The following is a 55,779-nucleotide window of genomic DNA, read 5'->3' on the forward strand; positions in this document are numbered from 1 at the left end:
CGAGCTCGCCCGGGCGGACCACCGTGATCTTCACTTGGCCCTGGCCCCCTGTTCGGTCTGCATGTTCTTCCCCCGGTACAACACGCGAAGCACGTACATGAACCCTCCGAGCACGGCGATCGTCGCCACCCCCGCCCGGGGAGACCAGGCGTCGAACTGCAGCATGGCCTGGGCGAGAAGCACGTTCACCACGAGACTGGCCGCGGCGCCCACCGACAGCGCGGCGAGCGGGTCACGATCTCGCAACAGCCCGACGACGGCGGCTCCGGGGACCACGAGCAGGAACAGAGAGATCAGCAGGGGGCGAAGCGGCGTCTCGATGTCGAACAACGCGATCACGGCTCCCGCGACGCACGCGAGTCCGAGCAGCCACGCGAGCGCTCGGCGGTGCTTGATCATTTACCGTTCTCCTGGTCCTGGCTGGGCAAAGGCGCGATTGATCGCTTTTCATGGGACCAATCCGTCCATGGACACGTCAATGCCGACGCTTGGTGACGCGCTCCGGTTTACCGGAGGAGCGATTTTTTCCCGTGACTTAGGGCACACGGACAGTGCGCTGCCCGGCGCCGGTGCGGTCCCCAAGCACACCAGGATGCCCTATAGATGACCCGATCTTCGAGCCAGGGCCCGATTTATCCTAGTTCGTCTTTACTGTGGATCTACCATCCTTTGATGTATCGCGCGTCACTCCTGTCCCGTCAGGGACTCGGCCAGGGTGGTGGCCGGGGGCGAGACGCCCTGCGGGTCGTCCGGCGACGGCGTGTCGTCCGGCAGCCGCGTCGGCTCGCCGGTGGGCGGCTCGGAGACCTCGGCCCGGCCCTCCCACGACAGCCGGCAGCTCGCGCGCCCGCCGTTCGAGGCGAACGACACCGTGCCGCCGCCCGCGGTGTCCGGATCGGAGACCGTCACCCAGACCGCCACCGAGCCGCCCGCCCTGATCGACCCGCTCGACGGGAAGACGTCCAGGCCCGACGTCACGCTGGCGCTCCAGGCGACGGAGGCGTTGCGGGCGCGCAGCCCCACCTTGGCAGACCCGTCGAGGGCGCCGGGGCACACGGCGCTGAGCCGGGCGCCCGCCACGGGGCGCCGGCTCGTGGCCGGGCGGGTGGTGGCGGCCGTGACGACGGCGCGCGGGGTCGGCCGGGGTGACGCCGTGGGCGTCGGTGTCCGCTCGGGCGTGGCGTCGGGGGCGGTCTCCGGGCCGTCCGCGAGGTCCTCGGCCGGGTCCTCGACGGCCTCCGGGGTCGGCTCCTCGGCCGGCCGCGTGGGCGTGGGGACGGCGCTCGCGGACGGCGCCGCCCGGTGGGCCGTGCCGTCGGTGGCGGCGTTCGCCACGATGACCGCGCCCGTCAGCGCGAGCACGCAGGCGCCGGCGATCACCACGGGCGCGAGCCGGCGCGGCCGCCGCCGCGGCCGGTGGCCGGGCGCGACCGGGAAGCCGTCGCGGTCGAAGCTGTCGCCCCGCTCCAGGATCAGCGTGCGGGCCTCGCCGCGTTCGGGGGCGAGGCAGGTGGCGATCGTCCGGCGGCGCAGCGACAGCGGCGGGAACGCCACCGGCACCTTGTCGAGCAGCCGCTCCGCCGCCACCTTGCGGTGCCGGCCCTCCGTGCACACCTCGCAGCCGCCGATGTGCCCGGACAGTCTGCGCCGCAGCAGGGGGGTGAGCGGCCCCTCCCACGAGTCGAGCATCGCCGACAGGTCGGGACAGTGGGCGCGCCCCACGCGGGCCAGGACGACGGCCGCCGCGGCGTTCTCCAGGTGGTCGCGGGAGCGGCGCAGGCGGGTGGCCGCCCGGCGGGAGGTCAGGCCGAGCACCGAGCCCGCCTCCTGCGCGGTCAGCCCGTGCCGCAGCGACAGCTCCAGCACCTCGCGGTCGAGGCGGCCCAGCTCGCCCAGCGCGTCGTGGACCAGCGCGGCCAGCTCGGGGTCGTCCGGTTCGTCCACGGACGGCGCCGCCACGCCCTGCACCTGGACGCCGCCGCGGTGCGCCAGCCGCGCCATGACCTGGACCCTGGTCAGCGCGTACAGCCAGGCGCGCAGCCGCGTCTCGTCCCTGAGCCGGTCGGCGCGGCCGTGGGCGGTGACCAGCGCGTCGTGCACGGCGCCGGCCGCGCTGTGGCCGTCGCCGGTCAGGGAGCAGGCGTAGTCGTGCAGGCGCACGCCGTACGCGTCGTACAGGTCGGCGGGGGCGCCGTGGTCGCCGCGCCGCAGCGCGTCCGCCAACCGATGATCCCCGGTCCGGTCGACAGTCGGCCATCCAGGCACGAGTACCCTCCCCGCGGCTCGCGTGTGTCCCCCACGCGCCTAGGACGCCGCCCCGCCGGACCGGGTTGACCCATCCATGCCGAATGGGCATGGACGGGGACGGAAGGTACTGGTGTGGCTGGTGTGGAGCCTCAGCCGTCGCACTTCGGGGCGCAGAGGCGGCGCTCCATGCCCTGGAGGAAGAAGTCACGTACCTGGAGGATGTTCTCCGCGATGTACGCCTCTCCGCCGGTCGCCTTGGCCAGGGCGTCCATCTGCTTCTTGCCCTTGGGGGCGTCCGGGCCGAACGCGATCAGCAGGATGCTGACCGGCCGCTTCGGGTTGTAGGTCTTCTTGAGGAACGACAGGATCTCCGCGTTGCCGACGCCGCCGTCGGGGTCGTCGTTGCCGGCGCCGTCCGTGAGGACGAGGATCGTGTTGATCTTGTCGCCCTGGTACGACTTCGTCATCTCGGTGTAGGCGGCCTTGAGCGTGTCGTTCAGGCCGGTGTCGCCCGTGGCCTTGGCCTGCACGGTGGCCAGCTGCGTCGCCAGCGCCTCCTTGCGCAGCCGGCCGTCGGTGGTCTCGCTCAGCGGGCCCACCGAGACCATCTCGCGCCAGTCCTTGCCCTGGCCGTCGAGGTGCGTGGAGAACGCCCACACCCCGATCTCGGAGTCGGCCGGGAACAGGCTCAGCCCCTCGGTGGCGATCCGGGAGATCGCCTGCATGCGGGTCAGCTGGGTGCCCGGCACGGGCAGCGCCATCGTGCCGGAGACGTCGAGCAGGGTCAGCATGCGGCTGCCCAGGTTGAGCCGCGACCAGGTCTGGGCCATGCTCGCCACGGTCTTGGGGTCGGGCGCGGCCAGCGGCCGGGACAGGGTCGAGACGAAGCCCTTGCCCTTCGCCAGCACGTCGCCGCCCTTGCCGTCGGGCGTGCGGAAGCCCTGGTCGCGCAGCGTCCGCTGGGCCGAGCTGGTGGTCAGCTCCTTCTGGAAGGAGGCGGCGGCCTTGCGCACCCCGGGGTCCTTGGCGAGGACCGTCATCGGGTAGTCCAGGTTGTAGGTCCCCTCGGCGGGATAGAGCGGCACCACCTGCGCGTCGGGGCGCTTGGCGTTGTGGGTGTAGACGCTCTGCTCCGAGGCGACGCCGACCGGCACCTTGCTGCCGGACCTCACGGTGAGGCTGGCCAGCAGCGCGCTGGGATCGGAGACGATCTGCCCGGACAGCTCCTTCAGCGCCCCCACGAGCGCCTTGTCCTGCTTCGCCTTCTTGGCCGAGCCCGCGGCGGCCAGCAGCGCGGCCATGCCCGCGGAGTTCTTCTGCGGGTCGAGGGCGAGCACGCGGACCTTCTTGCCGGGGCCGTCGGGGTTGGCCACGTTCGCCGCGGCGATCATCCCGGCCCAGCTCGGCTGGAGGCTGGCGGTCAGCTTGTCGGCCATGCTCTGGGCGGCCACCAGCACGACGGGCGACAGGGCGGCCGAGCCGGACGGCTCGGGCAGCGCGGCGCCCGCCGGGTCGCTGCGCAGCCTGCCGACGATCAGGCTGGAGTCGGCCACCCACAGGTCGGCCGCCGCCTTGCCGGCGGCCAGCGCGTTGGCCGTGCGGGCGGCGCTCTCCTTGGTGACGGTCACCTCGACGCAGCGGCTGTCGATGGAGTGCAGGGCCTTGTTGTAGGTGCCGGCGATCTTGCTGAGGGCCGGCTGGATGTCGGGGGTCGCCACCACGCGCAGCGCCAGCTTGCCCGCCGAGCAGTCGTGGTCGCGGTTGAAGATGACGAACGCGGCGACGCCCAGCAGCACGGCCATCGCGACCGCCCCGGCGAGGGGGACGAGCACCCTGCCCCGGCCCCGGGTGGCGCGCCGGCGCGGAGGGGGTTCCTGGGCCTGGTAGCCGCCATCGAACTCGTCTGTGCGGTGTCGCCCCACGATGTCCTCTTTTGGTGTGTTGAGACCTTCCGGAGACCCTGACCGGAGATGCTCCGCAATACCTCCGGAACGATACTCGGTGCGCTCAGTGCGGCAAAACAGCGCTTTTGGTGCGGCTATGACGGAGAGTGAACCTCAATGGCAGCATCCGTCACCATGCCACGCCCTGCGGCCCTCCCGCACCGCCACGAGCGCGAGCGTCACCGCCATGACCGGATCCGCCCACCACCAGCCGGCCGCGTTGAGCCACAGCCCGGCCAGCACGCCGCCCGCCATCGCCGCGCAGATGAGGTTCTGCGTGCCCTCCCCGGCGGTCGCCGGGGACGCCAGCCGCCGGCCCAGCCGGCGCTTGGCGAGCCCCAGCGCGGGCATGCTCACCAGGCTCACCGCCGTGACCGCGATCCCCAGCGCCGTCGGCACCGCGCGGTGGCCCGCGTCCAGGTCGTACGCGACATGGAGGACGAGGTACGGCGCCAGCACCCAGAAGCTCACGGCCACCGCGCGCCGCGCCCGGTGCTCGGCGCCCGGCGACAGGGTCCGCGACCCGGTGAAGCGCCACACCACGATGAGGCTCGCCGCCGCCTCCGCCAGCGCCGAGAACCCCCACCCGATCAGCGCCACCGAGTGCGCCCCGAACCCGGCCCACAGGCCGAGCGAGCTCTCCAGGCCGAGCCAGGCCAGGGTCGCCACCGACAGCGCCCGCGCCGACCGCGCCGCGCGCAGCCACTCTGCCGACGCGGCCGGATGCGTGTGAACCCGCTGGTCAGGCACCTTGACCCTCCGAATCCCCGACGTCGTCCGGCCGCCGGCAGCGGTACGTACCCTATCTGTAACCCTCCGTGATCCCGGTGGCGCGGGGCAAAGGTCGGCCGGGTAATCTTCAATGATCGCTTACCGGACGGCGATTCCGGGGATCACTCCCCGCGTCGCCGGGTCGCCGGGTCGCCCTGGCCGGACCGATCCGGGCCACGGGAATCGCGGGGACTCACGGGAGGACTGACAGGCCGTGCCGTTCACACCGAGCCACATCGCGGCGGTGCTTCCACTGGCGTCGTCGTCGCGCGTCCGCAAGGTGCTCGACCCCTGGGCGCTGGCCATCGGCGCCATGGTGCCCGACCTGCCGATCTTCCTGCCGTTCCTGCCCGACTACAGCGACTGGCACTCGCTGCGCGGCGTGCTGACCATCGACACCGTGGCCGTGCTCGTGCTGCTCCTCCTGTTCCACGTCGTGATGCGGGACCCGCTGATCTCCCTGCTGCCGCCGGCGCTCGCCGGCCGCGCCGCCACCCTCCTGCCGTCGTGGCGCGGCTTCCGGCTGCTGCCCGTCGTCCTCGGGGCGATGACCGGCGCGGCCAGCCACGTCCTGTGGGACTCCTTCACCCACGCCCGCGGCCCGGAGCGCTGGGGTCCCTGGCTGGAGGTGTCGGTCTTCGGCGTGATCAGGCTGTTCCGGCTGCTCCAGTACGGCTCGTCGGTCGTCGGGCTGGCCGTGGTCGTGTGGTGGGCCTGGCGGCGCCTGTCGCGGATCACCGCCGTCGCCCCGCCGGAGCGGCTGGTCATCCCGTCCGGCGTGCGCTTCTACGTCCTCGGCGCGGCCTCGGTCGGCACGATCGCCGGGGCGCTGCTGTGGCCGGTCGTCGATCCGCCGTCGCCCCAGCTGGGCCTGCCCAGCGTCATCACCAAGGTCGGCGCCGGCACCCTGGTCGGCCTCGGCCTGGTGCTCCTGTGTTACGCGGTGGTCTGGCAGGTCACGCGGCGCATGGCAGTATCAGAAGGTGCTTGAGTACGTGACCGACGCGGCGGACCCGCGCCTGGCCGACTACACCCGGCTGCGCGACGTGGAGCTGCGCAAGAGCCTCGAAGCCTCCCGTGGGCTGTTCCTGGCCGAGGGGGAGAAGGTCATCCGGCGCGCGATCGGCGCCGGCTACCCGATCCGCTCCGTCCTGACCACGCGCCGCTGGCTGGAGTCGCTGGCGGACGTGCTCGGGGACGCGCTCGTGTACGTGGTCAGCGACGAGCTCATGTCGGGGATCGCCGGCTTCCAGGTGCACCGGGGGGCTCTGGCCTCGATGGCCCGCCTTCCGCTGCCGTCGATGGAGAGCGTCCTGGAGGGGGGCTCGTCCGGGCGCGTGCTCGTCCTGGAGGACCTCGTCGACCACTCGAACGTCGGCGCCATCTTCAGGTGCGCCGCGGCGCTGGGGGTGGACGGGATCATCCTGTCTCCTCGGTGCGCCGATCCGCTGTACCGCCGTGCCGTGAAGGTGTCGATGGGGGCGGTGTTCTCGATCCCGTACGCGCGGATGGACGACTGGTTCACCGGGCTGGAGGAGATCCGGAAGGCGGGCTACCAGACGCTCGCCCTGACCCCTGACCAGTCGGTCACCCCGCTCGACGAGGTGAAGATGACCGACCGGGTGGCGCTGCTGCTCGGGTCGGAAGGAGACGGGCTGTCGTCGCGGTGGCTGGAGGAGGCCGACGAGGCGGTGTGCATCCCGATGAGCCCGACCGCGATGGCCGCCGGGGTGGACTCGCTCAACGTGGTGGCTGCGGCTGCCATCGCCTGCCACGGTTTGATGAGAAACAGCGCCAGGCCCTAGCTGGGCACATGCCGGGGTCCTCGCCACTTCAGCCAGTGAACCAAGGTCACCGGGGGCGTGGAGCAAGATATCCGACCTGTGGTGTCAGGGCGAGGGCAACTCTACGCGGCGTCCCAAGCCGAACTCTTCAGCTTCGTCGTCGGCGACGACAGCAAACACACCGTTGGGCACCCATCGAGTGCCGCCACGCGAGAGGCGACAGCCAGAAGAGCATCTTCGGCAGCACCAGCGATGAAGAAGACGTAAACCTCTGCAAACTCCTCGCCGTCGTCGAACACCTTGGCGTGCCCCTGTTGCTCCATCTCGAACAAGAACTCTTCGATCTCGTCGATCCAGGGAAACGGAGGCGCGTAATCGGGACCTCCTGGGGATTCCTGCAACGGAACGTGGATCTCAACAACCGTGTCCGGCATGTGCCTATGGTGCACCATCGAGCGCGTGGGCGAGGTAGGCAGCGACCTCCGCATTGGGGAGGGAGACACCTGCGTTCCTTCGCAGGATGAGCGGGTGCCTGATGCGCCCTCTTCGCGCTAGGCCCTGGGCAGAGGTTTGCTTCCGCGGCACGATGGGACGGTGACGGGTTCTTCCCCGGAGAAGACTCCTGAGGGTGCGCTGGTGAAGCGCGGCCGGGCGCAGACGTTAGCTCGGGCTGGGGCGGCGGTGTCCTTGGTATCGGTGGGGACGGGGCTGGTCGGGTTCTTCTTCGCTGACCCTCTGCACCTTCCGCCTGAAGTGCTGGACGTCCTCGACAAACGGGCCAGTGTGGTGAGCATGGCGGTCGGAGCATTGTTGGGCGGCGCGGCATTGTGGATGCAGCTACGCGCTCTCGGGCCTTCAGCGGATGCTTCACCGCCCACATCTTCAGTGGCGGGTTCGTCGGTGATCGATGATCACGTGTCAGGCGGCATGGTCATGGCTCCGGCGATGACCGGTGACGGAGCAGTCGCGATTACCGGCGGCTTCGTGGGCACGGTTGGCGGTGTGCATCTGCCAGCGCGCCCGCCGGTGGATACCCGCCCGGTGCAGCTGGCTCCGCGCCCACCGCAGTTAGCCGGACGTGATGAGGTCCTAGCTGATCTCCATGAGCGATTGTCGGCTGCCGAGGCTCTACCGTGCCTGGTCGCCGTACACGGATTGGGCGGGGTCTGCAAGACCAGCGTTGTCGCCGAGTACGGTCACCGCTACCAACATGCCTATGAGCTGGTATGGCAGGTGGCGGCTGAGGATGAGGCCGTGTTGTCGGCTGCGTTCGCCGATCTGGCCGCTCTACTCGGGCTACGCCCGCCAGGCGAGACGGCCGATCCGGTGCGCCAGGTCCACGCCGCGCTGGCCGCTCGTCCCTGTCGATGGCTGCTGATCTTGGACAACGCCCCCGACGCCGAAGCCCTCCGAGGCTTCCTGCCGCCCGCCGGCAACGGACACGTCCTGATCACTAGCCGTTCCGGCCACTGGCCCCCGAAGCACGGAATGGAACTGCCGATACTTGAGGCCGCGTCTGCCACAGCCTTCCTGCTCGATCGCAGTGGTGACCATGACGAGGATGCCGCCGCCGCTCTGGTGGACGAGTTGGGCGCGCTACCGCTGGCGCTGGAGCAGGCCGGCGCGTACATCTCCGACTCGGGCATCACCCTGGCCGAGTATCTCGGTCTGCTGCGCGACAGGCGCGCCGACCTGCTCGACCAGGGGCAAGCGTGGGGTTACGAGCAGCGGGTCGCCTCTACCTGGCGTCTGGCCTTTGACCGCCTGACCCAGACCAGCCCGCAAGCGATCGCGCTGCTGCGGTTGCTGGCCTGCTACGCACCGGAGGCCGTCCCCTACCGGCTGCTGCTCGCCCCGACCGACCGGTTCAATCCCCAGGGCCTGCTCGACAGCGGCAGCGATGGCATCACCGAGCCGCTCGCATTGCCTCACGGCGACCTGGCAGTCAACGCAGCGGTAACGGCGCTGCGCCGGTACTGCCTCATCAACCGGCCCGTTGGCGGAACGGTATCGGTGCACCGCCTGGTCCAAGCCGTCACTCTCGACCAGCTCACCCCGGACCAGCGCGACATCTGGCGGTGCGCCGCCGGGGCTCTCCTGACAGCCGTCATACCCGAACGGCCGGACGAGCCGGGCACATGGCCACGGTTCGCCCAACTTCTACCGCACGCTCGCGCCGTCCTACCCCTCAGCTCGCCAGCCCTGTTCGCTATGACGCAATTCCTCGGTTTCAGCGGGGACTACCGCACTGCCAGGACTTTGTGCCAGCAGATACATGACAGCGAGCTCACGCGCCTTGGGCCGGAGCACCCACAGACTCTGTCCGTCCGATGCCGTCTGGGTCGTTGGACGGGACAGGCCGGGAACGCGGCTGCCGCCCGCAACCAACTCACTGCCCTGATTCCTGTAGTCGAACGCGTCCTCGGCGGCGAGCACTCGGAAACCTTGACCGCTCGGCATGACTTCGCTCATTGGACGGGTGAGGCTGGGGATCCGGCGGGCGCTCGCGACCAGCTCGCCGCCCTTCTCCCTGTGCGGGAGCGGGTTCTGGGAGCTGAGCATCCCGACACGCTGGCCACGCGAAGCCAACTCGCCCACTGGACTGGACAGGCCGGGAATTCGATCACCGCTCGCGACCAGTTCACCGTTCTTCTCCCCGTACGCGAGCGCCTGTTAGGAGCCGAGCACCCCGAAACGTTGATCACGCGAAGCCAACTCGCCCGTTGGACGGGACAGGCGGGAGACGCGACCGCGGCGCGTGACCAGTTCGCGGCCTTGCTGCCTGTACGCGAGCGCGTCCTCGGTGCCGAGCACCCATCCACATTGGCGACCCGGCACAACCTTGCCCGTTGGACGGGGCAGGCGGGAGACGCAACGGCGGCGCGCGACCAGCTCGCCGCCGTGCTGCCTGTACGTGAGCGTGTCCTGGGCGCCGAGCACCCGTCCACGCTCGTCACTCGGCACAACCTCGCTTACTGGACAGGGAAAGCGGGGGATGCGGCCAGTGCCCGGGACCAGTTCGCCACCCTGCTTCCCTTATATGAGCGCGTCATGGGTGCCAAGCACCGCCATACCCTGGCGACCCGGCACCAACTCGCGGGCTGGACGGGGGAGGCAGGGGATGCGGCGACTGCTCGCGACCAGTTCGCTACCTTGCTACTCGTACGGGAGCGCCTTCTAGGAGTCGAGCATCCGTCTTGCGTGGCCAACCGACACGACCTCATCTACTGGTCGGAACGCGCTCGGACATGGCCAGGAGTACACGGCTCTTAAAGCGCCTAACAGAATGATCTTTGTTGTGCTTTGATCTCTCGCTGTAGCCGAGCGAGAGGGGCGTGGGTGGCCAAGCTGAAGCCGTGGGAGGTCAGCGACGAGCTCTGGGCGTTGATCGAGCCGTTGTTGCCGCAGCGTCAGCGGCGCTTTCGGCATCCGGGACGCAAGCGGCTGGATGACCGGCTGGCCTTGCAGGGCATCTTGTTCGTGCTGCACACCGGGATCGCCTGGGAGCACCTGCCCCAAGAGCTCGGCTACGGCTCGGGCATGACGTGCTGGCGGCGGCTGGCCGAGTGGAACAAGGCCGGCGTCTGGCAGCGGCTGCACGAGGTGCTGCTCGATCGGCTACGGGCCGCCGACGCACTCGACTTCTCCCGCGCTGCGGTGGACTCCTCGCAGATCAGAGCGTTAAAAGGGGGGCGCAGACCGGCCCGTCCCCGGTCGATCGAGGACGGCCCGGCAGCAAGCACCACCTGATCACCGAGGCCACCGGCATCCCGCTCGCCATCATCTTGACCGGCGCCAACCGCAACGACGTCACCCAGCTGCGCCCGCTGCTGGATGCGATCCCGAAGGTGCGCGGCAAGCGCGGCCGGCCCCGCCAGCGCCCCGACGTGGTGCTCGCCGATCGCGGCTACGACCACGACAAGTACCGCCGGCTGGTGCGTGAGCTACAGATCCGGCCGCTGATCGCCCGCCGCGGCACCGAGCACGGCTCCGGCCTGGGCAAACAGCGATGGGTCGTGGAGCAGACCTTCGCCCTGCTGCACGCCTTCCGCCGCTTGCGCATCCGCTGGGAAGTCCGAGCCGACATTCACGAGGCCTTCCTCAAGCTGGCGTGCGCGCTGATCTGCTGGCGGCGTCTCACCTCATTGCGTTAGCTGCTCTTAGAGCCCGTGTACAAACTGATCGTCAGGTTGATTTGGGAGCTGCGGATCGTGCGAGTCGTCGTCCCATGAGGATGATCAGCGTCGCGGTCTTGGATGCTGGCGGCGGTGACGATGACGACCAGCAGCAGGCTCAGGGTGTCCACGATGACGTGTCGCTTGGTGCCCTGCACCTTTTTGGCCGCGTCGTATCCGCGCGAGGTGGCGGCGACGGTCTCGGCGGCCCGCAGTGACTGCGAATCGATGATCCCCGCGCTGGGTTCCGGCTCGCGCCCGTCGGCAATCCGGACCTGTTCGCGCAGGTCATTGTGGAGGGCGTAGAGATCCCCGTCCTGCCACCAGCGGGTGAAGGTCGCGTGGACGGTGCGCCAGGGCACCAGGAAGTCGGCGGGCAGATCGCGCCACTTGCAGCCGTTGTCGACCACGTACCGGATGGCACCATGATCAGGCGACGGCAGTACTTCTCGGATCGTCCGCCGTTGCCGGTCAGCCAGGCCGGTCGAGGCATCAGTGGCTCGATGACCTGCCATTCCTCGTCACAGCGATGGGGCCGGTGGCGTACAACGGCGGCAGACCTTCCGGTTGGTGGCGTGGTTGGGCTAATCACCGTTGCTACCGGAATGTCTCTCTATGTCGCAGACCATTCGCGCTGCGTCACGATTTCACCCGATATTGGCCCCACGCAGCAAGCGCAGGGATCAGTTTGTACACGGGGCACTGAAGGACGCCGGCGACGGCGAACATGCCGCGGGCGGGCGCTCGAACGATGGGACGTTCACGGGAAGAAAGATCATCCTAACCACGACATGATCCCTGTTGCCTTGGCGGTGAACACGTGTTTATTCTAGTAAACGTGTGTTCAGCTCTTTCGTCGGATCTGACTGCTCAGGCCAAGATCCGTAATGCCGCCATCGCGCACTTCGCCCACGATGGCTTCCAGAAGACAAACCTGCGTGCCATCGCGGCCACCGCAGGAGTGAGCGCCGCCCTGATCATTCGCCACTTCGGCAGCAAGGACAATCTGCGCAGCGTCTGCGACGATCATGTCCTGCAGATACTGGTACGGCGGGCCCGGACCTCCGCCGGCCCGGTCGGTGTGCAGGATCTGTCCCGCGAATATCTGGCGGACCCGGAGGAATACGGCCTCCACGTGCGATACATGGTACGCGCGATCGAGGAGGACTCCTCGGCGGCCACCACGTTCGTCAACACGCTGGTGGAGGAGACCGAGGGGCTCTTCCGCACCGGGATCGCCGATGGCTCTATGCGCCCCTCCTCGGACGTGCGGGCGCTGGCCGTACTCAACGTGCTGATCAGCCTCGCCACGCTGACCATGGCGCCGGCCCTGACGCGGGCGCTCGGCTACGAGCAGATGGGCCTCGACGTGCTGCAGCGCGTCGGGCTACCCATGCTCGAGCTCTACACCCACGGCATGTACGTGGACGACACGATGCTCAAGGCCGCCCGGACCGCCTGGGAGGCCCAGCAGGGAGATCATTTCCAACGCAAGGACATCCATCATGGCTGAGACCGATGCCATCACCATGGCCGGATTGGTCAAGTCGTTCGGCCCGACCCGGGCGCTGAACGGCCTCGACCTCGTCGTACAGGTCGGCGAGGTGCACGGATTCCTCGGGCCCAACGGCGCGGGCAAGAGCACCACCATCAGGATCCTGCTGGGGCTGATGCGCCCCGATGCGGGCACCGCCCGGCTGCTCGGCGGTGACCCCTGGACGCAGGCCGGCGAACTGCACCGCCGCCTGGCGTACGTGCCCGGCGACGTCACCCTGTGGCCCAACCTGTCCGGCGGCGAGGCCATCGACCTGCTCGGTCGGCTGCGCGGCGGCCTCGACCGGCGGCGCCGGGACGAACTGATCGAACGCTTCGACCTCGACCCGCGCAAGAAGGGCCGCACCTACTCCAAAGGCAACCGGCAGAAGGTGGCCCTGGTCGCCGCGCTGTGCTCCGATGCCGAACTCCTCGTCTTTGACGAACCCACCTCCGGCCTGGACCCGCTGATGGAGGAGGTCTTCCGGCAGACGATCCAGGAAGTGCAGCGCGCGGGTGACCGTACGGTGCTGCTGTCCAGCCACATCCTCTCCGAGGTCGAGGCGCTCTGCGACCGCGTCACGATCATCCGCGACGGCCGTACCGTGGAGTCCGGCACCATGGCCGAGCTGCGCCACCTCACCCGCACCGCCATCGAGGCCGAGCTGGTCGGCTCACCGGACGGGCTGGCCGGCCTGCCGGGGGTGCACGGTCTGCGTGCCGACGGCGGCCGGGTGCGCTTCAGCGTCGACGCCGCCGCGCTGGACGCGGCGTTGCGTCAGCTCACCGCAGCGGGCGTGCGCAGCCTGGTCAGCCGGCCGCCGACGCTGGAGGAGCTGTTCCTGCGGCATTACGACCGCGCGGGCGCGAGCGCCGGTGGCAGGCACGCGGAGGCGGCACGATGAACCCCTTGACCGGCACCGGGAAGCTCATCCGCCTGGTGTTGCGGCGTGACCGGTGGCTGCTGCCTCTGTGGGTGGTCTCCATCTGCCTGGTCCCCGTGGTGTTCGTCGGCGCGTTCACCGGGGCCTACCCTACGGCCGAGGCTCGTCAGGCCTACTACGAGACCAGCGTCCACACCAGGGCCTTCACCGTCGCCTACGGCGTGCTGAACGGCTCCAGCCTCGGCGAGCTCGTCGCCTGGCGGTCGGGATTCGTCACGTTCATGGTCGGGCTGCTCGCCCTGCTGACGGTCATCCGGCACACGCGTACGGAAGAGGAAGCCGGGCGGCGCGAGCTGGTCGGGGCGACCGCGGTGGCACGGCACGCGAACCTGGCCGCCGCCCTGATCGTCACCTGCGTGGCCAGCCTCGTCCTGGGCGTGGCGTCAGCGCTGGCGTTGATCGGCCAGGACCTGCCGGTGGCGGGTTCACTGGCGCTCGGGCTCGGGTTCGCGACGGCCGGCTTCGTGTTCGCCGCGATCGGCGCCGTGACCGCGCAGCTCACGACGGGCGCGGGCGGCGCACGCGCCATCGGGATCACCGTGCTCGGCGCCGCGCTCATCCTGCGCGGCATCGGGGACATCGCTGCACAGACCGGTGACGGGCCAGCCTGGGTGTCGTGGCTGACGCCGCTCGGCTGGGCGGAGGCGCTGCGGCCCTACAGCGGCGAACGTTGGTGGGTCCTCGCGCCCGCAGCCGCGGCCGTCATCGCGCTCAGTGCGCTGGCCGTAGTGCTGTCGGCGCGGCGCGACCTCGGCAGTGGCATGTTCCAGGCCCGGCTGGGGCCGGCCGCCGCGGGACCGCGCCTTCGCAGCCCGCTGGCGCTGGCCTGGCGGCTGCACCGCGGCCCGTTGATCAGCAGGGTTGTGGGGCTCACGCTGGTCGGGTTGGTGATCGGCGCGATGTCGGCGAGCCTCGGCGCGCTGATGGACAACAGCGGTGTCGCGGCGCGAGAGGTGCTCGCCCGGCTCGGCGGTCCGGGCACGCTCGTGGACCAGTTCCTCGGGCCCATGATGACCATGCTCGGCCTGGTCAGCGCCTGCTTCGCTATCCAGTCCGCGCTGTTGCTCAGGAACGAAGAGCGCGACGGTCGGGCCGAGCCCCTGCTGGCCACGCCGGTCAACCGGCTGCGCTGGGCGGGCAGCCACTTCGCCTTCGCGCTGCTCGGTCCTGCGCTCGGGGTGGTGGCCTTCGGGGCGGCCGCCGGCCTGGCGCACGGACTCAACACCGGCGACGTCGCTCGTGAGCTGCCCCGTCTCCTGACCGCCGCACTTGTGCAGCTCCCGGTGGTGTGGGTGTTCACCGGGATCGCGTTCGCGCTGTTCGGACTGCTGCCCCGGCTGGTCGCTGGCACGTTCGCCGTGGCCATGGTGAGCATGCTGTTCGGCTGGATCGGCGGGGAGTTGCAGCTCGACCAATGGGTCATCGACCTGTCGGTCTTCGAGCACGTACCGAAACTTCCCGGCGGGGACAGGGCGGCCGCGCCTCTGATCATCATGACCGTCGTCGCTGCGGCTCTCGTCGCGGTCGGCCTGGCTGGCTTCAGACGACGCGACATGCCCACCCCCTGAACCAGGAGGCCATCATGGGAGTCACCCTTCCCACCTTGAGCCCGCTGCAGGAAACCCTGTGGGTGACGCTGTGCGGCCGGGCACTCGACAGCCGCCTGCCACGCCCCATACTCGGCGACCGCATGGCCTACGAGATCATCTACAAGACCGGCTACGACCACCGCAAACTCCGCTGGAGCGCGGCTTCGGTCATCGACATCGCCCAGCGCGCCAAGAAACTGGACGAGATCGCGCAGCGGTTCATCGCCCGCCATCCCAACGCGATCGGCATCGACCTGGGAGCTGGCCTGGACACCCGGGCCTTCCGCATCGACCCTCCACCCACAGCGGACTGGTACGACGTCGACTTCCCCGAAGTCGTGGATGCCCGGCACCGGGCCATCCCCGAGCGGCCGCACATGCACGCCATCGGCGCGGACCTGACCGAGCCCGGTTGGCTAGAGGCCCTACCTGCCGACCGCCCCGCCGTGGTCGTCGCCGACGGCGTGCTGCCCTTCCTCTCCGAGCAGGAGATGATCATCCTGCTGGACCGTCTCACCAGCCATTTCCCCAGCGGGGAGTTAGCGTTCAACGTCTACACCAGATTCACCGTCTGGGCCGCGAAACACTACTCCGGCAGCCGGTTCCTGGTCCCCCTCTTCAAGTCCCCCGGCTTCGACCGCCTCGACCCCGTACGGTGGAACCGGCGACTGACCCTGATCCGGCACATCCTGCTCACCCAGGAGCCCGAGGTCGCCCTGTTCCCGCCGGCCCTGCGCCTGTGGACCCGACTGTCGGCGCTCAGCACGACCTTTTCCAGGCTGGGCACCACAATCGCGCACTACCGCTTCTAATTAACTCGCAGCGAGACACATCGCAGTCGCGTGTCGCGACCGCGTCCCCGTTCGCCACCATGCGACCAAGGCCACAACAGACTCGCAGTCGCATACGGCTCAAGAAAGGGAGACGAGTGCTGGAGAAAGGGACGGCTCGCCTGCGGGTGACGGCCTGGAGCAACTGGATCACCGATGATGACTCGTGTCGTGAGATTGCCACCACCGGCGGGAGCGAGCTCTCTTTCGGCGGGCGCGTGGTGGATCTCGGTGTGGCCGTTCTGGGAGTGAAGACGTACACCACGAGGCCATGGTCTTGTGGGCGATGATCATCCTCATGGGACGACGACTCGCACGATCCGCAGCTCCCAAATCAACCTGACGATCAGTTTGTACACGGGCACTTAGAGAACGGCGGCGGATGCCTCGGGCGGTCGGGCGCCGGAAGAAGGACCGGCCCCGGCCCTCAGACACCTGCCACCACCGCGGCGCCCAGCCCCAGCAGGACGACGCCGGTGGTCACGCTGAGTCCCCGCAGGACGGTCGGCCGCGACACCAGGGCGCGCCCTCGGCCGACGGCCCAGGTGAGCACCATGTACCAGGAGGCGCTGACGAGCGCCCACAGGGCTCCCAGGGCGACGGTCGACAGGAAGACCGGGCCTTCCGCGGTCACGAACTGGGGCAGCACCGAGACGGCGAACACGCCCGCCTTGGGGTTGCCGAGGTTGGTGATCAGGCCGGTGAGGTATCCGCCCGCGAAGCCGGTGCGCCGCCTGCCCTCGGGGGACGGGCCGGTGGAGACGGTGGTGAACGCGGTCCGTAGCGTCCTCACCCCGAGGATCAGCAGCACGACGCCGCCCGCGATCCGGAGCACCGCGTACGCGGCGGGGCTGGCCAGCAGGACGGCGGACAGCCCGGCCGCGGCGGCCGTGGACCACAGCAGGAAGCCGCTGGCGTTGCCCGCGAGCGTGCCTCGGACCGTGCGTCGGCCGCCTTCCAGGACCTGCCGGATCATCAGGGCTTGACTCGCGCCTGGCAGCATCGCCAGCAGCAAGGTGGTGGCGATGAAAACGGGCACATGCGTGGGCATGGGAGAAGAACCCCTTCCGGGGATCGCGGCCGATGGATGTACCACCAGGCTTCCCGCCTCGCGCCCTTAAGAGAAGTTGAAAGAGCAGCGTGCAGCGTTAAGATTCATGAATGCCGGTGGATCCAGGACAGCTGCGGCTTCTCGCGGTGATCGAGCGGCACGGCTCCCTGACGGCGGCGGCTCACGCGCTCAAACTCACGCCCGCAGCGGTCACCCAGCAGGTGGCCAAGGCCGAGCGCGACTGGCAGGTGCCCCTGGTCCTCCGTGGTCCTCGCGGAGCAACGCTCACCGCGGCCGGTGCGCTGCTCGCCTCCCACGGCCGAACCGTGGAGGAGGCGTCGGACAGGGCCGAGGCGGAACTGGCCGCACTGCTCGGCCATCTCTCCCTCCGCCTGCGGATCGGGACGTTCCAGGCGGCCGCCCTGCACCTGCTGCCACCCGCCCTGACGGCCCTGCGGCACCGCCATCCGGACGCCGACGTCTCCGTCATGGACGTGGTGTCCGGGCGCGGAGCGGACGAGATCAGCGCGGGGCGCCTGGACCTCGCCGTCGTCGCGTCCTGGGGCGCGCCGCTCACCCCGCCCCCACACGTACGGGCCCACTCGCTCCTGTCGGACCCGATGGTCGTGGTTCTCCCCGACGACCATCCGCTGGCCACCGGGCAGCCCGCGGACACCGAACTTCACCTGGAGCAACTGCGCGACGAATCGTGGGTTTCCATCCTGGCCGGCCATGCCGCCCGCGAGCAGTTCCACGACGCTGCCCGCGAGGCCGGCTTCACTCCCACCGTGCGGTTCGAGACCGAGTCCTACGACGTCGCCCAGGCCCTCGTCGGCACAGGCATCGCGGTGGCCCTGGTCTCGCGCCTGGCCCTGACCCATGCGCCCGGCACCACCCATCGCGAACTGGCCCACCCCAGGCCGTACCGCCGGCTCTACGCCGTCACCAGAGCCGACGCCAGCCTCACACCTCTCGCGGACATGCTCGTCGACCTCCTACGTGATGTGGCCCGCGACATCACCGCCACCTGGGAGGCTCCCCTGCGAGAAGAACGACGCTCATCGAACTCATCGCACGGAGTCTGAAAAGCCCCGGTTCCGCATCGACACCGCCAGCCGTCGCTGTCCACGAGCAAGCCGGTGCGCATGCTGATGCCGTGACGGCCGCCGGGATGGGATCCGCTCAACGTGGTCGCCGGGTATGTGTGCGCGGTGGTCGTGGTCGCGCGGGGGTTCCCATGGTGATGCCGGGTCAGTCCGTCTTCGGATGGGTGCGGCGGGCGTAGGCGCGGGCGGCGCGGGCGCGGTCGCCGCAGCGGACGGAGCACCAATGGCGGCGGCCGTGGCGCAGCAGGTAACGGTTGCAGGGGGTCGAACCGCACGGCGTCAGGCGGTCGGCGTCCGGGCCGGTGAGGAGGTCGGCCGCGTTGGCCGCGAGTGTCGCGAGCGCGCGGTCGAGGATCTCGTTCGTGGGGCACGGCGCCGTGCGGTAGGGGCCGCGTTCGTCGTCCCAGTACAGCAGGGCGGCGGACGGGGCCCTGCTCAGCGCGTCGTTGACGGCGGACAGCGCCGCGGGCAGGGCGGGCAGGCCGCCGGTCCGGGCGGCGAACAGGACCCTGAGGTGTTCGCGCAGCGAGCGCAACTGCGCCGCGCACATCTCCTGGACCCCGGCGTCCTCGGGGGCGAGGCCGCGCTCCGTGAGCCACCGGTTGGTCGCCGCGGGCGTGCCGAGGAGGTCGACGAAGTGCCCTCCGGGCAGCGCGATCGCGCTGTTGACGAAGTCGAGGGCGAGGTAGTCGTCCGCGCCGGGCGCGGGCGGCAGCGCGGGTTCGGCGGCGGTCAGGGGCTCGCTCATGGCTCTCATGTTACGGCTTGCGTTCATCCGTGAGACACCACTACCGTCATTCACGGATAAGCCCCTTCTCATCCGTGAGGTCACTCCTATGCCCGGAACCACCGCCGACCACATCCCCGTCCGCGTTCTCGGCGGCCCGACCGCCCTGTTCGAGTACGGCGGCCTGCGCTTCCTGACCGACCCGACCTTCGACGCCCCCCGCGACTACCAGGTGCCCGGCGGCGGGCTGACGAAGACGGCGCCACCCGCCGCCGTACCGGCCGACCTCGGCCGCGTCGACGTGGTCCTGCTCTCCCACGACGAACACCCCGACAACCTCGACCACTCCGGCCGGGCCCTGCTCGCCGACGTCCCCCTCACGCTCACCACGCCCGGCGGCGGGCGACGCCTGGGGAACGGGGCCAGGGGCCTGGCCGACTGGGAGGCGGTCACCCTGGACCGCCCCGGAGGGGGCACGGTCACCGTCACCGGCGTACCTGCCGTCCACGGCCCCGGCGCCCGGGAGGAGGTCGAGCGGATCACCGGCCAGGTCGTCGGATTCGTCCTGACCGGTGAGGGGCTGCCCACGATCTACGTCAGCGGTGACAACGCCTCGCTCGACGCCGTCCGGCAGATCGCCGGACGCTTCGGCCCGGTCGACACCGCGATCCTCTTCGCCGGGGCTCCCCGCTTCTCCGTCCTGTTCGACGGAGCGCTGATCGTCCTCGACAGCGCGCAGGCCGCCGAAGCCTGCACGATCCTCGGCGCCCGCCGCGTGGTCCCCGTCCACTACGACGGCTGGGCGCACTTCACCGAGGGCCGGGACGAGCTGGTGGCCGCCTTCACCGCCGCCGGCCTGGCCGACCGCTTGGACCTGGGCGACCGCTCGGGCCTGGCCGGCCACCCCGGCCTCGCCGACCACCTGGACCTGGCCGGCCATCCCGACCTGGGCGGGCACGTGGGTCTCGGCGACCGCGCGTGAGGAACATCCTGCCCGCCAGGACCGCCGACCCCCCGCGCCTCCACCCGCAGCGCCGCGTCCTGATCGTCCTGGTCGCCGCCCAGGTCCTCAGCGGGGCCGGGCTGGCGGCGGGCGTGACCGTCGGCGCGCTGCTCGCCCAGGACATGCTCGGCTCCACCAGCCTCGCCGGCGTGCTCGGCGCGCTGTCCACGGTCGGCTCCGCGCTGGCGGCCGTCGCCGTGGGGCGCCTGTCCGACGCGCGCGGCCGGCGTCCCGGCCTCGCCGCCGGCTACCTGGCAGGCGCGGTCGGCAGCGCGGGCGTCATCGCCGCGGCCGTCGCGGGCGAGCCCGTCCTGCTGTTCGCCGCGATGTTCGTCTACGGCGCGGGCACCGCCACCAACCTGCAGGCCCGCTACGCCGGAGCGGACCTGGCGGCCCCCGCGCACCGTGCCCGCGCCGTGTCCACCGTGCTGGTCGCCACCACCGTGGGCGGGGTGGCCGGCCCCAATCTCGCCTCCGCCACCGGCGACCTCGCCGCCGACCTCGGCATCCCCTACCTGGCTGGGCCGTTCCTGCTCGCCGGCGCCGCCTACGCGGCGGCGGCCCTGATCCTGGTCGTCTGGCTGCGCCCCGACCCGCTGCTGCTGTCCCGCGCCGCCACGCCCCGGCCCGAACCGGACCGGCCGCACCCGGACGACGTACGCGGTTCGGGCGTGTCGGCCGGCACGATGGTCATGGTCGTCACCCAGCTCGTCATGGTCGCGATCATGACGATGACGCCGGTGCACATGCACGGCAACGGCCACGGCGCCGCCGCCTCCGGCCTCGTCATCGCCGTCCACATCGGCGCGATGTACCTGCCCTCGCCCGTGACGGGCTGGCTCGTCGACCGCTACGGCCGTCTGGTCACGGCCACCGCCGCGGCGCTGGCCCTGCTCGCCGCCGGAGTCGTCGCCGCCACCGCCCCGGAAGAGTCCGTCGCCCTGTACGCGGTCGCCCTGGCGCTGCTGGGCCTGGGCTGGAACCTCGGCCTCGTCACCGGCACCGCGATCATCACCGAGACCGTACCGCCGGCCACCCGCGCCAGGACCCAGGGCCTGGTCGACGTCTCCATCGCCATCGCGGGCGCGGCCGGCGGCATGGCCTCGGGGCTCGTCACGGCCACCGCCGGCTACCCCCTCCTGGCCGTGGGCGGCGGCGTCCTGGCGCTGGCCATCGTCCCGGCGGTGCTCACGGCGGCCCGCGGCCGATGACGAAGGACGCGGCGCACGAGTGCCGCGTGCGGCTCTCCTCCTGGCACGTGTGTCATTCCGGAGGCGTGGAGGGGCGCGGAGGTGTCGAATGCGCCGGTGACCGTTCGTGTGGGGGGTGAGAGGGCCGCCGTGGGGCGGCCCGCGGCAGGAAGGGAGCAGGCCGATGCGTTCGATCAAGGCCACGATGTTCGTCACCCTCGACGGAGTCGTCCAGGGCCTCGGCCGTCCGGACGAGGACACCCGCGGCGGCTTCCCCCACGGCGGCTGGGGCCCGCGCTACAACGACGAGGTGATGGGCCAGGAGCTGGCCAAGGGCATGGCCGAGCCGGGGGACATGCTGTTCGGGCGCTCCACCTGGCAGGACTTCAGCACCGTGTGGGGGCGCGCGACCGACGGCAATCCGTTCACCACGCACCTGAACGCGGCCACGAAATACGTCGTGTCCAGGACGCTGGAGGACGCGGGCGCCTGGCGGAACTCGGTCCTGCTGCGCGGCGAGGCCGCCGGCACGGTGGCGGCGCTGAAGGCCCGGCCGGGCGGCGACCTGTCGATCATCGGCAGCGCGTCGCTGGTGCGGAGCCTGCACGCCGCCGGCCTGATCGACGACTACACGCTGCTGATCCACCCGCTGACCCTGGGCTGCGGCGCGCGGCTGTTCGACGGGCCCGCCCCGCTGACCGAGTTCGAGCTCACCGGCAGCGTCACGACCCCCAAGGGCGTGATCATCGCCCGCTACGCCCGCCGGTGAGGGAGGAACTCCGTCCGGGGGCCTACCGGTCCAGCCCGTCCGCCCTGTCGCGCAGGTAGCGCTGTTCGGGAAGGCTCGTGGTGCGCCGGGCCGCCAGCCGGTAGTTCTCCCGCGCGGCCGCGTGCTCGCCGGCCAGCTCCTGCAGGTGGGCGCGGACGGCGGGCAGGCGGTGGTGGCGGGCGATCCGGGGATCGCCGTCCAGGGTCTCCAGGAGTTCGAGCCCGGCGCGGGGCCCGCGGGTCATCGCGACCGCGACGGCGTGGTTGAGGGTGACCATCGGGTTCGGCGCGATCCGGGTGAGGATCGTGTACAGGATGCGGATCTGCTCCCAGTCGGTGTCCTCGGCTCGCGGGGCCTGGACGTGCAGCGCGGCGATCGCCGCCTGAAGCTGGTACGGGCCGAGCGGTGAGGCGGACATGGCGCCGGTGACCAGCGCCGCGCCCTCGTCGATCAGGGCGGTGTCCCACCGGTCGCGGTCCTGCTCGGCCAGCGGGACAAGGGCGCCGTCGGGGGTGGTGCGGGCCGCGCGGCGGGCGTCGGTCAGCAGCATCAGCGCGAGCAGCCCGGCGACCTCACCGTCGTCGGGCAGGGAGCGGTGCACCATCCGGGTCAGCCTGATCGCCTCCGCGGTGAGCTCCCCGCGGTGCAGGTCGGGGCCGGAGCTCGCGATGTAGCCCTCGTTGAAGATCAGGTACAGCACGTGCAGGACGGTGTCCAGGCGCGCGGCGCGCTCGTGGGCGGCCGGCGGCTCGAACGACGCGCCCGCTGCCCGGATCCGCTGCTTGGCGCGGCTGATGCGCGGCGCCATCGTGGCCTCGGGCAGCAGGAACGCCCGTGCCACCTCGGCGGTGGTGAGTCCGCCGACGGCGCGCAGCGTGAGCGCCACCTGGGAGGCGGGCGTCAGCGCCGGATGGCAGCACAGGAACAGCAGCGTGAGGGTGTCGTCGTGGCCGCCAGGGTGCTCGTCGCCGGGGGCCGGGGCGAGGCCGGCGCCGGGCGCCTCCCGGACCGCCGCGGTGACCTCGCGGCGGCGGCGCGCCTGCTCGCTGCGCACCTGGTCGATCAGGCGGCGGGAGGCGACGGTGACCAGCCAGGACCGCGGGTTCTCCGGGACACCCGCGCACGGCCACTGCGTGGCCGCGGCCAGCAGCGCTTCCTGTGTCGCGTCCTCGCACTCCTCGAACCCGCCGTGGCGGCGCAGGAGCATGCCGAGGACCTGCGGCGCGAGCTCGCGCAGCAGGCCCTCGACGTGTTCGGACGCGCTCACGGCCCCGTCCCGGCCCAGCCCGGCGCTTTCACATCTCCATCCCGGACGAGTCCATGAGCGGCCGCACCTCCACGCCGCCGGACCGGCCGTCCGCCATCAGGCCGGCCAGTTCCACGGCGCGTTCCCGGTTCTCGCAGTCGAGCACGTACTGGCCCGCGACATGATCCGAGGTCCGCGGGTACGGGCCCTCGGTCACGGTCACCACGCCCTCGCGGACCCGTACGACGGCGCTGATGGACGGATGGGCGAAGGCGTGAGCGCTGACGAGTTCACCCGCCTGACCGGCCGCGGCGAGGAAGTCCGCGTCGAAGCCCTCCCCGGGCGGGTCCGCCGCGTCCAGATAGAGGTTCAGCAGGAACTTCACCGCCGTGCTCAGTCGTCCGCCGGGCCCGCGTAGACCACCGGGCGGACCTCGATGCCGACGCCCTCGACGCCGGCGTCCGGGATGAGCGCGGCCAGCTCCAGGGCGCGCTCCCTGCTGTCGCACTCCACCAGGTAGTAGCCGCCGAGGTACTCCTTGGCCTCGAGGTAGGGCCCGTCCGTCACGGCCGGGACGCCGCCCCGGACCCTGACCACGGCGCTCTGCGACGGGTCGGCCAGCGCGACGGTGCCCACCATCTCCCCGGACGTCCTGACGGTCTCCATGAACGCGCCGTGGCCGCTCATCACCTCCTCGCGCTCCTGGTCGGTCAGCGCGTCCCAGACCTGCGGGTTGTTGTGCATGATCAACATGAACTTCACGTCGTCTCCTTCGGCAGTCCGTACGGCCCCCTGAGGCGCCGCTCACCATGGAGTCGGCGCCGATGCCGCGTTCTTGCGGTGCCGGACCGCAAGAAATCCTCCAGCAGCTCCGACCACCCCTCGAAGGAGCGCCCGGCCTGGGCGTTCCCCACGCAACCTCTGGGAGGACGCATGTCGCAGCTGTTGAGGGTGCACTGTTTCACCGTCTCGCGGGACGGGTTCGGCGCTGGCGAAGGGCAGAGCCTGGAGCGGCCCTTCGGCCACGCGGACCCCGTCCCGCTCTGGTCGTGGGCGGGCGCCACCGCGAGCTGGGTGAACCGTACGGAACCCGGCGGCACTCGCGGCCTGGACGACTGCATGACCCGCGACCACATCCGCAACATCGGAGCGGAGATCATGGGGCGCAACAAGTTCGGCCCGCAGCGCGGCCCCTGGAAGGACCACGAGTGGCGGGGATGGTGGGGGGGCACACCGCCGTTCCGCACGCCCGTGTTCGTGCTCACCCACCACCTACGCCCGTCCTTCACCCTGGCCGACACCACCTTCCACTTCCTCGACGCGACGCCGGCCGAGGCGCTGGAACGCGCCAAGCGGGCCGCCGGCGGCCGGGACGTGCGCCTCGGCGGCGGAGTCGCCACGATCCGGGAGTTCATCGAGGCCGATTTGGTCGACACGATGCACATCGCCGTCGCTCCTGTGGACATCGGCCGAGGCGAACGACTGTGGGACAGCCCCGCCGACCTGCTCGACCGCTTCCACCTGGACACGGTACCGAGCCCGAGCGGAGTCACCCACCTGCTGTTCTGGAGGCGATGACGGCTCCCGTCATCGGGCCGTTCCGCCGCGGGCGCATGTTTAGCGCCGTGACACGGGGCACGGGCAGACACCGTCGTGAGGAGTTGAGATGCAACCTGTGGAGAAAGCCGCGTCGCTGGGGATGGGCATGCTCAGCGGCGCCTTGGCGGCCGCGCTGTTCAAGCGGGTGTGGAAGCTGGCCTCCGGCCAGGACGACGCGCCCGACGCCGGTGACCTGGGCCGGACCTGGACCGAGGTCCTCGTCGCCGCGGCGGTTCAGGGGGCCATCTTCGGGCTGGTCAAGGCGGCCGTGCACCGCGCGGGCGCGCGGACCTTCCGGCACAGGACGGTCACCGGCGCCGTGAAGCACTGACCCCGCCGCCCCGCGAAAGCCGGTCCGCGACAGGGCGGAACCGGCCCGGGAAAGAGCGGAGCCGGCCGCGCCCCCGGGCGTGGGGCGCGGCCGGCTCCGTCCTGCTGAACCCGGGCTTCCCGGTTACTTCTCGGAGAGCACCCGGCCGTGGAACATCGGCTTGTCGGTCTCCCAGTAACGCCAGCCCTCCACCGCGGACGGGATGTCGGCGATGCCTCTGGCGGTACGGAGCACCTTGCAGGTGTCGAGCCGGGCCCGGACCGTCCAGTGCACGCGGTAGCCGAAGGCGCGGTACCACAGGTTGCCGTACTTGCCCTTGGTGATGTCGTGCGTGTAGTCGTGGCCGGTGAAGATCATGTGCCGCTTCTCGAGGTGCGGGATGGACGTCCTGATGAGCGTGCGGATGATCGTGTCCGGCGTGAGCTCCCGGCTGATGGAGCGCAGCTTCTCGAAGTCCGCCTCGACGAACGCCAGGACCTCGTGCTCGCGGTGGACGCTGGCCGTCACCGAGCCGCCGGGACCGTCGACGAAGTGGGTGCGCGGGATGTAGAAGTGCCGCGGCTCCAGAGAGTGGATCTTGAAGAACGTTCCCCGGTTGCAGTCGTCGCCCGCGCCGGCGAGGTGCAGGTGGCGCCGGTGGTGGCGGTGGTGCCCGTTGGTCGTGACGGTCGTCGTGTCGTCCGCGTCGTCGTCGTCCACGTCGTCGGAGTCCGAGTCGTGGTCGTGGATCTGCGAGACGACGGAGTCCCTGACCGCCTTCCTGAGCTTCTTGTCCTTCTTGGGATCCGCCGCGAACGCCGGAGCGGCCACGCTGGCGGCGAGCACCACGGACAGGGTTCCGGCCGTGGCGAGCGTCAGCAGCGCCTTGACCGGCCGGCTGTCGGTCTTGGTACTGGTACGGGAACTGGTGAACATGAGGTTCCGTTCCTCTCGGAACGCGGCAGACGGCCGCGGTCAATCTATTGGCCGGAAAAGGCCCCCGTTTGCACCCTGCGCAAGCACAGCGTGACGGTAAAGATGCTTACAGTTGCCGCGAGCCATCACAGGACGCCACGCCGAATCGGAATTCCCCGTACAGGGAAAGCAAGGGTGAAAAAGCGTCAAGGACCGGCGCATCATGCCATTGCCGGTATTCCGCGTCGAGAGGCCGCCCGATTAGCGGCATTCACGGCGGAGAAGACTGCCGGAAAACGGAATAAAGGGTGAAGGGCGAAATTTCCCGTCAGGTGCCGAGAAAACGTCGCACTCCGGCGGCGATCCAGATCGTCGACAGCGCCGCGTACGCCGTCAGCAGCGCCATCGGCGGCGCCGACAGCGGCACCGCCGCGACGGCGGCCACGGCCAGCAGCGCCGACCAGCCGAACAGGACCCCGCGGGCGCGCCGGGAGCCGGTGTGCCCGGCCTCCTGGACGGGCGTGACCATCGCCATGAGCGCGCCGCCCGCCGTCGCCAGGGCCTCCAGGCCCGCCGCCGCCCCGGTCGCCAGCACCGCCGCCCCGGCGACCGGCAGGGCGCAGCACAGCGCGGCCGTCCGGGCGTCGCCGCCGCCGAACATCAGCCTCGTCGCCTTGCCCCGCGCCAGGCGCAGCGTGGTGAACGCCTCGGCCACCCACGCCCCCCAGTGCAGCAGCGCGATGAGGACGAACACGACGACGAGCGCCGGCATGGCCGGCAGCAGCAGCACCAGCCACCCCCGGCCGAAGAACCTCTCCCGCAGCCGGGTCAGCGTCCGGTAGACCGGGTTGCGCTGCTTGAGCGCGGTCAGCAGCAGCCCGCGGGCGGTGTCGAAGCCGGGGTCCAGCAGCAGCACCTCGCGGAACGCCGAGGCGGCCTCGACGGGGTCGCCGGCCGCCAGCGCCGCGTGCCCGTACGCGAGGTGGGCGAGCGTGTTCTCGGGGCTCAGCGCGATGGCCCGCGAGGCGGCGGCCCGCGCCTGGGCGCCGTCACCCAGCCGGGCGAGCGCCAGCGCCAGCAGGCTCGCGAGGTCGGCCTCCTCGGGATCCACGGCCAGCCCGCGCCGGGCCGCCTCGGCCGTCTCCGGCCACTGGCCCGCCTGCAGGTGCGCGCGCGCCAGCACCTCCCAGGTCAGCGCCTCCTCCGGGGACAGGGCCAGGGACGCCCGCGCGGCCGCGATCGCCTCCGCCAGGAGGCCTGCCCCCTTGTGGACCTGGGCGGCGACGTAGTGCGTGAACCAGTTGTCCGGCGCCAGCCGCACGGCCTCGCGCGCCTCGGCGATCGCCTCCCCGTGCCTGCGCTGGGCGTCGAGGGCGACCGCGAGAAAGGCGTGCGCGGTCGCGTGCTCGGGAACCTCGGCGAGGACGCCGCGCAGCTCCCGCTCGGCGTCGGCGGGGCGGCGCAGCTCCAGCAGCGCCCGGGCCCGCTGGATCGCGCCGGCCTCGGGCGGGGACGGCAGCGTCATCGCACCTGCTTGATCCAGGGCATCAGCTCGTCCCAGGCCCCCGAGTCGTTGGCGTGCATCACGTAGTTGCGGGCGGTGCCCAGCCACTCGCGTACGGCGGCCGGCTTGACGGCCTGCGCGGCGGCCAGCAGGTCGGGCGTCGACAGCGGGATGGGCCGCCCGGCGCTGATCGACTGGTGCAGCTTGGCCTCGACCGCCCGGTCCACCACGCCCTTCAGGTCGGCCCCGGCGAACAGCTCCGTCACCCGGGCCACCGCGTCGAAGTCCATCTCCGCCAGCGGCTTGTCGCGGCAGAGGATGCGCAGGATCGCGGCGCGGGCCGCGTGGTCCGGCGGCGGCACGAACACGAGCTGGTCGAACCGGCCGGGACGGCGGAAGGCCACGTCGATGTACCAGGGGGCGTTCGTGGCGGCCAGCACCAGGACGCCCTCGTTGGCGTGCTGGTCCACCCCGTCGAGCTCGGCCAGGAACTGGTTGACGAGCTGGCGGGCGTGCGCCTGCCGCATGTCGGAGCGGCGCGCCGCCAGGGCGTCCACCTCGTCGAAGAACAGCACGCAGGGCCGGTTGCGCCGGGCCAGGTCGAACACGGCCCGCAGGTTGCGCTCGCTGGAGCCGATGTACATGTCGAGGATGTCGGACAGTCCGACGCTGACGAACGCGGCGCCGAGCTCGCCGGCCGCGGCCCGGGCGAGGTGGGTCTTGCCCGCGCCGGGCGGGCCGTACAGCAGCACGCCGCCGCCGGCCCGCTTGCCGAACGCCTTGAACAGCTCGGGCTGCTGGATCGGCAGGAGCAGCTTGACGCGCAGCGCCTCCTTGACGGCCTCCATGCCCGCCACGTCCGCGAACGAGACCGAGGACCGCTCGACCTGCGCGCCGCCGGGCGCCTCCGCCGGCTGCTGCACCGGCCCGGCCTGACCGCCCCACGGGGAGCCCGGCCCGCCCTGACCGCCCCACGAGGAGCCCGGCCCGGCCTGGCCGTCCCACGCCGCCCCGCCCGCCCCGCCGACGCCCGCCGGGACGCCGGGAGCGCCCCACGAGGAGCCCGGCGTAGCGGGAGCGCCCCAGGACGGGGCCGGCGGGACGCTCGGCTGGGGCGTCAGCCGGGCCGCGAGGTCCGGGTCCGCCAGCGACGGGTCCCGCGAGACCGCCTCGTGGTAACGGCGGGCCGCGCCGTGCGCGTCCCCCTCCCCGAGCAGCGCGCGGGCGGCGATCACGCCCAGCCGCGGCGGGTAGCCGGGAGCGGCCAGGAACGGCTCCAGTGCGGCCAGCGCCTGGCCGTGCGCGCTCTGCCGGGCGAACGCCTCGGCCAGCCCGGCGGCGATCTCCGGGTCCTTGGGCGCCAGCACCAGCGCCGCGCGGTACTCGGCCTCGGCCTCCGCGAGGTACCCCTTGGCCAGGAGCTGGTCGGCGAGGTGCCGTCGCAGAGGGAGATTGTCCGGCGAGAGGCGCGCCGCCTCGCGCAGCGCCTGGAGTCCGGCGTCGTCGAGCACGCGCACGGTCCCTTCTGTCGATCAGGTTTACGGTCGCCAAGCCTAGAGCTCGTTAGGCTACCGAAATCCCCCGATCACCGGACCGCGTGGGACAAACCGGGGCGACCGATCAGCCCCCGGCGATCTGCTCGCCCGCGTAGTCGAGCAGCCGCTCCGCCGTGCTGAAGCGGCGGGCGTTCTGGTCGCCGAGCAGCACGCCGACCACCTCCCGGCCGCTGCGCTCCCCGGCGAACAGCAGGCAGAACCCCGCGTCGTTGGTGAAGCCGGTCTTGACGCCGAGCACCCCGTCGGCCTGCTGGAGCAGCTTGTTGGTGTTGCGCCAGGTGTGCGCCCGGTGCACCGCCGTCTTGGCCACCTTGTGCGTCTCGGCGCCCACGACCGACCTGAACGTCGGGTCGTCCAGCGCGATGTCGGCGAGCTTGACCTGGTCCACGGCCGTGGAGTAACCGCCCTTGGCCGGGGTCGGCAGGCCGTCGGCGTTGGCGTAGCGGGTGTCGGCGAGGCCGAGGCGCTTGGCCTCGGCGTTCATCTTGGCCACGAACGCGGTCATGCCCGGGCCGTACTTGCGCGCCAGCGCGTTGGCGGCGTCCGCCCCCGACGGCAGCATCAGCCCGTACAGCAGGTCGCGGACCGTCAGCCGCTCGCCCTTCTTCAGCGCGGCCGTGGTGGCGCCGTTGCTCGTGGCGTGGCGCACGTCCGCCGCGGTGATCTCGACGGTGTCGGTGAGCCGGGCCTCGCGCAGCACCACGTGCGCGGTCATGACCTTGACCAGGCTGGCCACCGGGACCCGGCGGGTCTCCCGCTTGCTGAAGTGGACCGTTCCGGCCGAGTCGACGACGTAGGCCTCCTTCGCGCCGACCGCCGGCACCGTGGCCGTGGCCGTGGCCGTGGCGGTGGCGGTGGCCGTGGCGGTGGCCGTGGCGGACGCCGGCGCCGCGACGGCCGGCATGGCGCCCGCGGGCGCGGGCGAGGCGACCCCCAGGGCGAGAACGAGTGCGGCAGAACCGCTGAAACCCCCAATACGCATGGCGACATGCTCCCAGGTGATCAACGCTCCGTTTGCCGAACCAGGTCTCAAAGACGCGACAACAAGGACCAGTGCCGGGTAAACCGCCGTTACGGACGACAGCGAACACCGCACGCAGCTCCCCGTAAGACGGGAAAGGCGTCCCTAGGCGGCGAGGGCCTTCTCGGCGCGCTTCCTGCGGCGCCAGACGGTGAAGGCGACGGCGCCCGCCACGGCCAGCACGGCCACGACCACCGCCGTCACCGGCGACGTGGCGGCCAGGCGCAGCCAGCCCCACACCAGCGCGGTCAGCCCGAACCACCACAGCGGCGCCCAGGTCAGGCAGCCCAGCGCGCTCGCCACCACGTACCACGGATAGGACACCCGCAGCGCCCCGGCCACCCAGGGCAGTGTGTGCCGCAGCATCGGCACCCAGAAGCAGCCGTAGACGGCCAGCGCGCCCCACCGCTCGACGACGTCCTCGATCTTCGCGATGCGCTCGCGGCCCAGCCGCACGCCGACGCGCGAGTCGTACAGCCGCTCGCCGAGCTTGCGCCCGACCCAGTAGTAGACCTGGAACGCCCCGAACAGCGCCGCGATCAGGACGACGCCCACCAGCCAGTACGGCAGGCCGAGCCAGAACGGCTCACCGGGGGAGGGGACGGCCAGTGCCGGGCGCCACATAGCGGAACATCACCACCCCAGATCGCACAAAGGTCAGCCTAACCTTAGTTCACGCCCGAGCGTGCCTGCCACAGCGGTCCGGCTGCCGGTGCTCCCCATCCTGTCGCACCGGCGGCCTGCACGGACGCCGCAAAAGGTGCAAGTCACCGACAACCGCCCCGCAATCGTCCTCGCCTACACCTGTACATGAGCGAAGAGGAGTGACGATCATGGGGACGAGAAGCACCGCGGTCCTGGTCAGCGGTACGGCGAACACGGCCAAGCTGTTCGTCGCGGCGTTCGCCTTCACCGCCGCCTACGTGGGGTTCTCGGCCTACGACACCGCGAGCTCCGCACCCCGGGACGGGCACACCGTGACCCTGTCGGCCCGCGAGACGCCGATGACCACGCCGATGACCACGCCGATGACCCTGCCGATGACGACGCCGATCGCGTCGAGCGTGGCACCGGCCGCCCCCGGCACCGTGACGGTCGTCGAGACGCGCAGCGACACCGGGTGCGCCAAGACGTTCACGGCCAGGGGCGTGGTCGTCAACCCCGACCCGCACGGCACCGCCCTGTACGCCTGGCGGCTGGCCCGCCTGAGCCCGGACGGCCGCGTCTGGCGCGACTACCTGGTGGACCACGACGGGTTCGCCGGCCTCCGGGAGAGCGTCGACTGGTCGCCGCGCATCACCGGCAACCCGGGGTGGTACCGGGTCGAGCTGTCCGTGCGCGGCGCCGGCACGGTCAAGAGCAGGCGCTTCCAGGTCACCTGCTGACGGGCCCCGTCCAGGTCACCTGCCAACGGGCCCGCACGAACCGACGGCCCTCACAGGCCGACCGAGCGGCGGGCGGCGTCCACCCAGCGCGGCACGCCGACCCGCTCCGCCACCTCCAGCGCCTTGGTGTAGTGGTCGCGCGCCGCGTCCGGCTGCCCCAGCCGCAGCGCGAGGTCGCCGAGCGTCAGCGCGACCGGCCACAGCGCCACCACGCCGGTGCCCGCCCCCGCGACCCGGTCGGCGAACGGCACGAGCTTGTCGTAGCAGTCGACCATCCGCTCCCGGTCGTCGAGCAGCATCCCGGCCAGCGCCCGCCACGTCATCGCCAGCTCGTACAGGAAGTCCGGCCGGACCGGCGGCCGGACGGCGGCCACGGCCTTGGCGTCGGCCAGGTGCCCGGCGGAGGCGAGCGCCAGCGCGTACGCGTCGAGCGTCCACTTGGCGCCCCGCTGGTGCGCCTCGGCCAGCAGCTCGACCGTCTCGGCCGCGCGGCCGTCCACCAGGTGCAGGCAGAACGTGGTGATCAGCGGCAGGTCCTGGCGGCCCTCCAGCATGCCGGCGCGGGCCGTCATGCGGGCCGCCTCGCGGTAGGTGCGCTCGGCCCCCGCGTAGTCGCCGGCGATCATCAGCCGCTGCCCGGAGTACCAGGCGCAGACCGCGGCGGGCGCGGACAGGTCGTACTGCCGGGCCAGCCGCTCCGCGGCGGCGGCGTGCTGGTCGGCCGCGGCGAACTGGCCGCGGGCCGCCGCGCACTCCAGCAGCACGAGGTGGGCGAGCGCCTGGGTGGCCATCTGGCCGGAGCGCTGGGCCACCTCCAGTAGCTCGCGGCCGATGCTCTCGCGGGTGTCGACGGCGGGGATGTCGTACGACTGGCGCAGCCGCCCGCTCAGCGCGGCGGCCAGCAGCACCGGGTCGCCGCTCTGCCGGGCCAGCTCCAGCGCCTCCAGCGACGCCTGCCGCCCGCGCTCGGGCGAGGAGGAGCCCTCCAGCTCCAGCGCGAGCGTGGTGAGCAGGCTCGCGCGCAGCGTCTGCTCGCCCTCGGGCAGCTCCATGAGCGCCTTCTCGGTGACGTCCACGATCTCCCACGCGGTGCGGGTGAAGTCGCGCGCCATGCCCTTGTGCGGGACGGCCAGCGAGGCCGCCACCCGGGCGGTGATCTCCAGGTCGCCCAGCGGCAGCGCGGCGTCCATGGCCTCGCGGCGCAGCAGCCGCGCCGCGGTCATGTCGCCGCACAGGGCCAGCGCCTTGATCCGGTGCAGCATGAGCTGCAGCCGGTCACGGGTGGGGCCGCCGGTACGGTCGAACGCGGCGATGGCCTGCTCCCACAGCGTCGCGGCCTCGCGGTGCGCGAAGCGGCGTTCGGCCTGCTCGGCGGCCAGGCCGGAGTAGTGGACGGCCTTCTCGGCGGCGTCGGCCAGGAAGTAGTGGTGGGCGAGCGCCGCCACGTCGGACGGGGCGCGCCGCTCGATGACCGCCGCGACCGCCGCGTGCAGCCGGGTGCGGCGCAGCCGGGACGCGTCGGAGTAGATCGTGTCGCGCACCAGGTCGTGGTCGAAGCGCAGCAGCCCCGGGCCCGGCTCGGTGACCAGCCCCGCGAGTAACGCCGCCTCGACGGCCTCCACCACGGCGTCCTCATCGCCGGCCACGTCCACCAGCACGTCGACGTCCACGTCGCGGCCGATCACCGCGGCCTGCAGCAGGATCTGCTGCGCCCCGGCGGGCAGGCGCGAGATGCGCCGCCGCAGCACGTCGCGCACGCCCGACGGCACGCGGGACAGCACCTCCGCGGCGCTGGCCCGGTCGGCGGCGGCCTCCGAGTCGAGCAGGCGGACGGTCTCGCGGACGAAGAACGGGTTGCCCGCGGTGCGCTCGACGATCGACTCGACCGCGTCCTCGTCGATCTCGCGCACGCAGGTGGCCCGGACCAGTTCCGCCACGGCCTTCGGGTCGAGCCCCGACAGCTGCACCCGCAGCGGCCCGAGCCGGGCCAGCGACGCCAGCACGTCGGACTGGCCGTCGTCCAGCTCGCTCTCGCGGCAGGTGACGACGAGCATGACCCGGCTGGTGGCCAGCAGGCTGGGCAGCGCCCGCAGCAGGGCGAGCGTCTGGTCGTCGGCCCAGTGCAGGTCTTCGAGCGTCAGCAGCATCGGCGCCCGCCGGGCCACCCCGGCCAGGTAGCCGCCGACCGCCCGGTGCAGGCGGAAGCCGCCGGACGCCTCGTCGTCGTCGGGGTCGGGCGCGGCGTCGTCCAGCAGCGGGGCGAGGAGCTGGGAGTACTCGCCCGCGCCGGTGCGGCCCACCAGCGAGCGCAGGATCTCCACCCACGCCCAGCCGGGCGGCGTCGCGCTGGAGTCGGGGCAGGCGCCCGAGGCCGTCATCCAGCCGTCGGCGGCGAGCCGGCCCTCGAGCTGGCGCAGCAGCGTGGTCTTGCCCGCGCCCGCGACGCCGGCGACGATCGCGACCTGGAAGCGGCCCGTACGGCCGGCGGCGGTGGTCAGCCGGGCCAGCTCGGCGTCGCGCCCGACGAACGGCTCCGGCTCCAACGGGGGAGGCTCGACCGCGGCGACGGTCCGGGGCGGCCAGGTGTCGCCGACCGGCACGGGCCGCGGCGGGCGCGGCACGGTGGCCAGCTCCAGCTCGGGGGCCTGGGCCAGGATGTCGGACTCCAGCTTGCGCAGCGCCGGCCCCGGGTCGATGCCCAGCTCGTCGGCCAGGATGCCGCGGGCCCGGCGCAGCGCCGCCAGCGCGTCGCCCTGCCGGCCGCAGCGGTACAGGCCGAGGGCCAGCAGCCGCCAGCCCTCCTCGCGCAGCGGGTGCTCGGTGGTCAGCGCCTCCAGGTCGGGCACGGTCTCGGCGTGCAGGCCGAGGCGCAGCCCGGTGTCGGCGTGCCGCTCGCGGGCGACCAGCCGCAGCTCGGTCAGCCGGTTGACCTCGGCCTCGGCCCACGGCTGGTCGGCGAAGTCGGAGTAGGGGGTGCCACGCCACAGGCCGAGGGCCTTCTCCAGCCGGCCGCGCGCCGACTGCGGGTCGCCCTCCTCCAGGTGCTCGCCCGCCGCCCGGACGAGCTGCTCGAACGTGAGCGCGTCGACCTGGTCGGGCGCCACCCGCAGCGCGTAGCCGGAGGCGACGGTCACCAGCAGCCGGTTGGGCCCGCCACGCGGACGCCCCGGCTCCAGCACGCGGCGCAGCCGCGAGATGTAAACCTGGAGCCCCGACTGGGCTCCCTTGGCCGTGTCGTCATCCCACAGGTCGTACAGCAACGTGTCGACCGGAACGACCTGACCTCTGGCCACGAGAAGCCGGGCGAGGACGGCCCGCTGCCGCAACCCGCCGAGGTCGAGTTCGTCGTCTTCGTACGCCTCGACTGGCCCCAGAACCCGGAACGCCACCATGTCAGCCGCCACGCTATGCAAGCTTCCGAATCGCGCACAAGGTCTTTGTTTCGTTTCGGATGGTCACGGGGAGGCCTTCGAGATCGCGGACGGGGGCTCCGTGGCGGTGCCTCGGCCGTCACGCCTGCGCAGCAGCGCCCACGCGCCCAGGGCGAGGCCGCCGAACGGGATCTCGATAGTGTAAGTCCAGAAGCCGAACAGCAGCGCGGTCGCGGTGGCGGGCGCCGCCGGCACCCCGAACGCGCCGGTGAGCAGGAGCACGACGCCGCCCTCCATGATGCCCGCGCCGCTCGGGGTGATCAGGGCGCTGGTGAGCACCCGCGACAGGGCGAACACCGCGATCGACTGGGCCAGGCCGGGGTAGGCGCCGGTGGCCAGCATGCACGCGGCCATGATCGCCCACTGGAACCCGAGGAAGAACACCATGCCCACCGACAGGCCCAGCCAGCGGGTGTGGACGACGTCGGCGGTGTCGGCGCGCAGCCGTTCGAACGCCTCGGAGGCGTGGAAGCGCAGCCGCAGCACCCGGACCACGGCGTCCAGCCCGCGGCCGAGCAGCCGCGCGGCGCGGTCCCAGTAGAGGGCCGCCGCCACGACCAGGCACAGCACGAGGATCGACACCGCGCCCACCCAGCCGGCCCGGGCCACGGTGTGGTTGGGCACCTCGCCCGCCATGAGCAGCGCGATGATCCCGACCGCCGGCAGGATGAACCTGAACAAGGTGTTCCAGATGCCGCTGACCAGCGTCATCACCACGATCGGCCGGTTGCCGAACCCCCAGCCCCGGGTCATCGCGAACGTCAGCGCCACGCCGGCCGCGCCGCCGAAGGGCAGCAGGTTGCTCACCGCGCTCCCGGCCGCGTTCAGCGTCAGCGCCTGCGTGTGGCCGAGGCCGGGCAGCGAGCCGGTCAGCACGAACGTGTACGCGAACAGGCTCAGCAGCCACAGCGCCGTCATCAGCGCGATCATCGGGAAGCCGATCGTGGCGAACACCGCGCCGATCTCGTGCCAGGAGACCGGTTTGCCGGTCAGCGCGCGCACGATCTGCGGCAGGTAGACGACGAGCACCACCGCCAGCGCGAGCGACAGCGCCGACAGTGTGATCTGGACCCACTTGTTCTTCATCGTGTCCCAGTCTGCCGGGCGCGGGCACGGCCCGGATCATCCGGAGGTGTCAACTCGGCCACGGGTCCAGCGGATGACGCAGGCGGGTGCCGGGCGGCACGTCGCGGCGGACGAACCACTCGGTGCCGAACACCAGGCGGTAGAGCGGGCCGGGCACCTTCAGCAGCACGGCCAGGGTGCGGTCGCCGTCGCCGCCCTTCGCCTGCGAGGCGTGCGCGGCCATGGCCGCCCGTTTCTGTCTCGTGTACTTGCGCACGTTGACCCGGTGGGTGATCACCTCGCCGGGCGAGTACGCGCTCTCGAACGTCCGCACGTCGAACTCCGGCGGGAACCGGTAGACCTTGCCCGCCAGGCGCAGCAGCCTGACCAGCGGGTCGCGGTCGACCGTGGCCTCCAGCACGATCGGCGTGCCCGCGAGCTCCGCGGCCCGCCGCCCCACCCGGTGGACCTGGACGTGGTCAGGATGGCCGTAGCCGCCCGCCGGGTCGTAGATCGACAGCAGCTCGGCCTCCTCCTCGCGCAGGATGTCGGCCAGCCGGCCCGCGGCCTGCTCGGTGTCGGCGTCGATGAAGGCGTTGTCGGGCCGCTCGTCGGCCACGCCGCCCTTGGGGCTGAGGCCCGAGTCGCCGTAGCCGAGGCACTCCACGCGGGCGCACCCGAGCAGCGCGGCCGACTCGTACAGCTCCTTCAGCCGGGTGCGGCCGAGCTCCTCGCCGGGCTCCATGTCGGCCAGGCCGCGCTCGCCCGCGGTCGCCACCACGAGCACCACGCGGTGCCCCTCGGCCGCGAGCATCGCCATCGTGCCCGCCGTCAGCAGGGCCTCGTCGTCGGGATGGGCGTGGAAGAACACAGCGGTACGTGGAGGCACAGGCCCAGATTAGTCTGGGAGGGGTGCGGATCTTTCACGTGAGTGACTGTTACCTGCCGCGGCTCGGGGGGATCGAGGTCCAGGTCGCCGACCTCGTGCGGACGCAGAGGCAGGCCGGCCACGAGGTCGAGGTGGCCACCGCCACCAGGGGCGAGGCGCTGCCCGGTGTGCACCGGATCGTCGCGCCGATGCCGTTCGACCTGCCGGTCCACCCGGCCGGGGTGGGGCATCTCACGCGCCGCATGCGGGCGTCGCGGCCCGACGTGGTCCACGTCCACACGGGGGCGGTCTCGCCGTTCGCGTGGATGGGCGTGCGCGCGGCCGTACGGGCCGGGCTGCCGTGCGTGGTGACCGTGCACAGCATGTGGGACCCGCTGACGCGCGCCCTCTACCGCCTGCTGCGCCTGACGTACGGGTGGCAGCGCTGGGGCCTGGTGGGCACGACGGTGAGCAACGCCGCGGCGGCGCCGATCCGCGCGGTCGCGGGCCGGCGCGTGCCGGTGCGGGTCGTCTCCAACGGGCTGGACCTGTCGGCGTGGCGTTCCCAGGCCGGCGAGAGCGCCGGGCGGGATCGCGCGGACGGCGAGGTGCACATCGTCGCGGTGGGACGGCTGGCGCCGCGCAAGCAGCCGGTGCGGCTGCTGCGGCTGCTCGACCGGGTGCGGGCCGCGGTGCCGCCGGCGGTGCCGCTGCGGGCCACGGTCGTGGGCGACGGGCCGGCGCGCGGGTCGATGGAGCGCTACCTCGCCCGGCACGGCATGACCGGCTGGGTGTCGCTGCCCGGCCGCTACACGCGCGAGCAGATCGCCAAGGTGCTGGAGTCGGCGGACGTGTTCGTGGCCCCCGCGCCGCGCGAGTCGTTCGGCATCGCGGCGCTGGAGGCCCGCGCCGCCGGGCTGCCCGTGGTGGCGCGGGCGCAGAGCGGGGTGGCCGACTTCGTCCGGCACGGCACGGAGGGGCTGCTCGGCCGCGACCTCGGCGAGCTGGCGGCGGCCGTGGCCCGGCTGTCCGCCGACGCGGAGCTGCGGGCCCGGATCACCGCGCACAACCGCGCCACGCCGCCCGCCGCGGGCTCCTGGCCCGCCGTCCTGGAGGGGTTCGAGCGCGCGTACGAGCAGGCCGCCGGCCTGGTGCGGCGCAGGGGTTAGGGACGGTTGAGCACCACGTACCCGTCGCGCTCGAACACCCTGCGGTACCCCTCGGCCTCCAGCCTGCCGACCGTCTCGGCCTGCTCCTCCGCCGACCCGAACGGGAACTCCCAGCGGGCCGTGTCCGCCACCACCCACGGGGCGCCGCGCGACTGCCCGCTCCACAGCAGGACGGTGGCGCGCGCCGAGAGCGCCGGCCCGACCGAGTTGGCGGCCTCCACGACGACGCCCGCCGGCACCTTGGACACCGCCTCCCGGGCCGCGACCACCTTGACCTCGTCGCCCTCGTAGAAGGACGGATGGTAGAGCTGGTCCAGGGCGAAGCGGGGGACCAGCGTCACGGCGATCACGCACGCCCCGAACGCCCAGGCCAGCTTCAGCGACCGGTCGTCGGCGCGCCGGAACCGGCGCAGCAGCCGCGCCAGCCCGTCCACGCCCGCGCACAGCAGGATGACGACGGTGAACGCGCTGTACTGGAAGTCCGCCTGCCACCACAGGGCGCGGTCCGAGAGCATGCGTTCGAGCACGTGCGGCAGCGCCGCCAGCGACAGCGGCGACAGCAGGCAGAGCAGCAGCGTCGGCCAGGCCATCAGGAAGAGCGTGTCCACCTTGGCCTCGTCGTTGAACGGGATGAGGATCGCGGCCACCGGGTCGCGCAGCAGGGTCAGCACGGCGCTCGGCGCGTCCGGCCCGAGGTGGCCGTACGCCCAGAAGTCGTCGGTGCTGCCGCCCAGCATGGGGATGAGCGCGCCGCGCGTCAGCATCACCCCGCCCGCGCCGATCGCCGCGCAGCACAGGCCGCGGAAGCGGTCGCCGGTGACGAACAGGTAGATCGCGAACCCGATCACCATCAGCCCCATGTCCTCCTTGACCAGGAGGAGCCCCGCCATCGCCGCGAACGCCGGCCCGTGCCGTCCCGCGTGGTAGCGCTCGATCATGATCGAGGTGAGCAGCGGGACGAACATCACCTCGTGCACGTCGAACGCGACCGCCTGCGCCACGGGCCACGACAGCGCGTACGCGACGGCGACGAGGTAGGCGGGGACGGTGCCGAGCACCCGCCGGGTGAACAGCCACACGAACGGGATCGCGGCGGCGAACAGCAGCGCCTGCGCGACCACCAGCGACTCCGGCCCGTCGTGGACCCAGTAGAACGGCGCGAGCAGCGCGTACGCGGGGGAGAAGTGGTCGGCGATCTGCAGGTATTCGAGCCCCCGGCCGTGGAAGGCGCCGACGGCCGGCACGTACGGCGGCCGGAAGTGCGCGTAGTTGCGCACGGCCTGGTCGAAGATGACGAGGTCGAAGACGGAGGCGCGGAACGTGGCCAGCTTGACCAGCCCGACGACCGCGTAGATCGCGGCGGAGAGCAGGGCGATCAGCCCCACGCCGAGCCGGTGGCTTCTCAGCCGGAGCCTTGCGGCGCTGAGCCGGTGTCGCCAGGGGGAGGAGGTGGCGGGGGTCGCTTCGGTGTCGCCCGCCAGCGTGTCGCCCGTCACGATCAGCAAGATTAGACGGATTTTTCGGGATGTGCGGCTTTCCAGTTGACGGCCCGGCCGGGGCCGGAACGGACCGGCCGTCGCGATGCACTGCCCCCCGCAGGCCTCGCGACGGCCGGAGGCAGGCGTCAGCCGCAGGCGCTCTGGATCTTCGTGACGAAGCCCTGCATCTTCTGCACCGACTCCATGGTGGCGCTCGGGTTGTCGGCGTCGATCTTGAGGCCGTCGAGCCCGGAGGCCAGGTCGTTCAAGGCGGAGGCGAGCTCGCCGTCGTAGTTGCCGGCCAGGGTCTTGATCTTGCCGGCCGCCTCGTCGCCCGCGGTCTCAAGCGCCTTCGGGTCGCTCGCGACCTTGGCCATCGAGCCGCTGAAGTCGTTCATGATCTTGGTGACTTCGCCGCTGACCTGGTTGCAGTCGACCGCATTGCCGACGGCGCCACAGGCGGTGGTGAAGCCGGCGAGGGTGAGCGCCGTGATGGCGACGGCGATGCGGCGGCTGGGGGTGTTCATTTCATGCCCTTCGTAGCTTTTGCGGATGAAGGGAAGCTATGGTCCCAGCCTTGACTGTCACTTGCACACCACTGACACCGCCGCCCGGCGAAGCGTCAGAACGGGAGCCGCCGACCGGACGGAGTACGCAGGTCGAGGGGGGCCGGCTGCTGCGCCGGCTTGGGGCGTTGCACGATCTGGACTCTCTTCACAACCCTGGGATACCCAACGGATTGCCTTGAACTCCTCACGAGCGGGTACCGTGACGGGTGATGCTGGCGGACCCCTTCGCGCACCCGGCCCTCTTCTACAGGGGCGACCGGGAATACCTGGATGCCACCACGGCCTTCATCCGCGCCGGGCTGGCCGCGGGTGAGCCGGTGGCCGTGGCGGTGCCCGCCGCGAACCTCAGGCTCATCGAGGGCGCTCTGGGCGCCGACGCCGCCCGCGTGCAGCTGCTGAACATGGAGGAGGCGGGCCGCAACCCCGGCCGCATCATCCCCGCCGTGCTGCGCTCCTTCGCCGACCGTCACCCCGGCGGGCACGTGCGCATCATCGGCGAGCCGATCTGGGCCGGTCGCAGCCCCACCGAGTACCCCGCCTGCGCCCAGCACGAGGCGCTGATCAACCTGGCCTTCACCGGGCGGCACGTCACGATCCTGTGCCCGTACGACGCCGACCGGCTCGACCCCGAGGTCCTGCGCGAGGCGGAGCTGACCCACCCGCTGCTCCAGGACGCCAAGGGCGAGCGGACCAGCGACGTCTACGACCCCCACCACGTCGTACGCGCGCACAACCTGCCCTTCCCCGAGCCCAGCGGCTTCGCCGCCCTGCGCTTCGACCGCGACAACTTCGCCTCGGCCCGCGCCCTGGCCGCCGGTCTGGGCGCCGAGCTGGGCTTCGACGAGACCCGGCTCGACGACATCCGCCTCGTCGTCGCCGAGCTCTGCGCCAACAGCCTCGACTACGGCGGCGGCGCGGGCGACATCCGCGTCTGGGCCGAGCGCGACCGGCTGGTGTGCGAGGTGGGCGACCAGGGGCACATCACCGACCCGCTGGCCGGCCGCGAGCCGGTGGACCCGCGCATCGCGGGCTCGCGCGGGCTGCTCATCGTCAACCTGCTGAGCGATCTCGTCCGGGTCCACACCCGCGCCGGCGGCACCACGATCCGCGCCTACTTCGACCTCCCCGCCGGCCGGGCGTCCTGACGGACCCGGTAGGGCCCGCCCCACCGACCCTGAGGCGGGGATCCCCCTCGGGGGAGACGTCCGCCCAGGTCACCCGGGCCGTCCCAGGGGTGCCCCGACCAAGGTATTAGGGGGTCGTTCAGGGCCGCTTGGGGCTGATCTCCGATATTCCGCGAAGCCGCGTTCCACGAGCTTTGAGGCATGAAGGCATTGCTTGTGAGCGGACTCTCCACCATCGCCGCCGGGACGGGCGCCATGCTGGCCCTGCACACCTCGACCGGGCTCGACCCGATGCACACCGTGATCAGCTCGTACGCCTTCTACCCGGGAGGCTGGCTGCTGCCCACCTCGCTGACGCTGTTCGCGGTGGGCGGCGCGCTGACCGCCGAGGGGCTGCGCCGGGCCGGCGCGAGCGGCGGCGTCGTGGTGCTGGTGGTGGCGTGGGCGGTCAGCATGTTCCTCATCGGGGCGTTCCCGACGGACCGCCCGGGCGTGCCGCTGTCGCTGTCGGGCGGCATCCACCGGTACGCCGCGTTCGCCGCGTTCCTCGCCATGCCGGCGGCCGGGATGATGTGGGCCAGGACCCGCGCCCGGTACGCCCGCGCGGTGCGGGTGCTGAGCGCGATCGCCCTCGGCGCGCTGCTGCTGGTCGTGATCCCGTACGTGGTGCGGATGTGCGGGATCCCGCTGGCCGACGACGAGGTGCCGGCCGGGCTGACCCAGCGCGTCGTGGTGGTCTCCGAGCTGGGCGTGCTGGCCCTGGCCGGCCTGTCGATGCTGCGGCCGGCCTCGCGCCGGGCGGCTCAGCGCTCCCAGGGCGGGGTGTCGCCCATCTTGGCGTAGTACTTGGCCAGGTGCGCCTTGACCCGGGAGATCTCGTCCTCGGGGATGCGCACCCCGCCCCTGGCGCCGTCCACCACCCCCGCCGCGGAGATGACGGCCCGCGGCACGACTTTCAGCTCACCCCTGACGACGTCGGCGATCGGCAGCTTGTACGCGCCGAACTCGTCGGCGTCGTCGGCGTCGTACCAGAGGTGCGCCTGCCGGTACTTGTCGTTCGGCTCCTGCTCGGCGCCCGCCCACTTGCGCACCCGCTTGTCGGCAGCGGCGGAGTCCCACTCGCGGTCGCGGTCGGCGAGCGGCAGGTCCTGGAATCTCGTCACCGTCATGACATGGGGCTACCCGTCTCCCAGGCGTGAAACGGCCGCCTGTTGGTAGGGAGACGGTCCTGATGGAACGAACGTCCGTCCGACGAGGAGATGATGAGATGACCATTCTGATCGCCTATGACGGGTCCGAGGACGCCAAGGCCGCGATCGCGTTCGCCGGCACGCTGCTGAAGGGCGAGCCGGCCGTGGTGCTGACCGTGTGGGAGCGGGCCGCGATGACGTCCGCGCGGGCGTCGGCCGGGCTCGTGGTGGCGGTGGGCGACACCAGCGCCGAGGACGCCGCGATCGAGGAGTCGATGACGGAGCTGGCGGCCGAGGGGGCCAGGCTCGCCGGTGCGGCCGGGCTGGAGGCCACGCCCCGGGTGGCGACCGACGCCCTGTCCGTGTGGTCGGCCATCGTGGACGCGGCCGAGGAGGTCGGCGCCACGCTCATCGTGACGGGGACGCGCGGCATGGGCGGGATCCGGTCGCTGCTGCTGGGCAGCACGTCCGACCGGGTGCTGCACCACTCCACCCGGCCCGTCCTCGTGGTCCCCGCACCGGAGGCGCACACCTGACGCGCCCCGGCTCCGCCCCACGGCGGCGGACCTCCTCAAGCCGGAGCGGCGCCGCGCGCGGCCTGGACGAGGAGGGGCCGGAGGCGGGGACGCCGGCGGCGTAGGGCAGAGTGACACCCGGCGAGGGAGGAGTCACGTGAGCGAGGGACTGGCTCGGCGGCTGGGCACCGGCGACGCGGTCGTCGTCGGGCTGAGCGCCATGATCGGCGCGGGCGTGTTCGCCGCGTTCGCGCCCGCCGCGGCGGCCGCCGGGCCGTGGCTGCTGCCCGCGCTCGCGCTCGCCGCCGTCGTCGCCTACTGCAACGCCACGTCCTCGGCCCGCCTGGCCGCCCTCTACCCCGAGTCGGGCGGCACCTACGTGTACGGCCGGCGGCGGCTCGGCCCGTTGTGGGGCTACCTGGCCGGCTGGGGCTTCACGGTCGGCAAGACCGCCTCCTGCGCCGCCATGGCCCTGACCTTCGGCGCCTACGTGGCCCCCGCCTTCGCCCGGCCGCTCGCCGTGGGGGCCGTGGTGGGGGTCACGGTGCTCAACGTGTACGGGGTGCGGCGCTCGACCGCGGCGGCCCGGGTGATGGTGGCGTTCGTGCTGGCCGTCCTCGCGGCGGTGATCGCCACCGGCCTCCTCGCCACGCCGGCGCCCACGGCCGGGACGCCCACGGCCGGGACGCCCACGGCCGGGACGCCCACGGCCGGGACAGCCACCGCCGCCCTCGGCCAGACGCGGCACGCCGTGCCCGGCGCGTCCGCGGGGATGCCCGGCGTGTCCCGCGGTGCGGTGGACGACCTCGGGGAGGGCGGCCCGTACCCGATCCCCGGCCTCCGCGAACACCTCCCCTCGGTGCCCGCGTTCGTGACGGTGGCTGAGGAGACGGGCCCTTCGGACACCGGGTTGTGGGGCGTCCTGCAGGGCGCGGGGCTGCTGTTCTTCGCGTTCGCCGGATACGCCCGGATCGCCACCTTGGGCGAGGAGGTGCGCGACCCGGCGCGGGCGATCCCGCGCGCCATCGGCATCGCCCTCGGCATCACGCTCGTCGTCTACACGCTGGTCGCCGTGGCGGCCCTGCGGGTCCTGGGCTGGCCCCTGCTGGCCGTGTCCGCCGCCCCGCTGGACGACGTGGTGACGGCGGCGGGCTTCGGGTGGCTGCGGCCCGTGGTGACGGCGGGCGCGGCGGTGGCGGCGCTCGGGGCGCTGCTCGCCCTCGTGCTCGGGGTCTCCCGCACGGTGCTCGCCATGGCCCGCGAACGCGACCTGCCGCACGCCCTGTCGGCGGTCCACCCGGCGCGCCGGGAGCCGCGCCGCGCCGAGCTGGCCGTGGGCGTCGCGGTGGTGGCGCTGCTGCTCGTGGCCGACCTGCGCGGGGCGATCGGGTTCTCGTCGTTCGGCGTGCTGGTGTACTACGCGATCGCCAACGCCGCCGCGCTCACCCTGACGCGGGAGGAGGGCGCGCCGCCCAGGGTGGTGCCCGTGGCGGGTGTCGTGCTGTGCCTGGTGCTCGCCGCCACGCTGCCGTGGGCGTCCGTGGTGGGCGGGCTGGCGGTCTTCGCCGTGGGCGCGCTCGTCTGGGCGGTGGTCCACCGCCGGAGACCGGCACGTCCGTAGTGAGGGAGCGGGCGGGGGCGAGGGCGGGCGGAAAACGGCAGGCGCTCGCGACCGGCCCGGCGGTAGCATCGGCGGCATGACGCTGCGCACGGTGATGACCGCCCCGTAGGGGGTTCCATCGTCCACGTCCTGTCGAGGCCCCGCTGACCGGGGCCTTCGTCATGTCCGGCCCCATGGGAGGTACCGGATGTACGTCACGACCACGATTCCCTACGTCAACGCCCGCCCGCACCTGGGGTTCGCCCTGGAGATCGTGCAGGCCGACGTGCTCGCCCGCCACCACCGCCGCCGGGGCGAGCCCGTGCGGTTCCAGACCGGCACCGACGACAACTCGCTCAAGAACGTCCTGGCCGCCGAGGCCGAGGGCGTGCCGGTGCGGGAGCTGGTGGACCGCAACGCGGCGGCCTTCGAGGCGCTGCGCGAGCCGCTGGAGCTGTCGTTCGACTCCTTCGTCAGGACCAGCCGCCACCCCGGGCACCGGGCGGGGGTCGAGCGGATCTGGAAGGCGGTGTCCCACGACCTCTACCGGCGCTCCTACGAGGGCCTGTACTGCGTGGGCTGCGAGCAGTTCTACCCGGAGGGTCCCTGCCCGGACGGGCACGAGGCGCCGTTGCAGCGGGTGGCGGAGGAGAACTGGTTCTTCCGCCTGTCGCGCTACCGGGACCCGCTGCTGGACCTCATCGGCAGCGGACGGCTGCGCGTCGAGCCGGCCGCGCGCCGCAACGAGGTGCTCGCGTTCCTGAGGGGCGGCCTGGACGACCTGAGCGTCTCGCGCTCGGCCGCCCGCGCCCGCGGCTGGGGCATCCCGGTGCCCGGCGATCCCGACCAGGTGGTGTACGTGTGGTGGGACGCCCTGGCCAACTACGTCACCGCGCTGGAGGACGACGACCACGAGCGGTGGTGGGTGCGCGAGCCGCGCAAGATCCACCTGGTGGGCAAGGGGGTGATCCGGTTCCACGCGGTCCACTGGCCGGCGATGCTGCTGTCGGCGGGGCTGCCGCTGCCGAGCGACATCGTGGTGCACGACTATGTGACGGCCGGCGGCCGCAAGATCAGCAAGTCGTCGGGCGTCACCGTCGATCCGGTGGCGCTGGTGCGGGCGTACGGGGCCGACGCCGTGCGGTGGTGGCTGCTGCGGGAGGTGCCGCGCGTGGGGGACGCCGACTTCACCGAGGAACGGCTGGTCGCCCGCGCGGACGAGGACCTGGCCAACGGCATCGGCAACCTCGTCAACCGGGTGGTCACGATGGTCCACCGCTTCCAGGACGGCCACCTGACCCGCCCCGCCGGGGACGCGGAGGCCGGAGGGGCGGGGCGGGACCTGGTGGACGTCACCAGGCGGGCCGGGCGGCTCGTGGACGCGGCGCTGGAGGACTACGACTTCCGGCGGGCCGTGGCGGCCGTGCAGGCGATCGTGGAGGCGGCGAACGCGTACGTCGAGCGCGCCCGGCCGTGGGGGCGGCCGCCCGCGGAGCGGGAGGCGTCTCTGGCCGTGCTCGTGGCGGCGTGCCGGGAGCTGGCCGTACAGCTGGAGCCCTTCCTGCCGTCGGCGGCGGCGCGGGTGGCGGCGGCGGTCGGCGGGGAACGCCTCCCCGCGCCGCGCCCGCTGTTCCCCCGCCTCGGGCGCTGACGCGCGTCGGGTGTTGACGCGCGTCGGGTCTTGAAGCGCGTGGGGCGTTGACGCGCGTCGGGCGTTGACCGGGCCGGGGTGCGCGCCTAGGTTGGCGCGCACGGCCGTGCGCGCGGTGTGTGGGCGGCGCTCGGGTGAGCGCGCACACCGCCCGGCCGGCGTGGAGGTGCGACCATGCCCGTCCCCACCGTCCGAGGCCCCGTGGACGCCGCCGATCTCGGCCAGACGCTGATGCACGAGCACATCTTCGTCCTCTCGCCCGAGCACGTGGAGAACTACGGGCGGGGCGTCTGGTGGGACGAGGAGTTCCGTGTGGCCGACGCGATCCGCAAGCTCAACGCGCTGGCCGCCACGGGGGTGCGGACCCTCGTCGACCCGACGGTGTGGGGTCTCGGCCGGTACGTCCCGCGCATCCAGCGGATCGCCGCCGAGGTGCCGGACCTGCACATCGTCGTCGCCACCGGCCTCTACTGCTTCGAGGAGCTGCCGCACCAGTACGAGCACCGCGGCCCCGGCCTGCTGCTGGACGGCCCGGACCCGATGGTGGACGACTTCGTGCGCGACCTGACCGTGGGCATCGCCGACACCGGGGTGCGGGCCGCGTTCCTCAAGTGCGTGGTCGAGGAGAAGGGGCTGACCCCCGGCGTGGAGCGGATCTGCCGCGCCGTCGCGCGGGCCCACCTGAGCACGGGCGCCCCCATCACCGTGCACACGAACGCGGCGGCGCGCACCGGGACGATCGCGCTGGACCTGTTCGCCGAGGAGGGCGTGGACCTGACCAAGGTGGTGGTCGGCCACGCCGGCGACTCCAACGACCTCGACCACCTCATGAGCCTGGCCGACACCGGCGCCACGCTCGGCATGGACCGGTTCGGGCTGGACGTGTACAACACGACCGAGCGGCGCGTGGCCACGATCGCCGAGCTCTGCCGGCGCGGGTACGCGGACCGGATGGTGCTCAGCCACGACACCGCCTGCTTCATGGACTACTTCGGCGGGGCCTGGGACGACGCGCTCGCCGCCTTTGCACCGGACTGGCGATACGATCACATTCATCACCAGGTCCTGGCAATGTTGCTCGATTCGGGCGTGGCGCAGGCGCATATCGACCAGATGCTGGTGTATAACCCGAGAAGCTACTTTGCGTAAAGTAGTGGAATCAGTACCGCAATACAGGTAGGTGGAGCTGGGTGACTTCGGAGCAAGCCTTGTCGATCAGCTTGGGGCTCCAGGGCCCGTGCGTCATCGCGAGGCTCACAGGAGACTTCGATTTCGCCTCAGCCGCCGAAGTGCGTGATCGCGTCACCAAGGCGCTCGATCTCACCCAGCCGCCCATGCTGGTCATCGACATGCAGGGCGTCGAGGTGTGCGACTCGTCCGGGCTGTCGGTGCTCGTGTACGTCCACAAGGCCGTCACCGCGTCCGGCGGCCGGCTGCTCCTGGCCGGGCTGAACGGCAGGTGCAAGCACCTGTTCGCGATCACCGCGCTGGACAAGTTCTTCGACATCCGCAGCACGGCCGAGCTGGCCATCGCCGAACTCGCCGAACTCTCCGAACCGGGGAATTCACCGCCGTTCCCGGGGTAGTCGCGATGGCATGCCGGCTCACGAGCCCGACCCCCTGGGTGCCTACCTGAAGCAGATCGGCGGCATCCCGCTGCTGTCCGCCGCCGACGAGGTGGAGCTCGCGCGGCGCGTCGAGGCCGGCCTGTACGCCGGCCACCTGATCGCCCGGGCCGCCGGCGGGGAGCCGGAGGGAGCGAGCCTCGCCGAGCTGTACGAGATCCGCGACGAGGGGCGGCGCGCCAAGGACCTGCTCATCAGGTCGAACCTGCGCCTCGTGGTCTCCGCCGCGCGGCGGTACGCCCAGCGCGGGCTGCCCCTGCTCGACGTCATCCAGGAGGGCAACCTCGGGCTGATCCGGGCCGTGGAGAAGTTCGACTACAAGCGTGGCTACAAGTTCTCCACCTACGGGATGTGGTGGATCCGCCAGGCCATCGAGCGCGGCATCCACGACAAGAGCCGTACGGTGCGGCTGCCCACGCACGTCGGCGAGGAGCTGTCGCGCCTGGCCAGGACGCGGCGGCGGCTCGCCGCCGAGCTGGGGCGCGAGCCGCGCGACGCGGAGCTGGCCGAGGCGGCCGGGCGCACGGTCGCGGAGGTCGCCGGGCTGCGCCGGCTCGCCCAGGACACGGTCAGCCTCGACCTGCCGGTCGGCGAGCACGGCGAGGGCAACCTCGGCGACCTGATCGCCGACGAGGACGGCCCGCAGGTGCACGAGCTCACCGAGCAACGGGCCATGAGCGCCGAGCTGCGCGCGCTCGTCAGCGCGCTCCCGCCGCGCGAGGCGTTCATCATCAGGCACCGGTACGGCCTGGCGGGCCGCGAGGTCGCGACGTACGGGACGATCGCCGACCACATGGGGCTGACCCGCGAGCGCGTACGGCAACTGGAGCGGCAGGCGCTGAAGCGGCTCAGGGGCGGGACGCCGGTGGTGGCGTGGGCGTCATGAGCCGTTGACCGGGCGGGGATCGTGACGGTTAATCGAAGAACCTGAGTCGCTTTCGAGGGGGGAAGCGAGGGTTCGTCGCCTTTGGGGGCATCATGGGTAACCGCCGCTCCGTCAGGCCCTTACGCAGCTTGTCGGTCTTGTCCGTCGTCACGGCCACCGTCCTGGCCGCCGCACCCCTCCCGGCCGTGGCCGCCACGCCTCTGCCGGCCGCGCCCGCCGCCGTCACCGGGAGACTGGACGCCTCGGGCGCGCAGCTGATCCGCTACAAGATCGTCCTCGGCCGGTGTAAGGACACGTGCCGGATCAAGGTCAAGATCACCAACATCTCGCGCAAGACCCTGTACGACGTCTCGCTCAACGCCCGGCTCAGGGTCAACAAGACCAAGGTCGGATCGTGCTACGACTACGTGGGCACCATCCGCGCCGGCGGCCGGCGCTCGGCGGGCTGCACGGTGCGCTCCAGCAGGCTGGCGTCGATGTGGAACCGGTGGCTGGACGGCGAGATCCGCTGGGACACGCACGTCAACACGGTCGTCCACTACGAGTACTACCGCTGACGCCCCGGGATCCGGCGGGAAGCCAGGGGCGTCAGCGCCGCCCCTGGCCGCTGCCGTCAGGAAGTGACGAGAAGGGCCAGGCCGATCAGCACCACGATCGGTACCACCCAGACCACGGCCTCGGCAGCGAACTCCTTGTACATCTCGCGGATCTCCCTCGTCACGCCCCGGAGGGCGGCGTACACGTCACTGCGCAGCATAGCCGCCCGGACCCGCCACTCCGTCCAGCCCCGGCCTTCCGTGAGGAGACCCGAGCCCGGGGCGTCCGCGAGGAGGAGCGGGTCAGTCCTCGTCCTGGGGGCGCGGGCGGCTCCGGGCCAGGCGCTTGCCGAACCCGGCCAGCGACTCGTCGGCCATCAGCGCCGCCAGCCGGGGGGCGTCGGCGTCCACCTGGCGCAGGACGTCCGGGTCGGCTCCGGCGAAGCGGCTCCACGCGCGCACCACGTCCGGCATGGCGGCGATCGCGTCCGGCGACAGGATCGCCTCGCGGGGCAGCCACGACGTGAGGAACTGGGACACCCTTCCCGGGCTCCACCACAGAGGACGATCCCCGATGAACTCCGCCAGCTTCGCGAACGCCTCGTCCGCCCCCTTCATGGCCGGCAGGTCGTCGAAGCGCGACAGCGTGTCGTCGGGGGCGGGCCGTACGGGATCGGGGACGGTCACGGCACGCGCCAGCGCGAAGGGCCGCACGGCCGGGTACGTGTCGGCGACCGCCGCCCCCATGACGCGGTCGGTGAGCTCCAGGGCGTCAAGGATCCGCCCCGCCACCACCCCGGGCTCGGCCGCCTCCAGGCTCAGGTCGTCGAGGAACTTGGGCTCCTCCACCAGCGCGTCCACCGCCAGGCCGCCGCCCACCTGGTCGACGGCGACGATCAGCACGTGCGGCTCCTTGCCGTCGCGGTAGCGGAACGACAGGGCGGCGAGCGTCTGCTGCCCGTGACGGTCGGCCTTGCCGTACCAGGCTCCGTCGCAGTCCACCTGCCCCATCCGCCGCACCCAGACCGGCAGCGCGTCCCGCGCCTCGGCGCCGTGGGCCGTGTAGAGGTCCGGGGCTACGACGGCGTCGGGCTCCGTGATCGTGGTGTCCGGCTCCGCGGTCGCGGCGGGAGCCGCGCCGGTGGCCACGGCGGCCAGGGCAGCCAGCGTGAGCCGGGTCTCGGGCCTGCCGGTCTCCACCAGCTCCTGGACGAACCCGCGCGCCTCGCCCGGCTCCAGCCCCGCCATGAGCCGTGACGCCCACAGCTCGGTGCGCAGAGGTGAACGCCACCTCAGCAGGTCGCGGGCCTGGGTGATCGCCGTCGTCAACGCTGGAGTGCTCACCCTCCGACCGTAGTCCACGAGGACCGGCGCGGCGCGCCGGGATTCAGGGGACCGGCGTCGCCGCGCCCGGGGTTGGCACTGACGCAGGGTCAACCTCCCAGCATGGACGGCATGACCACGGACATCCACGCGATGAGCGGCGACCCGACGACGAGCGGCGACGGCGCGACGCGGCACTTCACGGTCCACCACGACGGCGTCACGATCCCGGTGACCCGCGCCGGCCGGGGACGGCCGCTCGTCCTCTGCCCGGGGCTGTGCTCCACGCAGGCCGATCTGCACGAGCTGATCGAGTTGCTGCGGCGCGACCACGACGTGCTGACCTTCGACCTCAGGGGCCACGGCCGCACCTCGGCCGCCGGCACGTACTCCTTCGAGGCGTTCGCCGGCGATCTCGCCGCCGTGCTGGCGGAGGCGCGACGCCTCGGCCCGCCCTCGGCGCCCGTGCTCGTGGGCTACTCGCTGGGCGCGGACCTGGCCGTGCACCACGCCTCCGAGCACCCGGGCGCCGTCGCCGGGCTCGTCCTCATCGACGGGGCGAACCCGGTGCCCGAACCGTTCGTCACCGAGGCCGACCTGCCGGCGTTCCGCGCGATGTGGGAGGAGGCGGCGGCCGCGCAGGAGGCCCTGCGGGGCACCGCGCGCCAGGTGTCGCTCACCGCCCAGGACATCCTCGACCTGAACATCGAGATCGACGGGGTCCGGGCCGGGATCCTCGACCGGTACCGGAGGATCGACTGCCCGATCAGCATGATCATGTCCACCTCGATGGCCGGCGCGGACGGTGGGGGACCGGCGGCGCGGTTCAACCGGAACTGGCGCGCCGGCGTCGAGCGGCTCGTCCGCGAGCTGCCACGCGTCTCCGCGTCCTGGCTCGACGCCGACCACGGGCTGGTCTTCACCCACGCCCCGCGGATCGCCGAGCTCGTCCGCCGGCCGCGGGACCCGGCTGGTCAGCCGGCCTGCTGAGCGGCCCCTGGGAGACTGGTCCGATGCTGACCATCGGCGAGCTGGCGTCGTACGCCGGAGTGACGGTGCGCGCGGTGCGGCACTATCACGCCAAGGGGCTGCTGCCGGAGCCGGAGCGCGACCACTTCGGCTACCGCAGGTACGGCGGCGACGCCGTGATCGAGCTGATCAGGATCCGGACCCTCGCCGACGCCGGGGTCCCGCTGGCGCGGGTCCGGGAGCTGCTGCGGGCCGGCGAGGCGGAGTTCGCCGCGGCCGTCGCGGACATCGACAGGCGGCTCCAGGCCGAGATCCGGGAACGGCAGCGGAACCGGGAGCGGATCGCCCGGCTCGCCGCCGGGGACGACCTGGCGCTGCCACCGGAGGTGGTCGGGCTCCTGAACCGGATGCGGGAGCTCGGCATCGACGAACGGATCATCCGGGTCGAACGCGACGGCTGGATCCCGCTCGCCGCGCGCTCGCCCGCCCGCGTCCCGGAGTGGACGGCGCGCAAGCGGGAGCAGCTCGCCGACCCCCGGTTCATCGGCTTCTACCTCACCCTGGGCCAGGCCCTCGACTGGGCCGACGACGATCCGCGGCTGGCCGGGCTGGCCGACGAGCTGGCCGCCTACCTCACGCGGATGGCCGACGAGCGGGGCGAGGACTACGTCGGCGACATCGGCGTCGAGCCGCGCTTCGCCGAGCTGATGGACACGCTGGCGTTCGACACCGCGCCCCCGGCCCGCCGGCTGATCCGGCTGATGGAGGAACGGGGCTGGACCGGCTGGACCAGCCTGGAACGCGTGGACCCGGCCCGGACACGGTAGCCGTCGCCGGCGCGACCGGCCTGCCTGCCGTCGCCGGGCGCGGCCCGGGTCAGCGGCTGAGCAGCTCCGAGAAGACGTCCACCAGCTCGGGCCGGTCGAACGGGCCGACGTGGGGCGCCGCGACGCTGCGCACGTCGGTCGGGTTGTCCGGCGTCAGGCGGTCGGCCTCGGCGATGAACCGGTCCTGCAACGCCGGGGGGATCAGCCGGTCGAGGGTGAAACGGACATAGGTCCGGGGGACACGGCCCCAGGTGTGCGCCTCGCCCCGGGCGTCGGCCAGGGGGATGCCGGCGGTCTCGTCCGGTTCGAGCATGGTGAGCAGCCGGCGTACCCCCTCGTCGGTGAAGTCGGCGGCCAGGCACTCCTTGACCGCGTGGAACACCGCCGGGTCGGCCGAGAGCCAGTTGACCCGGGTCACGCCCAGCACCGCCGGGTCGGCGACCACCGCCGCCTGGATCAGGGGGAGCAGGCTGTCGCCGTTCTCCGGCGTGGACAGGTAGGCGGTCAGGTTGGGCAGGTCCACGCAGCAGTACGCGGCGACGTAGACCACCCGGTCGAGCAGGTGGGGGACGGCGTTGCCGACCCTGCTCACGGTGACGCCGCCCTGGCTGGCGCCGGCCAGGATCACGGGCCCGTGGCGGCGGGCGCGCCGCACCACGTCCGTCACGCGTTCGACGTAGTCGTCGATGGTGATGCCGGCGAGCGGCGACGGCTCGGTCGCCAGCGCCTCCAGGTCCTGCGGGTTCTGGTATGACCGGGGGTAGAACGCCTCGTGGCCGTGTCCCGGCAGGTCGACGGCCACGCACCGGTGGCCGCGCAGGGTGAGCTCGGTCATCAGCCCCGAGCCCCAGGCCGATGAGGAGTTGGTGCCGTGGACGAACACCAGGGTCGGTGATCGCCGGTCGCCGCCGTGATCGGCGGCGGCGGTCCCGGATGGGTGGAGCGTGGTCATCGTCGTGGTCTCCTGTCGGTGTCCGCTGTCGGGTGAGTGGGCCGGCGCTCAGGCACGTGGGCGGCGCCACATCGGCCACAGGGGCGGGCCGCCGGCCACGCGGACCGGCTCGCCGAGATCCTCGAACCCGTGCCGCAGGTACAGGGCACGGCTACGGGGCGAACTCGCCTCCAGGTACGCGGGGAGCCCGCCGGCGTCCGCTCGCTCCAGACCGTGGCGCAACATCGCCGAGCCGAGCCCGGCGCCCTGCCGCCCGCCGGCCACTCCCATGCACGGGAGGTACAGGTGCGGCTCGCCGACGGGGTGCCGCCGGGCCAGCGCCTCGCCGAGAGCCCGCAGGCGCGCCCCGCTCTCATCGGGGCCCCGTTGCCCGGACGCGTCGGCCTGCTCCGGCGCGCCGGCGGGCTCGCCGTGGGGCGCCTGGCCGGCCGTCAGGCTCAGCCACACCGCCGCCCCCTCGCGATCGCCGATCAGGTACGCCTCGGCGGCGGGGTGGTCGAGCAGGGACCGGTAGAAGTGCCTCTGCCGCAGACCCCGATCGCCCGGGCCGGGGTAGAGCCAGCAGACGAGGGGGTCGGTCATGAACGCCTCGGTGAGGACGTCCAGCACCGCCAGCCGGTCGGTCTCGTCCGCCTGTCGCACGGATGCGTACGGCGTATCAACTGTCATGCGTACAGAGTATTGAGAGCCGCTCCCCTCCAGCCCGTTCAGGGAAGGAAAGTGTACTGGCGGCCGAGAATAGTGAACTAGTACATTTGCTCGGCAGGCAACGATTCCACGCACGCATCGGGGGCTCTCATGTCGTCGTCGGCCCAGCGGCCGGATCCGCCGTACCAGCGGATCACCGGGGAGATCCGCGCCCGGATCCTCACCGGCGAGCTGCGTCCCGGCGAGCGGATGCCGTCCATCCGGCAGATCGCCCGGCGCTGGGGCGTCGCGGTCGCCACCGCGACCAAGGTGATGGCGGCGCTGCGCGACGAAGGGCTGGTCGAGACGAAGGTCGGCTCCGGCGCGGTGGTCAGCGGACGCGCCGCGCAGGAGCCCGACCCTCGGCGGGCGCCGGATCCCGGGCCGCCGCGCGACCCCCGGCGGCGGATCGACCCCCGTCCGGCGCCGAACACCGCCAGGCAGGCGTTGAACCGCGGGCAGGTGCTCCGCGCCGCCATCGCGATCGCCGACGTCGAGGGGCTCGACGCCGTGTCCATGCGGCGGCTCGCGGCCGAACTGGGCGTCGGGCCGATGTCGCTCTACCGGCACGTGGCGAACAAGGACGAACTGGTGACCGAGATGGTCGACGAGATCTTCGGCCGGCTGGAGCTCCCCGTCCCCGGGCCGGAGGGCTGGCGGGCCAAACTCGAACTGATCGCCCGCCGGCAATGGCGACTGGGCCGCCGGCACCTCTGGATGCCCAGGGCGGTCTCGTTCACCCGCCCGCTGCTGGTGCCGAACATGATGGCGCACACCGAATGGACGCTGCGCGCGCTCGACGGCCTGGGGCTGTCCATGGAGACCCGGATCCGGGAGGCGCTCACGCTGCACGCGCTCGTCGTCAACGCCGCGCTGTCCATGGCGGACGAGGTCGAGGCGGAGCAGGAGACCGGGGTGACGCTCGACCGGTGGTGGCTGGCACAGCGCGATCGGGCCGGCGCACTCCTCGACAGCGGACGGTTCCCCCTGCTGGCGGCGATCCCCGAGGAGGCGGTGTCGGACCTCGACGGGCTGTTCGAGTACAGCCTCGCGCGGCACCTCGACGGCTTCGCCGCCCTGGTGGCGGCACACGCCCGAACGCCGTCATGAGGCCGCTGCCCGAACGCCGTCATGAGGGCCGTCGTCCGAACGCCGTCATGAGGGCCGTTGTCCGAACGACGTCATGAGGGCTGCCGCCCGAACGCGGTCATGGCGGGGCCGCTCACGTGACGGCTGTCCTCGGCTGGCCCAGGGCGTGGTGACCGGGCCGACCAGGGCGTGGTGACCGGGCCGAGGGGAAGGGGCCCCGGCGCGGCCTCGGAGCGTACCCCGAGCGCGACCCGGACCCCTGCGTCCGCCATGACCTCAGGCGAGGTCCACGACCGGCGTGCCCTCACCCGAGGTCCACGTCTCGACGTGACCTGAGTGAGGTCATCACCGGCCTGACCTCGCCCTCGCCTGAGGTGCGCGCCCAGCCTGAGCTCAGCGGGAGTCGCCCGTGAGGCCCGCCTTGCGGAGGGCCTCGGCCATGGCGCCCGACGGCGCGGAGCGGTCCTGGCGCTGGCCGCCGCGACCGCGCTGACCGGCGCCGTCGCGGCCCCTGCCGCCGCCGTCACGACCGTCACGACCGCCCGAGCCGCGTCCGCCGTCGCCCCGCGACCCGTCACCACGCGCGCCGTCACCCCGCCCGCGCTCCCCGCGCGCGCCGCCGCCGTCGCGGGCGCCCTCGCCGCGGCCACGGCCGCCCCGCTCGCCGCCCTGACGAGAGCCTCGGGAGTCGCCGGAGCCCGAGCCCGGGCCGGCGGCCGTCGTCTCGTCCTCCAGCCGCAGCGTCAGTGAGATGCGCTTGCGCGGGATGTCCACGTCCAGCACCTTGACCCGCACGATGTCGCCCGGCTTGACCACGTCGCGCGGGTCCTTGACGAACGTGCGCGACATGGCCGAGACGTGGACCAGGCCGTCCTGGTGGACGCCGACGTCGACGAACGCGCCGAACGCCGCCACGTTGGTGACCACGCCCTCCAGGATCATGCCCGCCTGGAGGTCGGAGATCTTCTCGACGCCCTCCTTGAACGTGGCCGTCCGGAAGGCCGGTCGCGGGTCGCGGCCGGGCTTC

56 protein-coding genes (2 of these 56 running past the window's edge) are annotated in these 55,779 nt (G+C 72.5%); 28 read left to right on the top strand and 28 right to left on the bottom strand.

The window, feature by feature from the left end; genetic code table 11:
• The 5 genes from HT134_RS20245 to HT134_RS20265 all read right to left on the bottom strand — a co-directional run.
• Positions 1-34, bottom strand: the 5' end (the start) of a protein-coding gene (locus tag HT134_RS20245) for a GNAT family N-acetyltransferase (RefSeq protein WP_175601977.1). The gene continues 1,094 nt to the left of window position 1, outside the view; 34 of the gene's 1,128 nt are visible here — the first part of the coding sequence; the start codon lies at positions 32-34; its stop codon lies off the left edge, out of view.
• Positions 31-399, bottom strand: coding sequence for a hypothetical protein (locus HT134_RS20250; protein WP_175593937.1), 369 nt, complete (start codon positions 397-399; stop codon positions 31-33). Before HT134_RS20250 ends, HT134_RS20245 begins: the two co-directional genes overlap by 4 nt.
• A 285-nt stretch (positions 400-684) precedes the next feature.
• On the bottom strand, positions 685-2,223 hold the full coding sequence (locus tag HT134_RS20255; RefSeq protein ID WP_175601978.1) for a sigma-70 family RNA polymerase sigma factor: 1,539 nt from the start codon (positions 2,221-2,223) through the stop codon (positions 685-687).
• 173 nt (positions 2,224-2,396) lie between these two features.
• Positions 2,397-4,169, bottom strand: coding sequence for a substrate-binding domain-containing protein (locus tag HT134_RS20260; RefSeq protein WP_312888263.1), 1,773 nt, complete (start codon positions 4,167-4,169; stop codon positions 2,397-2,399).
• 135 nt (positions 4,170-4,304) lie between these two features.
• A complete protein-coding gene (locus HT134_RS20265) occupies positions 4,305-4,940 on the bottom strand; it encodes a cation diffusion facilitator family transporter (RefSeq protein ID WP_175601979.1) in 636 nt (211 codons plus the stop codon).
• 235 nt (positions 4,941-5,175) lie between these two features.
• Between HT134_RS20265 and HT134_RS20270 the strand changes: the two genes are divergently transcribed.
• Entirely contained in the window at positions 5,176-5,952 is a 777-nt protein-coding gene (locus tag HT134_RS20270; protein WP_175601980.1) for a DUF4184 family protein, read from the top strand.
• Positions 5,945-6,766 (top strand): TrmH family RNA methyltransferase, encoded by an 822-nt coding sequence (locus HT134_RS20275; RefSeq protein ID WP_175601981.1) that lies wholly within the window; start codon positions 5,945-5,947, stop codon positions 6,764-6,766. The genes HT134_RS20270 and HT134_RS20275 overlap by 8 nt, the downstream gene beginning before the upstream one ends.
• 101 nt (positions 6,767-6,867) lie before the next feature.
• Here HT134_RS20275 and HT134_RS20280 read toward each other — a convergent pair whose 3' ends face one another.
• The gene (locus HT134_RS20280; RefSeq protein WP_217708109.1) at positions 6,868-7,179 is read right to left on the bottom strand and encodes a hypothetical protein; all 312 of its coding nucleotides are present in this window, start codon (positions 7,177-7,179) and stop codon (positions 6,868-6,870) included.
• A 160-nt stretch (positions 7,180-7,339) separates the two neighbouring features.
• Between HT134_RS20280 and fxsT the strand changes: the two genes are divergently transcribed.
• The gene (fxsT, locus tag HT134_RS20285; RefSeq protein WP_175601982.1) at positions 7,340-10,018 is read left to right on the top strand and encodes an FxSxx-COOH system tetratricopeptide repeat protein; all 2,679 of its coding nucleotides are present in this window, start codon (positions 7,340-7,342) and stop codon (positions 10,016-10,018) included.
• Between the two features lie 75 nt (positions 10,019-10,093).
• Positions 10,094-10,899 (top strand): IS5 family transposase gene (locus HT134_RS20290; protein WP_376768102.1). Its coding sequence is split into 2 segments (ribosomal slippage): positions 10,094-10,442 and positions 10,442-10,899, totalling 807 coding nucleotides; the frame shifts between segments, so codons are not numbered across the junction.
• Here HT134_RS20290 and HT134_RS20295 read toward each other — a convergent pair.
• Entirely contained in the window at positions 10,896-11,330 is a 435-nt protein-coding gene (locus HT134_RS20295) for a transposase (protein WP_175601983.1), read from the bottom strand. The genes HT134_RS20290 and HT134_RS20295 overlap by 4 nt on opposite strands.
• Before the next feature lie 428 nt (positions 11,331-11,758).
• Here HT134_RS20295 and HT134_RS20300 point away from each other — a divergent pair, with 428 nt between their 5' ends.
• The 4 genes from HT134_RS20300 to HT134_RS20315 are packed head-to-tail and all read left to right on the top strand — an operon-like array spanning position 11,759 to position 15,798.
• On the top strand, positions 11,759-12,433 hold the full coding sequence (locus HT134_RS20300) for a TetR/AcrR family transcriptional regulator (RefSeq protein WP_175601984.1): 675 nt from the start codon (positions 11,759-11,761) through the stop codon (positions 12,431-12,433).
• A complete protein-coding gene (locus HT134_RS20305) occupies positions 12,426-13,358 on the top strand; it encodes an ABC transporter ATP-binding protein (protein WP_175601985.1) in 933 nt (310 codons plus the stop codon). Before HT134_RS20300 ends, HT134_RS20305 begins: the two co-directional genes overlap by 8 nt.
• Positions 13,355-14,965 carry an ABC transporter permease gene (locus HT134_RS20310; RefSeq protein WP_175601986.1) on the top strand — a complete coding sequence of 537 codons (1,611 nt, stop codon included), beginning with the start codon at positions 13,355-13,357 and terminating at the stop codon, positions 14,963-14,965. Before HT134_RS20305 ends, HT134_RS20310 begins: the two co-directional genes overlap by 4 nt.
• A gap of 14 nt (positions 14,966-14,979) precedes the next feature.
• Positions 14,980-15,798, top strand: coding sequence for a class I SAM-dependent methyltransferase (locus HT134_RS20315; protein ID WP_175601987.1), 819 nt, complete (start codon positions 14,980-14,982; stop codon positions 15,796-15,798).
• Positions 15,799-16,243: 445 nt separating this feature from the next.
• Here HT134_RS20315 and HT134_RS20320 read toward each other — a convergent pair whose 3' ends face one another.
• A complete protein-coding gene (locus HT134_RS20320) occupies positions 16,244-16,867 on the bottom strand; it encodes a LysE family translocator (RefSeq protein ID WP_175601988.1) in 624 nt (207 codons plus the stop codon).
• A 110-nt stretch (positions 16,868-16,977) separates the two neighbouring features.
• On the opposite strand from HT134_RS20320, the gene HT134_RS20325 reads away from it, so the two are divergent.
• Complete coding sequence (locus tag HT134_RS20325) at positions 16,978-17,952, top strand: LysR family transcriptional regulator (protein WP_175601989.1); 975 nt, start codon at positions 16,978-16,980, stop codon at positions 17,950-17,952.
• Positions 17,953-18,118: 166 nt separating this feature from the next.
• Here HT134_RS20325 and HT134_RS20330 read toward each other — a convergent pair whose 3' ends face one another.
• Complete coding sequence (locus HT134_RS20330; protein WP_217708110.1) at positions 18,119-18,721, bottom strand: CGNR zinc finger domain-containing protein; 603 nt, start codon at positions 18,719-18,721, stop codon at positions 18,119-18,121.
• 88 nt (positions 18,722-18,809) lie between these two features.
• On the opposite strand from HT134_RS20330, the gene HT134_RS20335 reads away from it, so the two are divergent.
• The 3 genes from HT134_RS20335 (at position 18,810) to HT134_RS20345 (ending at position 21,662) form a co-directional block, all read left to right on the top strand.
• Positions 18,810-19,682 (top strand): MBL fold metallo-hydrolase, encoded by an 873-nt coding sequence (locus HT134_RS20335; protein ID WP_175601991.1) that lies wholly within the window; start codon positions 18,810-18,812, stop codon positions 19,680-19,682.
• Positions 19,679-20,914, top strand: a complete 1,236-nt coding sequence (locus tag HT134_RS20340) for an MFS transporter (protein WP_175601992.1) — start codon at positions 19,679-19,681, stop codon at positions 20,912-20,914. The genes HT134_RS20335 and HT134_RS20340 overlap by 4 nt, the downstream gene beginning before the upstream one ends.
• Positions 20,915-21,077: 163 nt before the next feature.
• Positions 21,078-21,662 (top strand): dihydrofolate reductase family protein, encoded by a 585-nt coding sequence (locus tag HT134_RS20345; protein ID WP_175601993.1) that lies wholly within the window; start codon positions 21,078-21,080, stop codon positions 21,660-21,662.
• Between the two features lie 22 nt (positions 21,663-21,684).
• Here HT134_RS20345 and HT134_RS20350 read toward each other — a convergent pair whose 3' ends face one another.
• The 3 genes from HT134_RS20350 to HT134_RS20360 are packed head-to-tail and all read right to left on the bottom strand — an operon-like array spanning position 21,685 to position 23,661.
• Positions 21,685-22,929 carry an RNA polymerase sigma factor gene (locus HT134_RS20350; RefSeq protein WP_175601994.1) on the bottom strand — a complete coding sequence of 415 codons (1,245 nt, stop codon included), beginning with the start codon at positions 22,927-22,929 and terminating at the stop codon, positions 21,685-21,687.
• Between the two features lie 28 nt (positions 22,930-22,957).
• Entirely contained in the window at positions 22,958-23,293 is a 336-nt protein-coding gene (locus HT134_RS20355) for a YciI family protein (RefSeq protein ID WP_312888264.1), read from the bottom strand.
• 8 nt (positions 23,294-23,301) lie between these two features.
• The gene (locus HT134_RS20360) at positions 23,302-23,661 is read right to left on the bottom strand and encodes a YciI family protein (RefSeq protein WP_217708169.1); all 360 of its coding nucleotides are present in this window, start codon (positions 23,659-23,661) and stop codon (positions 23,302-23,304) included.
• Positions 23,662-23,841: 180 nt separating this feature from the next.
• Between HT134_RS20360 and HT134_RS20365 the strand changes: the two genes are divergently transcribed.
• Together HT134_RS20365 and HT134_RS20370 are read left to right on the top strand one after the other, a co-directional pair.
• Entirely contained in the window at positions 23,842-24,486 is a 645-nt protein-coding gene (locus tag HT134_RS20365) for a dihydrofolate reductase family protein (protein WP_175601996.1), read from the top strand.
• An 88-nt stretch (positions 24,487-24,574) separates the two neighbouring features.
• On the top strand, positions 24,575-24,838 hold the full coding sequence (locus HT134_RS20370) for a DUF4235 domain-containing protein (protein WP_175601997.1): 264 nt from the start codon (positions 24,575-24,577) through the stop codon (positions 24,836-24,838).
• Between the two features lie 123 nt (positions 24,839-24,961).
• On the opposite strand, the gene HT134_RS20375 is transcribed toward HT134_RS20370, so the two are convergent.
• The 5 genes from HT134_RS20375 to HT134_RS20395 all read right to left on the bottom strand — a co-directional run bounded on the left by HT134_RS20375 (position 24,962) and on the right by HT134_RS20395 (position 30,437).
• The gene (locus tag HT134_RS20375) at positions 24,962-25,753 is read right to left on the bottom strand and encodes a hypothetical protein (RefSeq protein WP_175601998.1); all 792 of its coding nucleotides are present in this window, start codon (positions 25,751-25,753) and stop codon (positions 24,962-24,964) included.
• A 307-nt stretch (positions 25,754-26,060) separates the two neighbouring features.
• Positions 26,061-27,257 (bottom strand): tetratricopeptide repeat protein, encoded by a 1,197-nt coding sequence (locus HT134_RS20380; RefSeq protein ID WP_175601999.1) that lies wholly within the window; start codon positions 27,255-27,257, stop codon positions 26,061-26,063.
• Positions 27,254-28,753, bottom strand: coding sequence for an AAA family ATPase (locus HT134_RS45760; protein ID WP_312888265.1), 1,500 nt, complete (start codon positions 28,751-28,753; stop codon positions 27,254-27,256). Before HT134_RS45760 ends, HT134_RS20380 begins: the two co-directional genes overlap by 4 nt.
• Positions 28,754-28,856: 103 nt before the next feature.
• Positions 28,857-29,774, bottom strand: a complete 918-nt coding sequence (locus HT134_RS20390; RefSeq protein ID WP_175602000.1) for a D-alanyl-D-alanine carboxypeptidase family protein — start codon at positions 29,772-29,774, stop codon at positions 28,857-28,859.
• 144 nt (positions 29,775-29,918) lie between these two features.
• Entirely contained in the window at positions 29,919-30,437 is a 519-nt protein-coding gene (locus HT134_RS20395; protein ID WP_175602001.1) for a DedA family protein, read from the bottom strand.
• Positions 30,438-30,646: 209 nt separating this feature from the next.
• On the opposite strand from HT134_RS20395, the gene HT134_RS20400 reads away from it, so the two are divergent.
• Entirely contained in the window at positions 30,647-31,198 is a 552-nt protein-coding gene (locus tag HT134_RS20400) for a hypothetical protein (protein WP_175602002.1), read from the top strand.
• A 50-nt stretch (positions 31,199-31,248) separates the two neighbouring features.
• Here the strand turns inward: HT134_RS20400 and HT134_RS20405 are convergent, their stop codons facing one another.
• The 3 genes from HT134_RS20405 to HT134_RS20415 are packed head-to-tail and all read right to left on the bottom strand — an operon-like array spanning position 31,249 to position 36,583.
• Complete coding sequence (locus HT134_RS20405; RefSeq protein ID WP_312888266.1) at positions 31,249-34,602, bottom strand: ATP-binding protein; 3,354 nt, start codon at positions 34,600-34,602, stop codon at positions 31,249-31,251.
• Between the two features lie 51 nt (positions 34,603-34,653).
• Positions 34,654-35,715, bottom strand: a complete 1,062-nt coding sequence (locus HT134_RS20410; protein ID WP_175602003.1) for a lysylphosphatidylglycerol synthase domain-containing protein — start codon at positions 35,713-35,715, stop codon at positions 34,654-34,656.
• A gap of 49 nt (positions 35,716-35,764) precedes the next feature.
• Positions 35,765-36,583 (bottom strand): PIG-L deacetylase family protein, encoded by an 819-nt coding sequence (locus HT134_RS20415; protein WP_312888267.1) that lies wholly within the window; start codon positions 36,581-36,583, stop codon positions 35,765-35,767.
• Positions 36,584-36,621: 38 nt separating this feature from the next.
• Between HT134_RS20415 and HT134_RS20420 the strand changes: the two genes are divergently transcribed.
• On the top strand, positions 36,622-37,731 hold the full coding sequence (locus HT134_RS20420; RefSeq protein ID WP_312888268.1) for a glycosyltransferase family 4 protein: 1,110 nt from the start codon (positions 36,622-36,624) through the stop codon (positions 37,729-37,731).
• Here the strand turns inward: HT134_RS20420 and HT134_RS20425 are convergent.
• Both HT134_RS20425 and HT134_RS20430 read right to left on the bottom strand, forming a co-directional pair.
• Positions 37,728-39,227: a DUF2079 domain-containing protein gene (locus tag HT134_RS20425; RefSeq protein WP_312888269.1), complete on the bottom strand. Its 1,500-nt coding sequence runs from the start codon at positions 39,225-39,227 to the stop codon at positions 37,728-37,730. The two genes, HT134_RS20420 and HT134_RS20425, sit on opposite strands and share 4 nt — an antisense overlap.
• Before the next feature lie 128 nt (positions 39,228-39,355).
• Positions 39,356-39,736, bottom strand: a complete 381-nt coding sequence (locus HT134_RS20430) for a DUF8711 family protein (protein ID WP_175602005.1) — start codon at positions 39,734-39,736, stop codon at positions 39,356-39,358.
• A gap of 251 nt (positions 39,737-39,987) precedes the next feature.
• Here HT134_RS20430 and HT134_RS20435 point away from each other — a divergent pair, with 251 nt between their 5' ends.
• Both HT134_RS20435 and HT134_RS20440 read left to right on the top strand, forming a co-directional pair.
• Positions 39,988-40,923 carry an anti-sigma factor RsbA family regulatory protein gene (locus HT134_RS20435; protein WP_175602006.1) on the top strand — a complete coding sequence of 312 codons (936 nt, stop codon included), beginning with the start codon at positions 39,988-39,990 and terminating at the stop codon, positions 40,921-40,923.
• Positions 40,924-41,103: 180 nt separating this feature from the next.
• Entirely contained in the window at positions 41,104-41,745 is a 642-nt protein-coding gene (locus HT134_RS20440; RefSeq protein ID WP_175602007.1) for a DUF998 domain-containing protein, read from the top strand.
• On the opposite strand, the gene HT134_RS20445 is transcribed toward HT134_RS20440, so the two are convergent.
• Positions 41,706-42,071, bottom strand: coding sequence for a hypothetical protein (locus tag HT134_RS20445; protein WP_175602008.1), 366 nt, complete (start codon positions 42,069-42,071; stop codon positions 41,706-41,708). The genes HT134_RS20440 and HT134_RS20445 overlap by 40 nt on opposite strands.
• Positions 42,072-42,169: 98 nt before the next feature.
• Between HT134_RS20445 and HT134_RS20450 the strand changes: the two genes are divergently transcribed.
• From HT134_RS20450 to HT134_RS20480, 7 genes are all read left to right on the top strand, one after another.
• Positions 42,170-42,628, top strand: a complete 459-nt coding sequence (locus HT134_RS20450) for a universal stress protein (RefSeq protein WP_175602009.1) — start codon at positions 42,170-42,172, stop codon at positions 42,626-42,628.
• Between the two features lie 136 nt (positions 42,629-42,764).
• Positions 42,765-44,228, top strand: a complete 1,464-nt coding sequence (locus HT134_RS20455; protein WP_217708111.1) for an APC family permease — start codon at positions 42,765-42,767, stop codon at positions 44,226-44,228.
• Between the two features lie 187 nt (positions 44,229-44,415).
• Positions 44,416-45,858 carry a methionine--tRNA ligase gene (locus tag HT134_RS20460; RefSeq protein WP_175602010.1) on the top strand — a complete coding sequence of 481 codons (1,443 nt, stop codon included), beginning with the start codon at positions 44,416-44,418 and terminating at the stop codon, positions 45,856-45,858.
• Between the two features lie 174 nt (positions 45,859-46,032).
• Positions 46,033-47,007, top strand: coding sequence for a phosphotriesterase family protein (locus tag HT134_RS20465; RefSeq protein ID WP_175602011.1), 975 nt, complete (start codon positions 46,033-46,035; stop codon positions 47,005-47,007).
• Between the two features lie 41 nt (positions 47,008-47,048).
• The gene (locus HT134_RS20470) at positions 47,049-47,444 is read left to right on the top strand and encodes an STAS domain-containing protein (RefSeq protein WP_312888270.1); all 396 of its coding nucleotides are present in this window, start codon (positions 47,049-47,051) and stop codon (positions 47,442-47,444) included.
• A 10-nt stretch (positions 47,445-47,454) separates the two neighbouring features.
• Positions 47,455-48,369: a sigma-70 family RNA polymerase sigma factor gene (locus tag HT134_RS20475; RefSeq protein WP_175602013.1), complete on the top strand. Its 915-nt coding sequence runs from the start codon at positions 47,455-47,457 to the stop codon at positions 48,367-48,369.
• A 137-nt stretch (positions 48,370-48,506) separates the two neighbouring features.
• On the top strand, positions 48,507-48,926 hold the full coding sequence (locus tag HT134_RS20480; RefSeq protein WP_175602014.1) for a hypothetical protein: 420 nt from the start codon (positions 48,507-48,509) through the stop codon (positions 48,924-48,926).
• A gap of 56 nt (positions 48,927-48,982) precedes the next feature.
• Here HT134_RS20480 and HT134_RS44760 read toward each other — a convergent pair whose 3' ends face one another.
• Both HT134_RS44760 and HT134_RS20485 read right to left on the bottom strand, forming a co-directional pair.
• Positions 48,983-49,126, bottom strand: a complete 144-nt coding sequence (locus HT134_RS44760) for a hypothetical protein (RefSeq protein ID WP_217708112.1) — start codon at positions 49,124-49,126, stop codon at positions 48,983-48,985.
• A gap of 82 nt (positions 49,127-49,208) precedes the next feature.
• Complete coding sequence (locus HT134_RS20485; protein WP_175602015.1) at positions 49,209-50,249, bottom strand: hypothetical protein; 1,041 nt, start codon at positions 50,247-50,249, stop codon at positions 49,209-49,211.
• Between the two features lie 111 nt (positions 50,250-50,360).
• On the opposite strand from HT134_RS20485, the gene HT134_RS20490 reads away from it, so the two are divergent.
• Positions 50,361-51,218: an alpha/beta fold hydrolase gene (locus tag HT134_RS20490; protein ID WP_246364707.1), complete on the top strand. Its 858-nt coding sequence runs from the start codon at positions 50,361-50,363 to the stop codon at positions 51,216-51,218.
• A 23-nt stretch (positions 51,219-51,241) separates the two neighbouring features.
• Positions 51,242-52,024 carry a MerR family transcriptional regulator gene (locus HT134_RS20495; protein ID WP_175602017.1) on the top strand — a complete coding sequence of 261 codons (783 nt, stop codon included), beginning with the start codon at positions 51,242-51,244 and terminating at the stop codon, positions 52,022-52,024.
• Between the two features lie 49 nt (positions 52,025-52,073).
• Here HT134_RS20495 and HT134_RS20500 read toward each other — a convergent pair whose 3' ends face one another.
• Positions 52,074-52,976 carry an alpha/beta hydrolase gene (locus HT134_RS20500; protein WP_175602018.1) on the bottom strand — a complete coding sequence of 301 codons (903 nt, stop codon included), beginning with the start codon at positions 52,974-52,976 and terminating at the stop codon, positions 52,074-52,076.
• Positions 52,977-53,024: 48 nt separating this feature from the next.
• On the bottom strand, positions 53,025-53,645 hold the full coding sequence (locus tag HT134_RS20505; RefSeq protein ID WP_175602019.1) for a GNAT family N-acetyltransferase: 621 nt from the start codon (positions 53,643-53,645) through the stop codon (positions 53,025-53,027).
• A gap of 129 nt (positions 53,646-53,774) precedes the next feature.
• On the opposite strand from HT134_RS20505, the gene HT134_RS20510 reads away from it, so the two are divergent.
• Positions 53,775-54,773: a TetR/AcrR family transcriptional regulator C-terminal domain-containing protein gene (locus HT134_RS20510; protein WP_175602020.1), complete on the top strand. Its 999-nt coding sequence runs from the start codon at positions 53,775-53,777 to the stop codon at positions 54,771-54,773.
• A 372-nt stretch (positions 54,774-55,145) separates the two neighbouring features.
• On the opposite strand, the gene HT134_RS20515 is transcribed toward HT134_RS20510, so the two are convergent.
• Positions 55,146-55,779: the 3' portion of a Tex family protein gene (locus HT134_RS20515; RefSeq protein WP_175602021.1), read on the bottom strand. Its footprint extends 1,832 nt past the window's final position; 634 of the gene's 2,466 nt are visible here — the last part of the coding sequence; its start codon lies beyond the right edge, outside the window — the gene reads right to left on this strand; it ends in the stop codon at positions 55,146-55,148.

The organism is Nonomuraea rhodomycinica, from assembly GCF_013363995.1.
Taxonomy (GTDB): domain Bacteria; phylum Actinomycetota; class Actinomycetes; order Streptosporangiales; family Streptosporangiaceae; genus Nonomuraea; species Nonomuraea rhodomycinica.

What these genes read in the sequence shown, in the direction of transcription:
- HT134_RS20250 (WP_175593937.1), bottom strand. Translation starts at nt 399, where the DNA reads ATGATCAAGCACCGCCGAGCGCTCGCGTGGCTGCTCGGACTCGCGTGC.
- HT134_RS20280 (WP_217708109.1), bottom strand. Translation starts at nt 7,179, where the DNA reads ATGCCGGACACGGTTGTTGAGATCCACGTTCCGTTGCAGGAATCCCCA.
- HT134_RS20305 (WP_175601985.1), top strand. Translation starts at nt 12,426, where the DNA reads ATGGCTGAGACCGATGCCATCACCATGGCCGGATTGGTCAAGTCGTTC.
- HT134_RS20310 (WP_175601986.1), top strand. Translation starts at nt 13,355, where the DNA reads ATGAACCCCTTGACCGGCACCGGGAAGCTCATCCGCCTGGTGTTGCGG.
- HT134_RS20315 (WP_175601987.1), top strand. Translation starts at nt 14,980, where the DNA reads ATGGGAGTCACCCTTCCCACCTTGAGCCCGCTGCAGGAAACCCTGTGG.
- HT134_RS20320 (WP_175601988.1), bottom strand. Translation starts at nt 16,867, where the DNA reads ATGCCCACGCATGTGCCCGTTTTCATCGCCACCACCTTGCTGCTGGCG.
- HT134_RS20325 (WP_175601989.1), top strand. Translation starts at nt 16,978, where the DNA reads ATGCCGGTGGATCCAGGACAGCTGCGGCTTCTCGCGGTGATCGAGCGG.
- HT134_RS20330 (WP_217708110.1), bottom strand. Translation starts at nt 18,721, where the DNA reads ATGAGCGAGCCCCTGACCGCCGCCGAACCCGCGCTGCCGCCCGCGCCC.
- HT134_RS20335 (WP_175601991.1), top strand. Translation starts at nt 18,810, where the DNA reads ATGCCCGGAACCACCGCCGACCACATCCCCGTCCGCGTTCTCGGCGGC.
- HT134_RS20345 (WP_175601993.1), top strand. Translation starts at nt 21,078, where the DNA reads ATGCGTTCGATCAAGGCCACGATGTTCGTCACCCTCGACGGAGTCGTC.
- HT134_RS20360 (WP_217708169.1), bottom strand. Translation starts at nt 23,661, where the DNA reads ATGTTGATCATGCACAACAACCCGCAGGTCTGGGACGCGCTGACCGAC.
- HT134_RS20365 (WP_175601996.1), top strand. Translation starts at nt 23,842, where the DNA reads ATGTCGCAGCTGTTGAGGGTGCACTGTTTCACCGTCTCGCGGGACGGG.
- HT134_RS20370 (WP_175601997.1), top strand. Translation starts at nt 24,575, where the DNA reads ATGCAACCTGTGGAGAAAGCCGCGTCGCTGGGGATGGGCATGCTCAGC.
- HT134_RS20375 (WP_175601998.1), bottom strand. Translation starts at nt 25,753, where the DNA reads ATGTTCACCAGTTCCCGTACCAGTACCAAGACCGACAGCCGGCCGGTC.
- HT134_RS20380 (WP_175601999.1), bottom strand. Translation starts at nt 27,257, where the DNA reads ATGACGCTGCCGTCCCCGCCCGAGGCCGGCGCGATCCAGCGGGCCCGG.
- HT134_RS20390 (WP_175602000.1), bottom strand. Translation starts at nt 29,774, where the DNA reads ATGCGTATTGGGGGTTTCAGCGGTTCTGCCGCACTCGTTCTCGCCCTG.
- HT134_RS20395 (WP_175602001.1), bottom strand. Translation starts at nt 30,437, where the DNA reads ATGTGGCGCCCGGCACTGGCCGTCCCCTCCCCCGGTGAGCCGTTCTGG.
- HT134_RS20400 (WP_175602002.1), top strand. Translation starts at nt 30,647, where the DNA reads ATGGGGACGAGAAGCACCGCGGTCCTGGTCAGCGGTACGGCGAACACG.
- HT134_RS20410 (WP_175602003.1), bottom strand. Translation starts at nt 35,715, where the DNA reads ATGAAGAACAAGTGGGTCCAGATCACACTGTCGGCGCTGTCGCTCGCG.
- HT134_RS20430 (WP_175602005.1), bottom strand. Translation starts at nt 39,736, where the DNA reads ATGAACACCCCCAGCCGCCGCATCGCCGTCGCCATCACGGCGCTCACC.
- HT134_RS20435 (WP_175602006.1), top strand. Translation starts at nt 39,988, where the DNA reads ATGCTGGCGGACCCCTTCGCGCACCCGGCCCTCTTCTACAGGGGCGAC.
- HT134_RS20440 (WP_175602007.1), top strand. Translation starts at nt 41,104, where the DNA reads ATGAAGGCATTGCTTGTGAGCGGACTCTCCACCATCGCCGCCGGGACG.
- HT134_RS20445 (WP_175602008.1), bottom strand. Translation starts at nt 42,071, where the DNA reads ATGACGGTGACGAGATTCCAGGACCTGCCGCTCGCCGACCGCGACCGC.
- HT134_RS20450 (WP_175602009.1), top strand. Translation starts at nt 42,170, where the DNA reads ATGACCATTCTGATCGCCTATGACGGGTCCGAGGACGCCAAGGCCGCG.
- HT134_RS20460 (WP_175602010.1), top strand. Translation starts at nt 44,416, where the DNA reads ATGTACGTCACGACCACGATTCCCTACGTCAACGCCCGCCCGCACCTG.
- HT134_RS20465 (WP_175602011.1), top strand. Translation starts at nt 46,033, where the DNA reads ATGCCCGTCCCCACCGTCCGAGGCCCCGTGGACGCCGCCGATCTCGGC.
- HT134_RS20475 (WP_175602013.1), top strand. Translation starts at nt 47,455, where the DNA reads ATGCCGGCTCACGAGCCCGACCCCCTGGGTGCCTACCTGAAGCAGATC.
- HT134_RS44760 (WP_217708112.1), bottom strand. Translation starts at nt 49,126, where the DNA reads ATGCTGCGCAGTGACGTGTACGCCGCCCTCCGGGGCGTGACGAGGGAG.
- HT134_RS20490 (WP_246364707.1), top strand. Translation starts at nt 50,361, where the DNA reads ATGACCACGGACATCCACGCGATGAGCGGCGACCCGACGACGAGCGGC.
- HT134_RS20495 (WP_175602017.1), top strand. Translation starts at nt 51,242, where the DNA reads ATGCTGACCATCGGCGAGCTGGCGTCGTACGCCGGAGTGACGGTGCGC.
- HT134_RS20500 (WP_175602018.1), bottom strand. Translation starts at nt 52,976, where the DNA reads ATGACCACGCTCCACCCATCCGGGACCGCCGCCGCCGATCACGGCGGC.
- HT134_RS20505 (WP_175602019.1), bottom strand. Translation starts at nt 53,645, where the DNA reads ATGACAGTTGATACGCCGTACGCATCCGTGCGACAGGCGGACGAGACC.
- HT134_RS20510 (WP_175602020.1), top strand. Translation starts at nt 53,775, where the DNA reads ATGTCGTCGTCGGCCCAGCGGCCGGATCCGCCGTACCAGCGGATCACC.